The sequence below is a fragment of the Alcaligenes sp. CHO6 genome, assembly GCF_037120595.1.
Lineage (GTDB): Bacteria > Pseudomonadota > Gammaproteobacteria > Burkholderiales > Burkholderiaceae_B > Alcaligenes > Alcaligenes ammonioxydans.
The window spans coordinates 228,219-285,889 of sequence record NZ_JBANCI010000001.1; the positions used below are offsets into that span (position 1 = coordinate 228,219).

Annotated in this window: 51 protein-coding genes (2 of these 51 cut by a window edge); 32 read left to right on the forward strand and 19 right to left on the reverse strand. The window is 57.5% G+C overall.

Annotated features, from left to right (window positions below; translation table 11 throughout):
* Positions 1–248: the final stretch of a phosphoserine phosphatase SerB gene (gene serB, locus V6936_RS01050; protein ID WP_039943217.1), read on the forward strand. It extends 604 nt beyond the left edge of the window; the window shows 248 of its 852 coding nt (coding positions 605–852); its start codon lies beyond the left edge, outside the window; its stop codon occupies positions 246–248.
* A 203-nt stretch (positions 249–451) separates the two neighbouring features.
* On the opposite strand, the gene mfd is transcribed toward serB, so the two are convergent.
* A complete protein-coding gene (gene mfd, locus V6936_RS01055) occupies positions 452–3,931 on the reverse strand; it encodes a transcription-repair coupling factor (RefSeq protein WP_039943202.1) in 3,480 nt (1,159 codons plus the stop codon).
* Positions 3,932–3,960: 29 nt separating this feature from the next.
* Between mfd and ispD the strand changes: the two genes are divergently transcribed.
* Positions 3,961–4,662 (forward strand): 2-C-methyl-D-erythritol 4-phosphate cytidylyltransferase, encoded by a 702-nt coding sequence (gene ispD / locus V6936_RS01060; protein ID WP_003801028.1) that lies wholly within the window; start codon positions 3,961–3,963, stop codon positions 4,660–4,662.
* Entirely contained in the window at positions 4,659–5,144 is a 486-nt protein-coding gene (ispF, locus tag V6936_RS01065; protein ID WP_131070743.1) for a 2-C-methyl-D-erythritol 2,4-cyclodiphosphate synthase, read from the forward strand. Before ispD ends, ispF begins: the two co-directional genes overlap by 4 nt.
* Before the next feature lie 67 nt (positions 5,145–5,211).
* On the opposite strand, the gene V6936_RS01070 is transcribed toward ispF, so the two are convergent.
* Positions 5,212–6,537 carry a sensor histidine kinase gene (locus V6936_RS01070; RefSeq protein ID WP_131071839.1) on the reverse strand — a complete coding sequence of 442 codons (1,326 nt, stop codon included), beginning with the start codon at positions 6,535–6,537 and terminating at the stop codon, positions 5,212–5,214.
* Between the two features lie 119 nt (positions 6,538–6,656).
* Positions 6,657–7,391 (reverse strand): osmolarity response regulator transcription factor OmpR, encoded by a 735-nt coding sequence (gene ompR / locus V6936_RS01075; protein ID WP_003801024.1) that lies wholly within the window; start codon positions 7,389–7,391, stop codon positions 6,657–6,659.
* 277 nt (positions 7,392–7,668) lie between these two features.
* Here ompR and tsaB point away from each other — a divergent pair, with 277 nt between their 5' ends.
* Positions 7,669–8,901, forward strand: coding sequence for a tRNA (adenosine(37)-N6)-threonylcarbamoyltransferase complex dimerization subunit type 1 TsaB (gene tsaB, locus V6936_RS01080; protein WP_131070742.1), 1,233 nt, complete (start codon positions 7,669–7,671; stop codon positions 8,899–8,901).
* Positions 8,898–9,809, forward strand: a complete 912-nt coding sequence (locus tag V6936_RS01085; RefSeq protein ID WP_301605905.1) for a uracil-DNA glycosylase — start codon at positions 8,898–8,900, stop codon at positions 9,807–9,809. Before tsaB ends, V6936_RS01085 begins: the two co-directional genes overlap by 4 nt.
* 51 nt (positions 9,810–9,860) lie before the next feature.
* Here V6936_RS01085 and lplT read toward each other — a convergent pair whose 3' ends face one another.
* Positions 9,861–11,171 (reverse strand): lysophospholipid transporter LplT, encoded by a 1,311-nt coding sequence (gene lplT, locus V6936_RS01090; protein ID WP_003801020.1) that lies wholly within the window; start codon positions 11,169–11,171, stop codon positions 9,861–9,863.
* Between the two features lie 501 nt (positions 11,172–11,672).
* Here lplT and smc point away from each other — a divergent pair.
* The 3 genes from smc to ligA are packed head-to-tail and all read left to right on the forward strand — an operon-like array spanning position 11,673 to position 18,349.
* Positions 11,673–15,197: a chromosome segregation protein SMC gene (gene smc / locus V6936_RS01095; RefSeq protein WP_301605904.1), complete on the forward strand. Its 3,525-nt coding sequence runs from the start codon at positions 11,673–11,675 to the stop codon at positions 15,195–15,197.
* 45 nt (positions 15,198–15,242) lie between these two features.
* Positions 15,243–16,265 carry a cell division protein ZipA C-terminal FtsZ-binding domain-containing protein gene (locus tag V6936_RS01100; RefSeq protein WP_059318013.1) on the forward strand — a complete coding sequence of 341 codons (1,023 nt, stop codon included), beginning with the start codon at positions 15,243–15,245 and terminating at the stop codon, positions 16,263–16,265.
* The gene (gene ligA, locus V6936_RS01105) at positions 16,262–18,349 is read left to right on the forward strand and encodes an NAD-dependent DNA ligase LigA (RefSeq protein WP_336579257.1); all 2,088 of its coding nucleotides are present in this window, start codon (positions 16,262–16,264) and stop codon (positions 18,347–18,349) included. Before V6936_RS01100 ends, ligA begins: the two co-directional genes overlap by 4 nt.
* A gap of 210 nt (positions 18,350–18,559) precedes the next feature.
* On the opposite strand, the gene V6936_RS01110 is transcribed toward ligA, so the two are convergent.
* From V6936_RS01110 to msrB, 4 genes are read right to left on the reverse strand one after another with little or no spacing between them, the layout of a single operon-like run.
* Positions 18,560–19,336 carry a peptidylprolyl isomerase gene (locus V6936_RS01110; protein ID WP_003801016.1) on the reverse strand — a complete coding sequence of 259 codons (777 nt, stop codon included), beginning with the start codon at positions 19,334–19,336 and terminating at the stop codon, positions 18,560–18,562.
* Between the two features lie 8 nt (positions 19,337–19,344).
* On the reverse strand, positions 19,345–19,608 hold the full coding sequence (locus V6936_RS01115) for a BolA family protein (protein ID WP_131070738.1): 264 nt from the start codon (positions 19,606–19,608) through the stop codon (positions 19,345–19,347).
* Positions 19,609–19,615: 7 nt separating this feature from the next.
* On the reverse strand, positions 19,616–20,182 hold the full coding sequence (locus V6936_RS01120) for a septation protein A (RefSeq protein ID WP_003801013.1): 567 nt from the start codon (positions 20,180–20,182) through the stop codon (positions 19,616–19,618).
* The gene (msrB, locus tag V6936_RS01125) at positions 20,179–20,574 is read right to left on the reverse strand and encodes a peptide-methionine (R)-S-oxide reductase MsrB (protein ID WP_336579259.1); all 396 of its coding nucleotides are present in this window, start codon (positions 20,572–20,574) and stop codon (positions 20,179–20,181) included. Before msrB ends, V6936_RS01120 begins: the two co-directional genes overlap by 4 nt.
* Before the next feature lie 328 nt (positions 20,575–20,902).
* Here msrB and V6936_RS01130 point away from each other — a divergent pair, with 328 nt between their 5' ends.
* The 4 genes from V6936_RS01130 to V6936_RS01145 all read left to right on the forward strand — a co-directional run bounded on the left by V6936_RS01130 (position 20,903) and on the right by V6936_RS01145 (position 25,864).
* Positions 20,903–22,072 carry an ABC transporter substrate-binding protein gene (locus V6936_RS01130; RefSeq protein ID WP_003801010.1) on the forward strand — a complete coding sequence of 390 codons (1,170 nt, stop codon included), beginning with the start codon at positions 20,903–20,905 and terminating at the stop codon, positions 22,070–22,072.
* Positions 22,073–22,209: 137 nt separating this feature from the next.
* The gene (locus tag V6936_RS01135) at positions 22,210–23,247 is read left to right on the forward strand and encodes a branched-chain amino acid ABC transporter permease (protein ID WP_003801008.1); all 1,038 of its coding nucleotides are present in this window, start codon (positions 22,210–22,212) and stop codon (positions 23,245–23,247) included.
* A 5-nt stretch (positions 23,248–23,252) separates the two neighbouring features.
* On the forward strand, positions 23,253–25,085 hold the full coding sequence (locus V6936_RS01140) for a branched-chain amino acid ABC transporter ATP-binding protein/permease (RefSeq protein WP_003801006.1): 1,833 nt from the start codon (positions 23,253–23,255) through the stop codon (positions 25,083–25,085).
* Positions 25,082–25,864, forward strand: a complete 783-nt coding sequence (locus V6936_RS01145; RefSeq protein WP_003801003.1) for an ABC transporter ATP-binding protein — start codon at positions 25,082–25,084, stop codon at positions 25,862–25,864. The genes V6936_RS01140 and V6936_RS01145 overlap by 4 nt, the downstream gene beginning before the upstream one ends.
* Here V6936_RS01145 and V6936_RS01150 read toward each other — a convergent pair.
* The 6 genes from V6936_RS01150 to fdxA all read right to left on the reverse strand — a co-directional run bounded on the left by V6936_RS01150 (position 25,861) and on the right by fdxA (position 30,873).
* Entirely contained in the window at positions 25,861–26,502 is a 642-nt protein-coding gene (locus V6936_RS01150; protein ID WP_003801001.1) for an OmpW/AlkL family protein, read from the reverse strand. The genes V6936_RS01145 and V6936_RS01150 overlap by 4 nt on opposite strands.
* A gap of 322 nt (positions 26,503–26,824) precedes the next feature.
* On the reverse strand, positions 26,825–27,538 hold the full coding sequence (locus tag V6936_RS01155; RefSeq protein ID WP_131070736.1) for an ABC transporter ATP-binding protein: 714 nt from the start codon (positions 27,536–27,538) through the stop codon (positions 26,825–26,827).
* Between the two features lie 244 nt (positions 27,539–27,782).
* Positions 27,783–28,421: an endonuclease III gene (nth, locus tag V6936_RS01160; RefSeq protein ID WP_003800998.1), complete on the reverse strand. Its 639-nt coding sequence runs from the start codon at positions 28,419–28,421 to the stop codon at positions 27,783–27,785.
* Entirely contained in the window at positions 28,418–29,059 is a 642-nt protein-coding gene (locus V6936_RS01165) for an RnfABCDGE type electron transport complex subunit B (RefSeq protein ID WP_336579260.1), read from the reverse strand. The genes nth and V6936_RS01165 overlap by 4 nt, the downstream gene beginning before the upstream one ends.
* A gap of 53 nt (positions 29,060–29,112) precedes the next feature.
* Positions 29,113–30,336, reverse strand: coding sequence for a polyhydroxyalkanoate depolymerase (locus V6936_RS01170; RefSeq protein WP_336579261.1), 1,224 nt, complete (start codon positions 30,334–30,336; stop codon positions 29,113–29,115).
* Positions 30,337–30,549: 213 nt separating this feature from the next.
* The gene (gene fdxA, locus V6936_RS01175; RefSeq protein WP_003800991.1) at positions 30,550–30,873 is read right to left on the reverse strand and encodes a ferredoxin FdxA; all 324 of its coding nucleotides are present in this window, start codon (positions 30,871–30,873) and stop codon (positions 30,550–30,552) included.
* A 238-nt stretch (positions 30,874–31,111) separates the two neighbouring features.
* On the opposite strand from fdxA, the gene pncB reads away from it, so the two are divergent.
* Positions 31,112–32,287, forward strand: coding sequence for a nicotinate phosphoribosyltransferase (gene pncB / locus V6936_RS01180; protein WP_003800989.1), 1,176 nt, complete (start codon positions 31,112–31,114; stop codon positions 32,285–32,287).
* A gap of 183 nt (positions 32,288–32,470) precedes the next feature.
* Here the strand turns inward: pncB and V6936_RS01185 are convergent, their stop codons facing one another.
* On the reverse strand, positions 32,471–32,989 hold the full coding sequence (locus V6936_RS01185) for a flavodoxin family protein (protein WP_131070735.1): 519 nt from the start codon (positions 32,987–32,989) through the stop codon (positions 32,471–32,473).
* An 83-nt stretch (positions 32,990–33,072) separates the two neighbouring features.
* Here V6936_RS01185 and V6936_RS01190 point away from each other — a divergent pair, with 83 nt between their 5' ends.
* The 4 genes from V6936_RS01190 to accD all read left to right on the forward strand — a co-directional run bounded on the left by V6936_RS01190 (position 33,073) and on the right by accD (position 38,488).
* Positions 33,073–35,367, forward strand: coding sequence for a RelA/SpoT family protein (locus tag V6936_RS01190; RefSeq protein WP_003800985.1), 2,295 nt, complete (start codon positions 33,073–33,075; stop codon positions 35,365–35,367).
* Between the two features lie 75 nt (positions 35,368–35,442).
* Complete coding sequence (gene trpB, locus V6936_RS01195) at positions 35,443–36,642, forward strand: tryptophan synthase subunit beta (protein ID WP_003800983.1); 1,200 nt, start codon at positions 35,443–35,445, stop codon at positions 36,640–36,642.
* A 16-nt stretch (positions 36,643–36,658) separates the two neighbouring features.
* The gene (trpA, locus tag V6936_RS01200; RefSeq protein ID WP_003800981.1) at positions 36,659–37,492 is read left to right on the forward strand and encodes a tryptophan synthase subunit alpha; all 834 of its coding nucleotides are present in this window, start codon (positions 36,659–36,661) and stop codon (positions 37,490–37,492) included.
* 117 nt (positions 37,493–37,609) lie between these two features.
* Entirely contained in the window at positions 37,610–38,488 is an 879-nt protein-coding gene (gene accD, locus V6936_RS01205) for an acetyl-CoA carboxylase, carboxyltransferase subunit beta (protein WP_039943198.1), read from the forward strand.
* Between the two features lie 855 nt (positions 38,489–39,343).
* Here the strand turns inward: accD and V6936_RS01210 are convergent.
* Complete coding sequence (locus V6936_RS01210) at positions 39,344–42,688, reverse strand: Rne/Rng family ribonuclease (protein WP_219234968.1); 3,345 nt, start codon at positions 42,686–42,688, stop codon at positions 39,344–39,346.
* Positions 42,689–43,176: 488 nt separating this feature from the next.
* Between V6936_RS01210 and V6936_RS01215 the strand changes: the two genes are divergently transcribed.
* From V6936_RS01215 to V6936_RS01230, 4 genes are read left to right on the forward strand one after another with little or no spacing between them, the layout of a single operon-like run.
* Positions 43,177–44,145 carry an RluA family pseudouridine synthase gene (locus tag V6936_RS01215; RefSeq protein WP_415301827.1) on the forward strand — a complete coding sequence of 323 codons (969 nt, stop codon included), beginning with the start codon at positions 43,177–43,179 and terminating at the stop codon, positions 44,143–44,145.
* Complete coding sequence (locus V6936_RS01220; RefSeq protein WP_336579263.1) at positions 44,142–44,795, forward strand: HAD family hydrolase; 654 nt, start codon at positions 44,142–44,144, stop codon at positions 44,793–44,795. The genes V6936_RS01215 and V6936_RS01220 overlap by 4 nt, the downstream gene beginning before the upstream one ends.
* Positions 44,796–44,849: 54 nt before the next feature.
* Complete coding sequence (msrP, locus tag V6936_RS01225) at positions 44,850–45,803, forward strand: protein-methionine-sulfoxide reductase catalytic subunit MsrP (protein ID WP_336579264.1); 954 nt, start codon at positions 44,850–44,852, stop codon at positions 45,801–45,803.
* Entirely contained in the window at positions 45,803–46,411 is a 609-nt protein-coding gene (locus V6936_RS01230; RefSeq protein ID WP_131070733.1) for a sulfite oxidase heme-binding subunit YedZ, read from the forward strand. Before msrP ends, V6936_RS01230 begins: the two co-directional genes overlap by 1 nt.
* A gap of 59 nt (positions 46,412–46,470) precedes the next feature.
* On the opposite strand, the gene V6936_RS01235 is transcribed toward V6936_RS01230, so the two are convergent.
* Genes V6936_RS01235 through V6936_RS01245 form a run of 3 tightly spaced genes read right to left on the reverse strand, consistent with a single transcriptional unit; the run spans position 46,471 to position 48,550 of the window.
* Positions 46,471–47,259: an N-acetylmuramoyl-L-alanine amidase gene (locus V6936_RS01235; protein WP_003800972.1), complete on the reverse strand. Its 789-nt coding sequence runs from the start codon at positions 47,257–47,259 to the stop codon at positions 46,471–46,473.
* A gap of 1 nt (position 47,260) precedes the next feature.
* Positions 47,261–47,983: an SAM-dependent methyltransferase gene (locus V6936_RS01240; protein WP_059318004.1), complete on the reverse strand. Its 723-nt coding sequence runs from the start codon at positions 47,981–47,983 to the stop codon at positions 47,261–47,263.
* Positions 47,984–47,995: 12 nt separating this feature from the next.
* Positions 47,996–48,550 carry a Maf family protein gene (locus V6936_RS01245; protein WP_240209428.1) on the reverse strand — a complete coding sequence of 185 codons (555 nt, stop codon included), beginning with the start codon at positions 48,548–48,550 and terminating at the stop codon, positions 47,996–47,998.
* A 341-nt stretch (positions 48,551–48,891) separates the two neighbouring features.
* On the opposite strand from V6936_RS01245, the gene V6936_RS01250 reads away from it, so the two are divergent.
* From V6936_RS01250 to V6936_RS01300, 11 genes are all read left to right on the forward strand, one after another.
* Entirely contained in the window at positions 48,892–49,413 is a 522-nt protein-coding gene (locus tag V6936_RS01250; protein ID WP_003800969.1) for a YceD family protein, read from the forward strand.
* 73 nt (positions 49,414–49,486) lie between these two features.
* The gene (rpmF, locus tag V6936_RS01255) at positions 49,487–49,669 is read left to right on the forward strand and encodes a 50S ribosomal protein L32 (protein ID WP_003800968.1); all 183 of its coding nucleotides are present in this window, start codon (positions 49,487–49,489) and stop codon (positions 49,667–49,669) included.
* A 41-nt stretch (positions 49,670–49,710) separates the two neighbouring features.
* Complete coding sequence (plsX, locus tag V6936_RS01260) at positions 49,711–50,799, forward strand: phosphate acyltransferase PlsX (RefSeq protein ID WP_003800967.1); 1,089 nt, start codon at positions 49,711–49,713, stop codon at positions 50,797–50,799.
* Between the two features lie 26 nt (positions 50,800–50,825).
* Entirely contained in the window at positions 50,826–51,803 is a 978-nt protein-coding gene (locus V6936_RS01265; protein WP_059318003.1) for a beta-ketoacyl-ACP synthase III, read from the forward strand.
* 46 nt (positions 51,804–51,849) lie between these two features.
* Entirely contained in the window at positions 51,850–52,788 is a 939-nt protein-coding gene (gene fabD, locus V6936_RS01270) for an ACP S-malonyltransferase (RefSeq protein WP_003800964.1), read from the forward strand.
* A gap of 9 nt (positions 52,789–52,797) precedes the next feature.
* Positions 52,798–53,532 carry a 3-oxoacyl-ACP reductase FabG gene (gene fabG / locus V6936_RS01275; RefSeq protein WP_003800963.1) on the forward strand — a complete coding sequence of 245 codons (735 nt, stop codon included), beginning with the start codon at positions 52,798–52,800 and terminating at the stop codon, positions 53,530–53,532.
* Positions 53,533–53,716: 184 nt separating this feature from the next.
* Positions 53,717–53,956, forward strand: a complete 240-nt coding sequence (acpP, locus tag V6936_RS01280; protein ID WP_003800961.1) for an acyl carrier protein — start codon at positions 53,717–53,719, stop codon at positions 53,954–53,956.
* Positions 53,957–54,096: 140 nt separating this feature from the next.
* Positions 54,097–55,329, forward strand: coding sequence for a beta-ketoacyl-ACP synthase II (gene fabF, locus V6936_RS01285; RefSeq protein WP_003800959.1), 1,233 nt, complete (start codon positions 54,097–54,099; stop codon positions 55,327–55,329).
* Positions 55,330–55,791: 462 nt separating this feature from the next.
* On the forward strand, positions 55,792–56,394 hold the full coding sequence (gene rpoE / locus V6936_RS01290) for an RNA polymerase sigma factor RpoE (RefSeq protein WP_003800955.1): 603 nt from the start codon (positions 55,792–55,794) through the stop codon (positions 56,392–56,394).
* 6 nt (positions 56,395–56,400) lie between these two features.
* Positions 56,401–56,898 (forward strand): sigma-E factor negative regulatory protein, encoded by a 498-nt coding sequence (locus tag V6936_RS01295; protein ID WP_003800953.1) that lies wholly within the window; start codon positions 56,401–56,403, stop codon positions 56,896–56,898.
* Positions 56,895–57,671: the 5' portion of a MucB/RseB C-terminal domain-containing protein gene (locus V6936_RS01300; RefSeq protein ID WP_230406180.1), read on the forward strand. It continues 249 nt past the right edge of the window; the window shows 777 of its 1,026 coding nt (coding positions 1–777); it begins with the start codon at positions 56,895–56,897; its stop codon lies off the right edge, out of view. The genes V6936_RS01295 and V6936_RS01300 overlap by 4 nt, the downstream gene beginning before the upstream one ends.

Sequence of the window (57,671 nt, forward strand, 5' to 3'; positions counted from 1 at the left end):
AAGTCTTGGGTGCCATTGTGGATGGGCAGGCCAAGGCGCGCTTCTTGCAGGAGTTGGCTGCCGATCTGGGGGCAAGCCCCGAGCAGTGTATTGCAATCGGTGATGGGGCCAATGATCTGCCCATGATGTCCAAGGCCAAGTACTCGGTCGCTTACCGTGCCAAACCTGTCGTGCAGGAGCAGGCCCGCTTTGCCTTGAATCATTCTCCCTTGGATGCCGTATTGAACTGGTTCCGTTTGGACGTGTGAGGGACACGAACCGTCAGCGTGGTTTGGCGCTACAAAATCGGAGGGTGGATGTTAGCTTCAGTCCATCCGCACCCGGAGTGGGGCTGTATTGAGAAGTTTCGGTTCGCAGGCCTAAATGCATCAGTCAGGGGCGTTACGGTCAAACATAAAAGAGCGCTGTCTTTGTCCAGCGCTCTTTTTGCATCCAGCGTGACGATTAAGGCTTACTTCTCTTGGCGCAAGCTGTTCAAGACATTGCGTACGGCCTGAATGCGATTCTTGATTTCTTCACCTTTGGTGATGTCAATCTTCAGTTTGTCCGGGCCGGCGAGTCGAACCTGTTTGTTCTTCTGCACCAGTTCAATAATGCTGACGGCATCTACATTGGGTTTGGAGGAAAACTGAATCGTCGCCTGTGATTCACTGGCATCAATCTTCACAATACCTAAGGGCTCGGCCTTGATGCGCAAACGATGCACGGCCAGCAGGTTCTCGCCGGCCTCCGGCAGCAGGCCGTAGCGGTCGATCAGCTCTTCATGAATGTGGATCAGGTCGTCCTCAGTGCGGGCGTGCGAGAGCGTCTTGTAGTGCCCCAGACGGGCATTGACATCGGGGCAGTAGTTGGCGGGCAGCAGGGCGGAGGTATGCAGATTGACCTCGCATTGCAAGGCGAAGGGCGAATCCAGGTCAGGTTCCTCCCCCGCTTTCAGGGCTTTGACGGCCGTATTGAGCATATCCGCATACATGGAATAGCCTACTTCCTGAATGTCGCCGGACTGGGATTCGCCCAACACTTCCCCCGCACCTCGAATTTCCAGATCGTGCATGGCCAGGAAAAAGCCTGCACCCAGCTCTTCCATGGCTTGAATCGCTTCCAGCCGTTTTTTCGCATTGCTGGTGATGGCGTCCTCACCTGGGGTGAGCAAATAGGCATAGGCCTGGTGGTGGGAGCGGCCAACGCGGCCACGCAACTGGTGCAGCTGTGCCAGACCCAGACGATCGGCACGGTGAATGACGATGGTATTGGCCGTGGGTACATCAATGCCGGTTTCAATAATGGTGGTACATAGCAGTACGTTGTAGCGCTTTTGATAGAAGCCTTTCATGACGGCTTCCAGCTCGCGCTCAGGCATTTGACCATGGGCCACGGCAATGCTGGCTTCCGGGACCAATTCCTCCAACCGGGCACGACGGTTATGGATGGTCTCGACTTCGTTGTGCAGGAAGTAGACCTGACCCCCGCGTTTCAGTTCGCGCAGCAGCGCTTCGCGTATGGTGCTGCCATCTTCACGACGGACAAAGGTTTTGATTGCCAGACGTTTTTGTGGCGCTGTGGCAATCACGGAAAAGTCCCGTATGCCTTCCAGGGACATTCCAAGGGTGCGTGGAATAGGGGTTGCGGTCAGGGTCAGGATATCGACTTCGGCACGTAGCTGCTTCAAGGCCTCTTTCTGGCGCACGCCGAAACGGTGTTCTTCGTCGATGATGACCAGGCCCAGATGCTTGAAGCGCACATCGGGCGACAGGATCTTGTGCGTTCCGATGACAATATCCACACTGCCGTCCTGAAGTCCTGCGATGGCGGCCTGGGTTTGTTTCGTGGAACGAAAGCGGGACAGCTCGGCAACCCGGATGGGCCAGTCGGCAAAGCGATCCGAGAAGGTTTGGGCATGCTGCTCGGCCAACAAGGTGGTCGGGCAGAGCAAGGCTACCTGTTTGCCATTGGCTACCGCCAGGAAGGCAGCGCGCAGCGCAACCTCGGTCTTGCCAAAACCCACATCCCCGCAGACCAGACGATCCATGGGCTGGCCGGACGTCATATCGTTGATGACCGCTTCGATAGCGGCGGCCTGATCCGGGGTTTCTTCAAAACCAAAACCTTCGGAGAAGGCCTGGTAGTCATTGAGGGGCAGCTTGAATTTGAAACCTTCACGGGCGGCTCGCTGGGCGTACAGGGCCAGCAGCTCAGCCGCACTGTCGCGTGCTTGCTTGGCGGCACGACGGCGGGCCTTGTCCCATTGACCCGAGCCCAGTTGATGCAGCGGGGCATGCTCGGGATCGGCGCCGCTGTAGCGGGCGATCACATGCAACTGAGCAACGGGAACATAAAGTGTGCTGCCTTTGGCGTACTCCAGATGCAGAAATTCGACCGGGCCTTCACCCAAATCCATTTCTTTCAGGCCGCAATAGCGGCCAATGCCATGCTCGGCATGGACTACCGGGTCACCTTCACGCAGCTCGGACAAGTCCCGCACCATGGCCTCGACATCGCTGCTGCGTTCGTTGCGGCGGCGGCTGCTTTGCGTGCGTGTCTGGGTAGGGTAGAGATCATTTTCGGTGAGCAGGCTCAGATTGTCATGAATCAGGGCAAAGCCGCGAGACAAGGGCGCAACGACCAAGGCAAAAGCCGCGTCTGACTGCAGAAAATCCGTCAGGTTCTGGCAGTCTGACGCGGGCGTCAGATTGTGCTCGCGCAGCATTTGCAGCAGTGTTTCCCGCCGGCCAGCCGAGTCGGCGCACAAGACGGTGCGATTTCTCGGGTCCAGGACTTCTTGCCGCAGTTGGGCCAGCGGGTCTTTATCCCGTCGGTTGACCGCCACGACGGGCAAGGCTTCAAAGTCCGGGTGAGCAATCGGCTGATTGTCGGCCTGAGCACTCAGGCTCAGACGGCAGAAAGGCTTGATGCCATTGAAAAACTGCTCATCGGACAGAAACAGGCTTTCAGGTGGCAGGATCGGGCGTTCACGGTCGTTCTTCAGGAACGAGAAGCGGCTGTGCGTATCACTTTGGAATCGGGCGATGGCGTTTTGCGCGTCCCCGTGCGTGATCACCAGGCTGCCTTCTGGCACGTAGTCCATCAAGGTCGCCGTTTCTTCAAAGAACAGCGGCAGGTAGTATTCAATGCCCGCAAAGGCAATGCCGTTGCCTACGTCCTTATAGGGCAGGGCGCGCGACGGATCACCCTCAAAGAACTCGCGGAAACGGGCCCGAAACTGGGTGCGCGCTTCTTCGTCCATGGGGAACTCGCGACCGGGTAATAGCTGAATTTCCTTGACCGGATAGAGGCTGCGCTGGGTATCGATATCAAAGCTGCGTATGCTTTCGATCTCGTTGTCGAACAGGTCCAGACGGTAGGGCAGCACGGAACCCATTGGAAACAGGTCAATCAGACCGCCGCGGATGCTGAATTCGCCCGGGGCACTGACTTGGGTCATGTGCGTGTAATTGGCCAGCATCAACTGGGCGCGTAGCTGCGCTTCATCCAGTTCATCACCCTGACGGAAGGAAAAGGTATAGGCCGCCAGAAAAGAAGGTGGCGCCAGCCGATACAGGGCGGTTGTGACCGGGACGGTCAGTACATCGACTTCGTGCATGGTCAAGGCATGCAAGGTGCGCAGGCGCTCTGAGATCAGGTCCTGATGAGGGGAGAAGCTATCGTAGGGCAGCGTTTCCCAGTCCGGCAACTGGCGCACGCGCAGGGCGGGGCCAAACAACAGGATTTCCTCGGCCAGCCTTTGGGCAGTCAAGGGGTCGGCGCAAAGCACCAGAATAGGCGCTTTATGCTGGCGGGCCAGGTCGGCAATCAGGCAGGCATCCCCGGAGCCCGGAGGCATGGGTTGCGTGTAGCGTTGACCAGGACGTAGGGCAGCCAGCACATCTTGGGTGCTGGGCAGGGACAGGGAGTGCTGTTTTTCGGTTTCCATCAGGATTGTCATTATAAAATCACCCACCTATGAAGACTACCTTGATTGCAATTGTTCCAGCTGCCGGCATCGGCTCGCGCGCCCTGGATTCTGCCACGAAGGCACAAGGCTTGCCCAAGCAATACCGTTTGCTGGGCGGGCAGCCCATGTTGCGCCGCTCGGTACAGGCTTTGCTGGCCGATGAACGTATCAGCCAGGTGCGGGTGGCTGTGGCCCCCGGTGACATCTGGGCCGCCGACGCACTGCAAGATTTGCCGCGTACGGTCTGTCTGCCTTGTGGTGGGCAAACGCGGGCTGAAACGGTGCTCAATACCTTGCAGAGCCTGGATAAGGACGAGCAAGCCTGGGTTCTGGTTCATGATGCTGCGCGCCCCGGTTTGCCCAAGCAAGTCCTGGCGCGCCTGATTGATACCTGCTTGCAAGCGCGACGCGGTGGTTTGCTGGCTTTACCCGTTGCTGATACGGTCAAGCGCGCAACCCCCACCGAGCCGGTCGCGGTACAGGAAACGGTGGACAGGGACGGGCTGTGGCTAGCGCAGACTCCCCAGCTGTTTCCCGCCCACGCCTTGCGTGAGGCCTTGCAGGTGGCTAAAGAACAGGGTTTTGCGGTGACGGATGAAGCCAGCGCCATGGAATTGGCGGGTAGCCGACCCTTATTAATCTTGGGTTCGGCGCGGAATTTTAAAGTCACCTGGCCTGAAGATTTTGAACTGATGGAGAAATGGTTATGAGCATGCCGATTCGCGTAGGACAAGGTTTTGATGTGCATGTGCTGTGCGAAGGCCGCCCCTTGATTCTGGGCGGTGTCACCATCCCGCATACGCATGGCTTGATGGGGCATTCGGATGCCGATGCCTTGCTGCATGCCATTACCGATGCCATCCTGGGTGCTGCGGGCCTGGGGGATATTGGCCGCCATTTCCCCGACACCGATCTGAAATACAAGGGTGCCGATAGCCGCGTGCTGCTGCGTCATGCTTATGAACAGGTACGTGCTGCGGGCTGGTTGGTAGGGAATGTGGATGCCACGATTCATGCGCAAAAACCCAAGATCGCTCCCCATGCTGCGGCGATGGTGGCCAATATCGAGGCCGATCTGCAACTGGAACCCGGCAGTGTGAATATCAAGGGTAAAACAAACGAGGCCATTGGCTTTGTGGGGCGCCAGGAAGGGATCGCGGTGACTTCAGTCGCCTTGCTGTATCGAGCCTGATCGGACCTAGGGTTGAAGAAAGCCTTGGGCAAAAAGCAGGCGGCCTTCAACCCAAGGCCCGGTGGGTTCAGGCGTTTTTGGTGTCTTTATCGCCTTGTGTTCCTGGTGCATTACGACTGGCGCGGATGCGGGGCAATTGAATGCGGGCTGTCAGGCCTTCAGAGGGGGCGCTGATAAGCTCAAAGTGCCCACCTACCTGGCCCAAGAGACGTTCCACAATCGCCAATCCCAAACCGGCACCACTGACCCCCGTACGCGCGGATACACCCCGGGAGAAGGGCCGTAGCAGGCGCTGGATGTCGCCTTTGGCAATACCGGCGCCCTGATCCTTGACGGCAATGACCAGAATATTGCCGTGCTGATGGGCAGACAGCTCAATGCGTGCCCGGTCATCTTCGGGACTGCGTCCGTAACGACGGGCGTTTTCGATCAGGTTGGAGACGATACGTTTCAGGTCGTGGGCGCTGATGCGGGCATACAGATTGGGTTCGACGGAGGCCGTCAAAATCCCACCCAGCGATTCGGTATGCGTGCGTTCGCGTTCGTAGACGTCGTTGAGCACGGCCGAAACATCAATGCCATGTTCAGGGACAGCCGTAGCGGGACGGGCATATTCCATCAATTGACCAATACTGTGGTCGATCTGGGCCAGGTCCTCGTCAATGGCGGCGCGTGTTTCGTCCGATACCTGGCTTAATTCAATTTCCAAACGCATGCGCGCCAGCGGTGTGCGCAAGTCGTGCGAAATACCGGCCAGCATGATTTCCCTATCCGCCTCTGTCTGGCGGATGTCCCGAGCCATGCGGTTAAACGCGATATTCATGTCGCGGATTTCAACTGGGCCTTTTTCAGGAAGCGTGCTGGGAGTCTCGCCACGGGCCAGTTGCTGGGCCACCTTGGCCAACTGGGCCAAAGGCCGGTTCACGAAACGCACACTGACCGCGGCACCGATCAAGGCCAGCAACAGGGCGGTGGCACCCCAGCCTAGCCACTCCACGCCGGCAGTCAGGCTTAACTGTTCGCGGTCAAAAACCAGCCAATACTGGTCTTCATTGATATCAAAGGAAACCCAGATGCCTGGCACGCTGTTGACCGACCACATGATCAGGGTCTGGCTGCCCAGTGCGCCACGCACTTCGGTAGAGACGTGCTGCCAGTAATTGGAGCGTGGCAAGGGTTCAAGTTCGTCGGTGTTCTCGCGTGGCTGGACGCGCAGACTTTCCTTGGTGGCCAGATCCAGCAGCAGGGCGGGGCGTACCGCCGGGGGCGCGTACACCAGAGCCGAGCGGGTGATGCTGACAATGGATGCCACGCGCTGCGCCATTTGGGCAGCACGCGGTCCTTCTTCCATACTGAAGAATACTTGCAGCCAGGCACCCAGGCTGACGAGCATTAACGCGGCAAGCAATAAAAAAGACCGGCTGAATAAACCTAGCCGGATACTCGAGTTTTTTCTTGCTCGGCGTTGGGCGGCCGTGGTGGGCCGCCCCTCTTGCTGACCGGAAGACAAGGTCAGTTACCGCCGTCTGGAACGAACACGTAGCCCAGGCCCCACACCGTTTGGATAAACACGGGTTTGGAGGCATTGGGTTCGATCAGCTTGCGCAGACGCGAAATCTGCACGTCAAGGCTGCGGTCAAAGGCTTCATATTCGCGACCACGAGCCAGCTCCATCAGTTTGTCGCGTGACAGGGGGATCTTGGGATGGCGGGCAAACACCTTCAGCACCGAGAACTCGCCCGTGGTGATCGGGACAACTTCGTTGTTGCGGGTCAGTGTGCGTGTGGACAGGTTCAGCACATACGGGCCGAACTCGATCGATTCATTTTCCTGACTAGGTGCGCCGGGGTGTTCCTCGGTACCACGGCGTCGCAAGATAGCGTTGACACGGGCCAGCAATTCGCGGGGGTTGAACGGTTTGATGAGGTAGTCATCAGCACCCATCTCAAGGCCCACGATGCGGTCGATTTCCTCGGCCTTGGCCGTGAGCATGATGATTGGAGTATTGTCGTGTCCGCCGCGCAGCCGACGACAGATGGACAGGCCATCTTCGCCGGGCAGCATCAGATCCAATACCAGCAGATCGAAATGCTCGCGTTGCCAGAGTTTGGCCATTTCTTTACCGTCTTCGGCAACGAAGACGTTGAACCCTTGTTCAGACAGATAGCGGCGCAACAAATCGCGCAAGCGTGGATCGTCGTCAACGACAAGGATTTTGCGGGTGAGGGGGGGGGTCGGCGTATTCATAGCGAAAATGTAACAGGCATCAGAAAGCGCGTATAGGGGGGTGTAGAAAAATATTACACATTAAGTGTTTTGTACTATTTATGCGCCTTGTGGCAGGTTTGGCACATTCTTCGGCGAGATTGTACGGCAGCAAATAGTCTCATTGGTCGTTTTGGCTCTGGTCTATAAAACGCCCGTCCGCCAAACAAGTTGTCCCGGACTGCTTCGAACCGGGCTTTGTCCTTGCCCGTGTATTCAGAGCCGCCTATTTTCAGTCCGCTTAAACTAAAATAGCGTGATGGATGCACATATTCTTGCCCTGGAGACTTCCTCCAATCTCTGTGAACTGACCTTGTTGTCTCGCACACCTGCGGGTATCTCGCTTGTGGGGCTGAGCCACGAGGGCAGTGGTGATCATGCTGAACGGCTTTTGCCGATGGCCGAGCAGTTGCTGGAGCAGGCCGGCCTTGACCGGCAGGCCTTAAGTGCCATTGCGTTCGGGCAGGGTCCGGGCGGTTTTACCGGTCTGCGCGTGGCTTGCGGCGTCGCTCAGGGCATGGCCTTTGCGCTGGGTCTGCCCGTCTTGCCCGTGTCTTCTCTCCTGGCGGCGGCCGCCAGTGGTTCACCGGTCGAAAATACAGCCTATGTGGTGGCGCAGGATGCGCGCATGCAGGAGGTGTATGCAGCCGTCTACAGTTGGTCGGCTCAGACGGCCTGGACTGTGCAGCAAAGCCCGGTGTTGCTGGATGCCGCCCAGCTTACTGATTGGATTGCCCGTTTGCAGGCCGAGGGCGTGATTGCGAGACACCAGCAGATTCTGGTGGTGGGAGATGCCTTGCAGCAGTTCCCCGATCTGACATCGGCTGTACGGGCGCACGATTGGCAGGTCGGGCCGGCATGGCGCGCGACAAGCGCCAGTGTTGCACGCCTGGCCTTGCATGATCTGGACCAGGGGAAGGGTATTGCTCCTGATCTGGCCATGCCGTTGTATGTGCGCGAAAAAGTCGCCTACACCATTTCGGAGCGCGAGCAGGGCTTGGGCGGCAACCCGGCCGCTTTGGATCAGCCCTGGCAAATTGAAGCCATGCAGCCCGGGCATGTGTCGGCCGTGCTGGATATAGAACGGCGCGTGGAAAGCCACCCCTGGACGGCGGGCAACGTGACGGATGCCTTGGGTAACACAGCGTATTGCTGCCGGATTATCCATAAGCAGGGGCAGGTACAGGGCTATGCTATTTGGCTGCAGGCCCCGGACATGATCGAGCTGTTGCTGATCGGGGTCGCTCCTGAGCAGCAGCGGCAAGGTCTGGCGCGCCAGTTGCTCGATGACGGTCTCCAATGGGCACGACAGCGCGCAGTGGAGCGGCTCGTTCTGGAAGTGCGGGCCTCAAATGCAGCAGCAATCGGTTTGTATGAGAAGTATGGTTTCAAGCCCGATGGCGTGCGTAAAAACTATTACCCTTTCAAAGAAGGCGTGCGGGAAGACGCGGTCTTGATGAGCTTGAGCCTGGCCGATAAGGCAGAGGCATGATCGACTTTCAGCCTATCTCCCCCTTACAGCGTAGCTGGCTGTTGGAGCTGGGGCTGGAGCGCGCCTTTCTGGCCCGTTTGCCCCAGGCCCAGCCTGCCGTTCAAGCGCTAGCACCTGCGCCGCCAGTCGGGACGTCGGCTGCGGCCCCCGCACTTGAGCGGGCGGTTCCACCTGCTGACCGCCCTGTGCCGGTGGCCGCTGTTTCCGGCGCAGCCAGCGATGCGCTGTCAGCGCGTGATCAGGCTTTGGCGGTATTGCGTAAATCGGGGGCCCGACCAGCGTCTCCCGTGCCAGTCGAAGAGGTGGTTCAGCGCCCTGCCGTGCTGATTCAGCCCGAGAAGGCGCGGGATATGGCCAGCTTGTTGGAGCAGGCACAGGCATGCCAGGAGTGTGGCCTGCATACTGGTCGTGCGCAGGTCGTCTTTGGGTCAGAGCTGGTGGCCGAACCCGACTGGATGATTGTGGGCGAAGCACCAGGGACCAGCGATGATCGTAGCGCACAGCCTTTTGATGGCAAGGCAGGGCTGTTGTTGCAGGCCATGCTCAACAGCGCCATTCCTAACGCCTCGATTTATAAAGCGCATTTGGTCAAGTGCCGCCCACTGGGAAATCGTCCTCCCGCCCCGGAGGAGCTGGCTGCATGTCGGGCCTTTCTGGATGCGCAGATTCGTCTGGTGCAGCCGCGACGTTTGCTGGCGGTCGGTCATGTGGCCGCAATGGCGCTTAGTGGTTGCGAGCAGGATCTGGAAACTTTGCGCGGTCAGGTCCTGAGTTACACCGACACGCTGGGCCGTAGCGTGCCTTTGGTGGTGACTTACCATCCTGCTTCGCTCTTGCTGCGCCCGCAGCACAAGGCCAACGCCTGGCGGGATCTGTCCTTGTTACGGCAGTTGCAGGCTCAGCCCTGAGCGGGTCGCCGCCACGCAGCGGCAGGCCCAGGGCGCTCTGCCTGTACCTCTTTATTTTGCCGTCAGGGCTTGGCCATGACCTTCCTGTCCAATGCAGGCTTCCAGCTCAGGATGTTCACGCAGATTAGCGTTTTTCCACATGATAAAGACGGTCATCAGGGATGCCACCAGCAGGCCAAAAAACACAATGATGTAATTGATCGGCAAGCGCAGCCATAGCAGCAGGCTGTATAGCGCCAGCATGAACAGAATATTGAGCTGTTCGTTGAAATTCTGGACCGCAATCGAGTGGCCTGCCGAGAGCATGACGTGACCACGATGTTGCAACAGCGCATTCATGGGTACCACGAAAAAGCCCGATAGACCGCCAATAGCCATCAGCAGGGTATAGACAGCCCATTTTTCGTGGACCAGCGGCATGAGCAACACGACAAAGCCCATCGCCACGCCCACGGGCAGGACTGCCAGCGATTTTTTCAAGGGAACCCGAGCGGCAAAAATCGCGCCAAAGACGGTTCCCAATGCCGCCACCCCCATCAGAACCGAAGCCTGATCCAGGCGGTAGCCCAGATGCTGTGCCCCCCACTCGATCACAATGAATTGCAAGGTTGCGCCAGCGCCCCAGAACAAGGTGGTGACCGCCAGCGAAATCTGGCCCAGCTTGTCACGCCACAGAATTTGTACATAGGTACGAAATTCCTTGAGCAGCAGGACGGGATTTTTCTGTTGTGGTGGATAGTGGATATTGGTGCGGGGAATGAGCAAATTGCACAGGGCTGCCGCCAGGTAAATCAGGGAAATAAGCAGGATGGCAACTTCGGCACGAGTCTGCGCCAGGGAGGCAATCAACGGGTGTTCGGCCAGGGCGCCTGCAATGGAAGGATTGATCAGGATGCCGCCTAGTACGGTGCCTGCGATAATGGATAGGACTGTCAGGCCTTCGATCCAGCTGTTGCCTTTGACCAGTTGTTCAGGCTTGAGCATTTCGGTCACGATGCCATACTTGGCTGGTGAGTAGGCGGCCGCTCCCACGCCAACCAGGGTGTAGGACACAAAGACCAGCACCAGTTGCTGGGAGTCGCTCATTCCAAAGTACTGATGGCAGAACATCAGCATGCACCCTATCAGCTTGATGGCGTTGGTGGCGAACATGACCCGGCCTTTGGGATACGAGTCGGCAAAGGCTCCCACAAACGCGGCCAATAGCACATAGGACAGCGCAAACCACCATTTCATCATGGGGACCATCCAGATTGGCCCGTGAAGGTCTGCGATCAGGGCGATGGCGGCAATCAACAAGGCATTGTCGGCAACTGACGACAATGCCTGCGCGGCCATGACCAGATAAAATCCTTTATTCAAAATACATCCCGAATGCGTGTGCGCCAAACTGCGGTCGCCGGACCACGGGCACGAATCAAAGCCAGGTATCAGACAGAACAAGCTTGCCGTGGGCTGCTCGCCCTGAGTTTCTTGACAAAGCCTGAGCCGGTGCGAAATTTACGAACAGAGATGGGGAGCAAGAATAACAGGGACTGCGGGGGCAGTGGTATTAGAAAATTCATTGCGCCTGTCTCTATGCTCGAATTTTCATACCGGGCCGATACGGGCAAAGCGCCATTGCAAGAGCTCGGCCTGCAGCGTCTGGCTGCTTGAACGGGCAGGGTAAACCGGTCTTGACGGCAGTAATTAGTTTACTGCCTTATCACCTCGCTGATCCTGCGGTGGTTTTCATTTGTTTTTTCCGTGTCTTTGCTGTGGGCGGCAGGTGCTGCGGTATCATACGACTCGCAATGCCAGGCAGATCGAAATGCGCCTGTGCGCTTGTTCAAAAGTGGTCTTTTCTGAGCTGATTTCTACCCTGTGCGTTTAACCCAGATCAAACTAGCCGGTTTCAAATCCTTTGTGGACCCGACTTCCATTCCAACTCCCAGTCAGTTGGTCGGGGTGGTCGGGCCCAACGGCTGTGGAAAATCCAATATCATCGACGCGGTGCGTTGGGTGCTGGGCGAGAGCAAAGCGTCAGAACTGCGTGGCGAGTCCATGCAGGACGTGATTTTCAATGGCTCCTCGCAACGCAAACCGGCTGGGCGAGCTTCGGTTGAGCTGGTTTTCGATAATTCCGAAGGGCGCGCCTCGGGCCAGTGGAGCACCTATGCCGAAATCTCGGTACGGCGTGTTCTGAGCCGGGACGGCACCAGCAGCTATTTTTTGAATAATCAAGCCGTTCGCCGGCGTGACATTCATGACATCTTTTTGGGTACTGGGCTGGGCGCGCGGGGTTACGCGATCATTGGGCAGGGGATGATTAACCGCCTGATTGAAGCCAAGCCCGAAGAGCTGCGTGTATTTCTGGAAGAAGCGGCGGGCGTGTCGCGCTACAAGGAGCGCCGTCGCGAAACGGAAAGCCGTTTGCGCGACACTCGTGAAAATCTGCTGCGTGTTGAGGATATTCAGCGGGAGCTGGATGCGCAGTTGGAAAAACTGCAGGCCCAGGCGGAAGTGGCCCGTCAATATCGCGATCTGCAGCAAGACGGTGAACTCAAGCAAAATGTATTGTGGCTCTTGAAAGAGTCCAACGCGCAGAGCGATCAGAAAGCCCGATTTCTGGCCATTGAGCAGGCTCAGACCAAGTTGGAACAATCCATTGCCGGTTTGCGCCATGCCGAAGCGACCCTGGAGTCGCAACGACAGGCTCATTTGCAGGCGGGCGACGCCTTGCATCTGGCGCAAAGCCAGCTTTACGAAGCGGGTTCCCAAGTGTCCAGCCTGGAGGCGGAAATCCGTCATGTGCTCGATTCGCGCAGCCGCATGGCTCAACGTCGTGAACAGCTGGAGCAACAGCAGCATGACTGGATCGAGCAGCAGGAGCACTGTCAGCAGGAGTTGGAAAACAGCGAGCAGCAGCGCGAAGAAGCAGCGGTAAAGCTGGAAGAGCTGCAGATTCTGCTGGAAGAGGCTCAAGCCGCCTTGCCCGAACTGGAACAGCATGTACGCGAGCAGGCTCAGCGTCGTGACGAAATGCGTATGGTCCTGGCTCGTCTGGAACAAAACCTGGCGCTGGCGGCACAATCCCAACGCGATGCCGACCGGCAGATTCAGGGGCTGGAGCAGCGTCAGGAACGCCTCAGGCAAGAGCTGCGCGAACTCAATGCCCCGGACCCGGACAATCTGGAGCGTTTGCAAGGTGATCTGAACATGCTGCAGAACCAGCTGCAGCAGGCCCAGGAACACATGCAGCATCTGGAGGCTCAGTTGCCCCGGCTTGAAGAAGAGCGCAAGCAAGCCCAGCAACAGGCCTTGCAAGGCGGGCAGGATATGGCTCGTCTGGAGGCACGCCATCTGGCCCTGAGCCGTCTGCAGGAGGATGTGGCTCGCAAGGGAACGTTGGAGCCCTGGCTGGCCAAGCATGGGCTGGAGAGCATGAAGCGGCTCTGGCAAAGCCTGGACGTGGAAAAAGGTTGGGAAACGGCGCTGGAATCGGTCCTGCGCGAGCGCATGACGGCGTTGGAGCTGCGTCGGCTGGATATGGCCGCAGCGTTTGCCAGTGATGCCCCTCCGGCCCGTTTAAGTTTTTATCAGTTGCCTGAGGCGGGGGTGTCAGGCAAGGCGGGCTTGGACCTGCCCTTGTTGAGCTCGGTTTTGCGGCAGCAGGACGGCGGTTTACGCAGTTTGCTGGACAACTGGTTACAGCAGATTTATGTCTGCCCAGATTTGAAGCAGGCCTTGAGCTTGCGTGAGCAATTGACGGATCAAATGGCCATCGTGGTGCGGGATGGCCATGTGGTGGATCGCTACAGCATTCGCTTTTATGCCCCCGACTCTGAGCAGGCGGGTATGTTGGCGCGCCAGCAGGAGATTGCTCATCTGGAGCGTGAGCTGCGTGGTGCCCAACTGATTGTGGATGAGCTTGGGCATGCCAGCACCCAGGCCGAAATGGCTTTGCAGCAGGTTCGCAATGGTTTGGTTCCCGCCCGGGCCCGTGTCGGTGAGCTGACGGCCCGCATGCACGATGTGCAACTGGAGTATTCCAAGCTGGCGCAACAAGCTCAGCAATCGCAGGAGCGAGGTTCTCGAATCAACGAGGAGCTGGAGGAGTTGGCGGTACAGCGTGAAGAGCTGCAGGCGAACCGTGAGGAATTCGAGGCCCGTTTTGAAGCCTTGGACGAAGAACTGGCCGAGCATCAGGGGGCGTTTGCCCAGGCGCAGATGGATGGCGAGCAGGGCGCGGAGCTGGCCGAGCAGGCCCGGCGTACGGTGCATGAGCGTGAACGCGCGGTACAGGACGCCCAGTTTGCCGAGCGCGCCTTGGTGCAGCGTATGGCCGAGTTGGAGCGCAATCTGGCCCTGGCGCAGGAGCAGGCACAGCGCACTGTCGGTCAGTTGGAGGGCTTGCAAGGCGAGCTGCTGGATCTGGATGCTTCTGCCGCACAAGCCGGGTTGCAGGACGCGCTGGAATTGCGCGCCGAGCGTGAAGAGGCGGTTCGACTGGCAAAAATCCAGCTCGATACGCTGGCTGCTCAATTACGAGAACATGAGCAGGCCCGTGCCGAGCACGAAAAGAATCTGGGCCCCTTGCGTGAGCAGGTCACCGAATTGCAGTTGCAGGAACAAGCCTCGCGCCTGGCGGTCGAGCAGTTTGCAGAACAACTGGACAGCCGAAAGGTAAACCGTTCCGAGCTATGGAGCTTGTTACAGGAAAAAACACCAGAATGGCAACGCGTGGGCTGGCTGCAGTCGGAAGTGCAACGTATTTCACGCCAGATTGAAAGCCTGGGGCCGGTCAACCTGGCCGCCCTTGAAGAGCTGACCACTGCCCAGGAACGCAAGACCTACCTGGATGCGCAGCACAAGGATCTGAGTGATGCCATCGAGACGCTGGAGGACGCCATACGCAAGATCGATCGCGAGACGCGCCAGTTGCTCATGGAAACATTCAACATCGTTAATCAGCACTTTGGCGAGCTTTTCCCACGGCTATTTGGTGGTGGAGAGGCTAAACTGACGATGGTGGGCGACGAAGTGCTGGAAGCGGGGGTCCAAGTGATGGCGCAGCCACCGGGAAAACGCAATAGCACGATTCATTTGCTCTCTGGCGGTGAAAAGGCATTGACCGCGACGGCCTTGGTTTTTGCCTTCTTTAAACTGAATCCCGCGCCATTTTGCTTGCTGGACGAAGTGGATGCGCCGCTGGACGATGCCAATACGGAACGCTATGCCAATCTGGTGGCCAGTATGAGTGATCAAACTCAGTTTTTGTTTATTTCTCACAATAAAATTGCCATGCAGATGGCAAAACAACTGATTGGTGTCACCATGCAAGAACAAGGTGTGTCCCGTATCGTTGCGGTGGATGTGGACGCGGCCATGCAAATGAGCAATGTGTAAGCCTGTTTTTTTTAATCCGGTAGTGTTGATTCGACGGAACTGACAATGAGTGATTTGCAAATCGCACTGATTTTATTGGGCATTTTGCTCATCTTGCTCGTGGTGGTCTTTAACTGGTGGCAAGACCGCCGGGTGCGCCAGCAGATGCAAAGCCAATTCCCGGACGGGGACACCGATCCTCTGATGAGCCAGCTCAGCGAATTGGAGCGGCGCGAGCCCAGCATGGGACGTGGCAGTGATCCTGCCTCTACCGAGGGGGACCATGATCCGTCCGAAGTGGACTGCACCACTGAGGCCGTGATTGACATCAGTTTCAGTCAGCCCGTGGATGCCCAGGATTTGGCCCAGGCCCTACAGGCTGTGTCGCGTACTGGCGCCAAACCAGTGCGTTATTTTGCCGAATGCGAAGGGGGAGGGCACCGTGCCCGTTTGCGTGCGGGCGAATCCTACGCCAGCATGCAGATTGCCGTTTTGCTGGCCAATCGCAGCGGCCCCCTGTCGGCCATTGAGTGGTCGCAGGTCTGGATGGCTGCGCAGGGTCTGGCGCAACAGTTTGACGGCTCGGTAGAGGGTCCTGAGCAGGATGAGGTGCTGCGTCGTGCGGCCGCCCTGGACAATACCTGCGCCGATCTGGACGCGCTGGTCGGCGTGTCGGTGCGTTTGCCTGGGCCCCTGCCGGCCTCGTCCGTCATTCAAATGGTCAAGGACGCGGGCTTCTTGCCGTTTGGCCAGCAGTTGGCCTGGCTGGCCGATTCCGGCCAGCCCCGGTTCACGGCCATGTTTGACGGCGTCCAGCCCAAGGATATTCAGTCCGCCAGCATCGAGCGCATCGACCTGCTGCTGGACTTGCCCAACAGCCCGGCGGACGATCACGCCTTCAGCAGAATGGCAACCGTGGCCCGCGATCTGGCCAGCCGTTTGGATGGTGTGGTGCTCGATGACCAGGGCCGCCCCTTGCCCGAGAGCACGGATCAGAATATTGATGAACAACTACGTACCTTGTACGAGCGTCTGGAGCAAGCAGGCTTCACAGCAGGTCAGGAACGTACAGGCAGGATTTTTTCGTGAGTTTGAAGCGAGTACAGCAGTTACGTGAAGAACTGGCCCAGCATAACTGGGCCTATTACATTCAGGATGCGCCCAGCATTTCGGATGCGCAATATGACGCACTGATGAACGAGCTGCTGGCGCTGGAGGCCGCGCACCCGGAGTGGATTACCCCGGATTCTCCCACGCAGCGCGTGGGCGCGGCTCCCTTGGATGGCTTTGCGACGGTCCAGCATGCCGTTCCCATGCTCTCTTTAGGCAACGCCTTTGAGGATGAGGAAGTCCAGGCATTTGACAAACGGGTTGCCGACACGCTTGTCGAGGCTGGTATGGTGGGCCTGGATCGTCGGGTTGATTATCTGGCGGAATACAAATTTGATGGCCTGGCGATCAGTCTGCGCTATGAGCAAGGCTTGTTGGTGCAGGCATCGACGCGGGGTGATGGCACCACAGGCGAGGACGTCACCAGCAATATTCGCACCGTCAAATCCATTCCCTTGCGTTTGCGTGGCGATGCTGCGCAATTGCCGGCCGTGCTGGAAGTGCGTGGTGAAGTCCTGATGAACCGGGCGGACTTTGAACGTCTGAACGAGAGTCAGCTCAAGCGTGGCGAGAAAGTCTTTGTCAACCCGCGCAATGCCGCGGCAGGCAGCCTGCGCCAATTGGACCCCAAAGTCACGGCGAAAAGGCCTTTGCGTTTTTTTGCCTATGGATGGGGTGAAATCAGCCCCCTGCCACTTACGAATCAGCCGCAAAATACCTTGTTTGCGGACGTGACGGGAGACGGGCTGCCTCGTGATACCCAGTCAGGCATGATGGACTGGCTCGAGAGTCTGGGCTTGCCCCTGAGTCGCGATCGTAAGCTTGTGAAGGGGGTACAGGGCCTGCTGGATTTTTATACCCAGACTCAGGAGCGTCGCTCCGGCCTGCCCTTTGAAATTGATGGTGTGGTTTATAAAGTCAATTCCCTGGCCGCGCAGCGCGTACTGGGTTATGTGGCGCGCGCCCCGCGCTTTGCCGTCGCTCATAAGTTCCCTGCGCAAGAAGAAATGACGCGCGTGGAAAATATTGAGTTTCAGGTCGGCCGCACCGGGGTGGTGACTCCTGTGGCGCGTTTGAAACCGGTTTTCGTGGGCGGGGTTACGGTGACCAATGCCACCTTGCATAACGAAGATGAGGTGCGTCGCAAAGATGTGCGCGCTGGCGATACGGTCGTGGTACGCCGAGCCGGTGACGTGATTCCGGAGGTCGTCGCTGTGGTGCTGGAACAGCGTCCGCAAGACAGTGTACCGTTTGAAATGGTCAAGGAGTGTCCGGCATGCCATTCCGCCCTGGAGCGGCTGGAGGGTGAGTCTGCCTGGCGTTGCACAGGCGGCCTGATTTGCCCCGCTCAACGCAAGCAGACCCTGATTCACGCGGCCAGTCGCAAAGCTCTGGATATTGAAGGCCTGGGGGAAAAACTGGTGGATCAGTTGGTGGAAACCGGACTGGTCCATACCTTGGCCGATATTTTCAAATTGAAGGTCGAGAAGCTTGTCCTGCTCGAGCGTATGGGACGCAAGTCTGCCGAGAATCTGATTGAAGCGATCAACAAGGTGCGGGAGCCAGCCTTGAATCGTCTGATTTACGCCTTGGGTATCCGCCATGTTGGGGAGACGACGGCCCGAGACCTGGCCCAGCATTTTGGCACCTTGCAGGCCTTGGAGCAGGCCGATGAAGAGGCGCTGTTGCAGGTCAATGAAGTTGGCCCTGTCGTAGCTGCTTCTGTACGGCATTTTTTTCAGGAGCCGCATAATCGTGAGGCGCTGGACGCCTTGCTGGCAGCGGGAGTGAGCCCCCAACAGGCGCAGGCTCGCGCAAATAGTGCCAATTTGCCCTTGGCGGGCAAAACGGTTGTCATCACGGGCACATTGCCCAGCATGAGCCGTGATGAGGCGACACGCCGCGTCTTGGAGGCCGGCGGCAAGGCCAGTGGATCGGTCTCCAAAAAGACCACCTTTGTCCTGGCCGGTGCCGAGGCTGGCTCCAAGCTCACCAAGGCACAGGAATTGGGCGTGACCATTCTGGACGAGGCTCAGTTCCTGGCTTTACTGGCTGGGGACTAGGGTCGGGGCAAACGCAGGTAGGCCTCGTGATGCCTTACTCCTTGTTTCAAGCTGGCGGTGATCAGCCCAGGGCAAGCGAGCCTGGACTACAAGTCTGAAAAAGCGCGTGAGCCTCGCTGTGATCAATAACAACGATGGCGCCCTCGAGGCGCCATCGTTGTTTTTCCTGACAGCCGCTTTATCGAGCAGACAAAGCGGTGGTTGAGGCCATTACTTGATGTTGGCTTCTTTCAGGATTTTTTGCTGGTATTCGGCCAGCTTGCGCTGACGCATCATCTCTTCCAGCTGAGGCTTGACTTCCGCCATCGCCGGGAAGGTCACGGGACGGGCATCGTCCACCTGAATGATATGCCAGCCAAACTGAGACTGCACGGGGGCTGCGCTCAGTTCGCCTTTCTTCATTTTTTCTACAGCCTGGGCAAACTCGGGCACGTAGGTGGAGCTTGGTGCCCAGCCCAGATCACCGCCTTGCTGGCCGCTACCGGTATCAATGGAGTCTTTTTTGGCAGCGTCCGCAAAGCTGATTTTCTTGGACTTGATCTTGGCCAGCAAGTCCTTGGCAGCGGCTTCGTCCTTGACCAGAATGTGGCGTACTTTGTATTCCTGCTGACCCTCTTCCATCGCCTTGATGGTGTTGTATTCCTTGGTCAGGTCAGCTTCGGTGACGGGGTTCTTCTTCAGGTAATCCGCCATCAGGGCACGGACCAGAATGCTCTGGCGGGCCAGTTCCAGCTCTTGCTGGACTTGGTTGGTCTTGTCGATACCGGCCTTCTCAGCGGCTTGCACCACGGCCAGGCGGTTGACCATTTCCTGTTTGACCTGCTCACGCAGCTCGGGCGAGTCTTTGGCGCCTTGCTCGACCAGAACGGCGACGAACTGATCCAGGTCTTTTTGCGTGATGTTTTTGCCGTTTACGGTGGCAATCGTCTGTGCATAGACGGGAGCAGCCAGGGCGCAGGTCAAGGCAAATGCGGCAATACGTTTCATGAGCATCCTTAAGCGGTGGGTTTGGCTTGAATAGCCAATGCGTGAATAGGGAAAGGCATTAGATCGTGGACGCGATCATACACAAGTCTGTGTCGTGCCAGTGTTGAAATTCCATCAAATTGTTTCGAGGCGATGATGACCCGAAAGTGGCTGGCACCACCTTGTGCGCCAGCGTGGCCCGCATGCAGGTGGGATTCGTTGATGATGTCCAGCTCCGAAGGCTCCAGGGCCTGGAGGCGTTCGTGAATGAGGGAGGCAAGTGCGTCTGTCATGGCGAAATCAGGATTTTGGGGGAGTGGAGTTGTCCGAGGAGTCTTGCAGGTAGCGACCCAGCCACAAGGATTGGGCAACGACAAACACCAGCATCAAGCCAAGCAGGCCGAAAGCCTTGAAGTTGACCCACTGGGACTCGGTAAAGTGGCCCGAAAAGGCAACGAACAGATTGACCAGTCCCATAGCGACGAAAAAGCTCGCCCAGACCAGGTTTAATTTGTCCCAGACATGGCCTGGCAGTACCAGATGGGTGCCCATGAATTTTTGCATCAGGTTGCGATGCATCAGGTAGCGCCCGCCCAGCAGGACCAGCGCGAAAATCCAGTACAGCACCGTGGGTTTCCAGCGAATGAAGACATCGTTATGGAAAAACAGGGTGGCACCTCCAAAGACCACAATCACGGCCAGATTGATCCAGTGCGAGGTCTCGATGGCCTTGCTGGTGAGCTTGAGCCATACGATTTGCAAAATCGAGGCGGCCATGGCCACACCCGTTGCCACATAGATATCGGAGAAGCGAAAGGCCAGAAAGAACAGAACCAGCGGGAACAGATCGAATAAAAGCTTCTTCATGCGTCAGGTTCAAAGGTCAGGGACAGGGAATTGATGCAGTATCGTAGCCCAGTGGGCGGGGGGCCGTCTTCAAAGACGTGGCCCAAATGCGCGTCGCAGACATTGCATAGCACTTCGGTACGACGCATGCCGTGACTGGTGTCGAGTTCTTCGCGCACATTGTCCGGGTTCAGGGGCGTAAAGTAGCTGGGCCAGCCGCAACCGGCATCAAACTTGGTGTCCGAAGCAAACAGGGGGGTGCCACAACCGACGCAGCGATAGATGCCGGCCGTCGTGGTGTCCCAGTAGCGGCCTGTAAAAGGGCGTTCGGTGCCTTTCTGACGGGTGACATAGAATTCTTCAGGGCTGAGCTGGGCGCGCCACTCAGCCTCGGTTTTATGTGCTTTTTTCACGTGTGCTGCCTTATGAAAAACAGATCAATGCCTACAGGAGGCGCATTCCTACATAGTAATCGACAATTAGAGCGTGTTTGGAACAGAGGGTTCCAAAGTGCAAGGTCTTGCGCTTGCCTGACCAGGAAAACCCCTGTTGGCACCACCTGAACTGTCAGCAATCCGTTTAGTTAGTGCACTATTTAAACTTTTAATATTTAAGGTAAACACCAATATCTGAAATCCGTGTGACTTGATACGTTTCTGGTATGTGCTGTTGATTATCTGTATTACGATTTTTTGACCGTTAATCCGGTCCACAACAATGAACAAATATTGGGAGAAAAGGATGAACTGCATTACTACTGGGCGCCTCACGACATTGGCTGCAGCCCTGGCTTTGAGTCTGCCCGTGGCGGTGTCCGCGCAGATCAAAGTGGGGGTGACGGTGGCTGCAACAGGACCGGCGGCCTCGCTGGGGATTCCTGAGCGCAATACGGTCAGCCTGCTGCCTACCGAAGTGGCCGGACAGAAAGTCGAATACATTGTGCTGGATGATGCCACAGACACTACGGTGGCTGTACGCAATATGCGCAAGCTCATCACCGATGACAAAGTGGACGTGGTGATCGGTACATCCGTGACACCGGGTTCCTTGGCCATGGTGGATGTGGCCGGCGAAACCAAGACTCCCATGATTAGTGTGGCTGCCAACGCCAAGATTGTTGAGCCGGTTGAAGGCGCTCGCACCTGGGTGTTCAAGACGCCTCAGAACGACCAGTTGATGGCGGGCGCCCTGGCCGAGGCCATGGTCAAGCAAAACGTCAAGACCCTCGGGTTTATCGGCTACAACGACGCCTATGGTGATGGTTGGCTGAATGTGATCACCGAGGCCGCCCAGGCCAAAGGCATCAAGGTGCTGGGTGCCGAGCGCTATGGTCGCAATGACACCAGCGTGACCGGACAAGTGCTCAAGCTGCTGGGCACCAAGCCCGATGCCATTTTGATTGCCGGCTCGGGCACGCCGGTTGCCTTGCCCCAGCGCGAGCTCAAGGGCCGTGGCTATGCCGGCATCATTTACCAGACCCACGGGGCAGCCAACAGTGATGTGCTGCGCGTCTGCGGCAAAGACTGTAACGACATGATCTTGCCCGCCGGTCCCTTGCTGGTTGCCGAACAGCTGCCTGACAGCAGCCCGGTTAAAAAGACCGCCATGGAATACAAGGAAAAATATGAGGCCAAGTATGGCGCAGGCTCGATCAACACGTTTGGTGGCCACCTGTGGGATGCCGGTTTGCTGGTGACCGAAGCCATTCCGCAAGCCTTGCAGTCGGGTGCCAAGCCCGGCACCCCCGAGTTCCGCGCCGCCCTGCGTGACGCACTGGAGCAGACCAAGGAACTGGCGGCTTCCCAAGGTGTGTTCAATATGTCGGCCACCGACCACGCCGGTCTGGATAAACGGGCCCACGTCATTGTGAAAGTGGTCGACGGTAAATGGACCTATCAGCCTGATCTGTAATATCTGACAGGCAAAAACCGGCTCAATAGCCGGTTTTTTCCGAGGCGGGTGCTGGAAGGTTCTGGCACCCGTTCCCGCTACAGGCCTGCGTTTGCGTAAGCCCTCCGCCCTTTTTGTTGTACAGGATGTTGTCCGACATGGATACCACCATCGCTTTAATTTTGTTGCAGGATGGCATATTGAATGGTGCCATCTATGCCTTGCTCGGGCTTGCCCTGGTTCTGGTTTTCCTGGTTACCCGCGTCATTTTCATCCCGCAAGGTGAATTCGTCACCTTTGGCGCCTTGACCCTGGCCTTTGTGGTCAATGGCCGCATGCCGGGAACCGTTATTTTGCTGTTGATCGCCGGTGCTCTGGTGTTTTTGCTGGAGCTGCTCTCTGCCTTGCGCAGCCGCAGCCTGAGCGGTATGCCGCGCAAATTCCTGGTCAATATCGTCATTCCCGTAGCGGTTTATTTTGCCGCTCCTGCCATTGTCAGCGCGCAGTTGCCCCTGTGGGTGGCCGTGCTGTTCTCGTTGGCCGTTGTGATCCCGCTGGGACCGATGGTGTATCGACTGGTTTATCAGCCGATTGCCGAGGCCAGCGTGCTGGTGCTGCTGATTACCTCGGTAGCCGTTCACTTTGCCTTGACGGGCCTGGGTCTGGTGTTCTTTGGCCCCGAAGGCTGGCGTACGCCTCCCTTCATGGAAGGTGAAGTGTCCCTGGGGGCGGTGAGCTGGTCGGCGCAGACCTTCTTCGTGATGGGGGCCTGCGTGTTGCTGATCCTGGCCTTGTGGGGTTTTTTTGGCAAGACCCTTTATGGTCGCGCTTTGCGTGCCACGGCCGTCAATCGTCGCGGTGCCCGTCTGGTGGGGATCAGTACCAACATGTCCGGCTCGCTGACCTTCACCCTGGCGGCGGCCATCGGTGCGTTCTCGGGCATGTTGATCGCTCCGGTAACGACCATTTACTACGACACCGGCTTTTTGATCGGTCTCAAGGGCTTTGTGGCCGCGATCTTCGGTGGTCTGATCAGTTATCCCGTTACCCTGTTGGGCGCCTTGTTCCTGGGGGTTCTGGAAGCGTTTTCCTCTTTCTGGGCCAGTGCCTATAAAGAAGTCATTGTATTTACCATGGTGATACCGGTGTTGTTGTGGCGCTCCTTCGGTAGCAAGCACGTGGATGATGAGGAGTAAATCACATGAGACACTTGCTGACGCTATTGTTTATCGCGGTTCTGTTGATTTTGCCGCAGTTGGGCGCAACGCCCGAATTCTGGATTACCCAGCTTAACTACATTGGCTTGACCAGCTTGGTCGTGCTGGGTCTGGTACTGTTGACGGGCGTGGGTGGCCTGACTTCGTTTGGTCAGGCTGCGTTTGTGGGTCTGGGCGCGTACACCACGGCTTATCTGACCGCTCGCCTGGGCTGGTCGCCCTGGTTCAACCTGTTGATTGGCATGGCCATTACCATGATGGTGGCCTACATTCTGGGCGCGATCACCCTGCGCTTGTCCGGCCACTTCCTGCCCCTGTGTACCTTGGCGTGGGGTCTGGCCTTGTACTACCTGTTTGGCAACCTGGAGTTTCTGGGTCAGTACGACGGTATTTCCGGTATTGCTCCTTTGGAGTTCTTCGGTATTTCACTGTCCTCGGGGCGGGATATTTACTACCTGATCTGGGCTTTTGCCTTGCTGGCCATGTGGGGCACACGCAACTTGCTCAATTCCCGTCCTGGACGTGCCATTCGGGCTTTGAAGCATGGCAGCGGCATGGCCGAGTCCTTTGGCGTGAACATGGCCAACTACAAGGTCATTGTGTTCGTTTATGCCGCCTTGCTGGCTTGCGTATCCGGTTGGCTCTATGCCCACTACCAGCGCGCGGTATCGCCCAGCCCCTTTGGCCTGAACTACGGCATTGAGTACCTGTTCATGGCCGTCTTGGGGGGCGCAGGCAGTGTCTGGGGAGCTGTTCTGGGTTCGGCCCTGGTGCTGAGCCTGAAAGATCAATTGCAGAACTGGCTGCCTAAACTGCTCAATACCGACATCAACTTCGAGCTGATCGTCTTCGGTATCCTGATGGTTCTTATTCTGCAGTACGCCCGTGACGGTTTGTGGCCCATCCTGCACAAGGTCTGGGAACAGGTCTTCGGTGCACAGAAGCGCAATCAGGCAGCTCCTCCACAAGCCGAAGCTTTGCCTCAGCGTGAGCGTCCTCAGGCCGGTTCGCTGGTTCTAGAAGTGAACAAGATCCGCAAGGAGTTCGGTGGTCTGGTCGCCGTGAACGACATCAGCTTCACCTTGAATGCTGGTCAGATCATGGGCCTGATCGGTCCTAACGGTGCGGGCAAGAGTACGACCTTTAACCTGATTACCGGCGTGCTGTCGGCCACCAGTGGACAGGTCAGCTTCCTGGGGCAACGCATTGATGGCAAGCCTGCACGCGAGATTTCCCGCCTCGGTGTGGGCCGTACGTTCCAGCATGTGCAATTGCTGCCTACCATGACGGTTCTGGAGAACGTGGCATTGGGCGCTCACTTGCGTCGGAATGTGGGCGTGGTGTCCGCTGTCCTGCATACCGAGCGTCGTAGTGAAGCGGAACTTTTGCATGAAGCGGCGGTGCAACTGCAGCGGGTGGGCCTGGGCGACTACCTGTACGAAGAGGCGGGTAATCTGGCCCTGGGTCAACAGCGTATTTTGGAAATTGCGCGTGCCCTGGCCTCTGATCCGCTGCTTTTGCTGCTGGACGAGCCTGCCGCCGGCCTGCGCTACAAAGAAAAGCAGGAGCTGGCCAAAGTGCTGAGTCAGTTACGCAGTGAAGGCATGAGTATCTTGCTGGTTGAGCATGACATGGACTTTGTCATGAATTTGACGGACAAGCTGGTTGTCATGGATTTTGGCACCAAGCTGGCCGAAGGGTTGCCCAAGGAAATTCAGGAAAATCCAGCCGTGCTGGAAGCCTACCTGGGTGGTATTGATGACGACCTGGATCTGGACCAGGTCAATGAGCCCGCCTCGGCAGGAGCAGCGCTATGAGTTCGGCACAATCGAAAGACATTATCCTGAAAGTAGACAATCTGGCCGCTCAATACGGCAAGGTCACCGCGGTGACGGGGGCCAGCCTGGACGTGCGGGCAGGTAGCATTGTGACGGTGATCGGCGCCAATGGCGCGGGCAAGTCCACCTTGCTCAATTCCATGATGGGCTCTTTGCCCAGCGTGGGACGCAGCACCGGTTCGGTACAGTACGAGGGCCAGGAGATCAGTCATTGGGAAGTGGAGCGTCGCGTGGCGGCCGGTATTTCCCTGGTGCCCGAGCGCCGCGAATTGTTTGGCAGCATGACGGTCGAGGACAATCTTCTGCTGGGCGGCTTTCGTCTGTATCGGGCTCGTCAAGCGGGATGGCGTGACACCATGGACAAGGTCTATACCTTGTTCCCACGCCTGAAAGAGCGTCGTACGCAGCTGGCCGGGACCTTGTCAGGCGGTGAGCGACAAATGCTGGCGGTGGGACGTGCCTTGATGGCACAACCCAAAGTCCTGATGCTCGATGAGCCCAGCCTGGGCTTGGCGCCGCGTGTGGTGCGGGAAATCTTCATGATCATCGCCCGACTGCGTAGTACCGGTGTGGCCATCTTGCTGGTCGAGCAAAATGCGCGTGCCGCTTTGCAAGTGGCTGACTACGGTTATGTTCTGGAGACGGGCGATGTGGTGCTACAAGGGCCCGCGTCTGACCTGGCTCATAATCCCCGAGTGATAGAAAGCTATCTGGGCTTGGGGCAGGGCAAACGCGAGCAGGAAGAGGCGAACGCTTAGAAGCGGTAGCCGACCCCGATGGTGGCAACCACGGGGTCCAGCTTGGCTTTGCCAATGGACTGGCCGTTCAGTTGCACGTCGGGACGGATGCTGATGTAACGCACATCGGCATTCAGGAACCAGTTCTTGTCCAGCTTGTAATCCACGCCGACCTGGGCTGCAAACCCCCAGCTGTTTTTCAGTTTCAGGTCGGAACCGGCCAGCGCACCGCGCGATTCGGTGTCAAAGAACATGGTGTAGTTCACGCCCACGCCGACATAGGGTTGGAAGTCGCTGTCAGGCAGAAAGTGATATTGCAGGCTCAGGGTAGGGGGCAAGTGCTTGGTTTTGCCAATACGTCCCAGATTGCTGTCGATATTGTGCTGGAAGGGGAATGCGCCCAGCAGCTCAACACCAATATTGCGGGTAGCCATGTAGGTCAGCGAGAAGCTGGGGCGGGCGTTGTTGCCCACGTCCAGCTTGACGGTGCCATCTGCAACCGTGCCATTGTTGGATTTGGGGGACACCCAGGTCACGCCACCCTTGAGCAAGAAATCACCCGCTTCATGTGTTTGGCCTTGAGGGGCATACAGAACAGCGGCCAGCCCAGCAGCCAGCAAGGACAGGTGCAGACCGGGAAACAAGTAGCGGGATTTCATAGGAGCTCCGTAGGTGTGTGTAAAGCCTACAGAGTGCATGAGGCCAGAGGGCCCGGACTTGATCCAAAGCAAGCTTCAGAAGTAGTTGACTGCCTGACCTTGTTGTAGATCAAGGAAGCGGAAATCATCTGAGGCCAATTCAAGCCTCGTGTGTTTTTTTTGCATCACTTGGTAAACCGCTGGAAATAAAAAGCCCCGTGGCTTAAGTGCTTTTTTTCAGCTTTTGCCTGAGGGCATGGCTGGGGCAGGGCGGTCAACTTGCGAGAAGGGCCGGCAAGCGGCGGTGGTGGCCCAATATGGGGCAAGACACTGGCCCAATGCCTCAGTCACCCAGGAGGGCATGCAAGGTTTCGTATTTGTGGCTCAGCTCGCTACGTGTAAATCGTTCTACGATCTGCCCATGCTCCAATACATAGAAGCGGTCGCTGAAGGCAGCAGAGAATTGGGGGCATTGCTCGGCCAGTACGACGGTGTAGCCTCCGTCGCGCAGGGTACAGATGAGTTTGATCAAGGTCTGGGCCTGCACCGGCGCCAGACCTTCCGAGACTTTGTCCAGTAGCAGCAGGTTGACCCCTGTGCGTAGCAGTCGGGCAATCGCCAATATTTTTTGTTCGCCCGTCGATAGCTGAGTGGCCATATGATGCCGACGCTGCTCCAGGCTGGGCAGCAGCTCATAAATTTGCATCAACGACATCCCGCCGCCCAAGGTCGTGCCGATAGCCGGAGGCAGCAGGAGGTTTTCCTCACAACTTAGCCCCGTAAAAATGCTTTGCTCATAAGGGCTGTAGCCCACCCCCAGATCCACCAGCTGATGTTGGCTCAGATGAATGGATTCGGTGCCTTGAATGCGGATGGAGCCTCGACGGCTGTCCGTCAAGCCCACGATGGCACGTAACATGGCGCTGCGGCCAGCCCGGTTGCGGCTCAAGACGGTGCATATCTCGCCGGAGGCAACCTGTAGATTCAATCCGCGCAAGAGCGGAAACTCTCGGTGCCAAGCGTACAGATTCTCAATATCCAGGGCAGCCTGCATCATGAGAACGCTCCTTGTCGTGAGTCGTCAAAATGGGCCTGTACGTTGGCTGATCAGCGCAGGAACCCGTTACGCGTCCTTTGCCTTTGACTGCGGTGATGTTATTTCTCGCAAACGCTAGGCAGAGTCCTTTATGCGTTTCAGTATGAGAGCCCTGGCCCCGCAAAACCATGCGGGTTTGTCATAGGATGGTTTGCTTTATTTCACAGATTGGTAAACAAATGTTGGCAAACCACTGATCTGTTACTTAAGTGTTAACGGTTTTGGGCTTGAAGTCGCACAGATCCGCTATCCCGCACTGGGGACACTTGGGCTTGCGAGCAACACAGATATAACGGCCGTGCAGAATCAGCCAGTGATGAGCATCCAGCAAAAAAGGTTTGGGAATCAGTCGTTCCAGCTTTTTTTCCACTTCCACCACATTTTTTCCCGGTGCAATCCCTGTGCGGTTCGCGACGCGGAAAATATGGGTATCCACAGCAATGGTGGGCAAGCCAAAAGCAGTGTTCAGAACAACATTCGCGGTTTTGCGGCCCACGCCAGGGAGGGCTTCCAGAGCGGCGCGGTCGCAGGGCACCTGGCCTTGATGTTGTTCCAGCAAAATCTTGCAGGTTTTGATGACGTTGGCAGCCTTGGTTTTGTACAGGCCGATCGTCTTGATGGCTTCGCGTAGCCCTTCCTCGCCCATCGCGAGAATACCCTCGGGTGTGCCATGTTCCGGAAAAAAGCGGGCGGTTGCCAAATTCACCGAACGGTCTGTGGCTTGCGCGGACAAAATAACCGCGATCAACAGTTGAAACGTGTCAGCGTATTCCAGTTCGGTGGTGGGTTTGGGGTTGGCTGCCTGAAAACGGCTGAAAATCTCGTAGCGCTTGGCGGCATTCATGGAGTGGTCTCACCGGCGGTTTTGCTGGCGCGCCGGGCACGGGCACGGGCTAGCGCAGAGGCGATGGAGGCCTCCCGTTTGTCGGCCTGGTCGGCATGGTTGGCCAGTACCGGCTTGTTGGCCAACGTACGGGCGGCCAGGTCCGAGCTTTCTTTGTGGCGGGCCAGCAGGCGTTCGCGACGTTGCTCCGTGTCCTGGCGGGCCTGGGCAGCCTGCTCCTTGCTCCATTCGTCGGTAGGCACCATGCTGATGCAGTCTACCGGGCAGGGAGGGACGCACAGCTCACAACCGGTGCAGCGGTCGGCCAGTACGGTATGCATCAGTTTGTTGGCGCCGATAATGGCATCTACCGGGCAGGCCTGAATGCAAAGCGTGCAACCAATACAGTGTTCTTCGATAATCACCGCCCGGCTGGGCCCGGTGAATTCCCCACAATCCGGGTCCAGAGGCAGGGGGGCACGACCCAGCAGCTCGGCCAGGGCCTGTACGCCTGCCTGCCCGCCAGGCGGGCAGCGATTGATGGCCTCACCCTCAAGCGCAATGGCTTGGGCATAGGGCAGACAGGCGTCGTAACCACAGCGGGTGCACTGGGTCTGGGGAAGCAGGGCGTCAATGCGCCGTATCAAAGTGTCGGACATGAATACAAAAACGGGGCCTTCCGGCCCCGTTGGAAACGGCTTAAGCCAGATAATCAGTTGTGCTGACGGATGAAGTCCCTGATTTTAGGACAGATCAGCGTGCGCCAGCGGCTTCCGGAGAAAATCCCGTAATGGCCACAGTTGGGCGCAGTAAATTGTTGCTTGAGGGCAGGCGCGATTTTCGAGCACAGTCCTTGGGCAGAATGGGTTTGACCCTGCCCCGAAATGTCGTCCAGCTCGCCTTCGATGGTGAACAGAGCCACGCCTTCAATATCCTGAGGACGAACTTGTTCACCATGGACATGCCATTGACCTTTAGGCAGGCGGTGCTCCTGGAACACGATGCGGATGGTGTCCAGATAGAACTCGGCAGGCATATCCAGCACCGCATTGTACTCGTCGTAGAAACGGCGGTGCGCCTGGGCGTCATCGTCGTCGCCCTTGATCAGATGCTGATAGAAGTCGTAGTGGGAACTGACATGGCGATCCGGGTTCATGGCCACAAAACCGGCATGCTGCAGAAAACCGGGATACACACGACGATGCGCGCCGGGGTATTTAGCCGGCACGCGATGAATCACATTGTTCTCGAACCAAGAGTAGGACTTGGTGGTGGCCAGACGATTGACCTCCGTGGGGGACTGACGGGTGTCGATGGGACCGCCCATCATGATCATGCTGCGGGGCATGACCGCCGAGCGACGGCTGGCCATCAGTGACACCGCGGCCAGTACCGGCACAGTGGGCTGACAGACGGACATGACATGGACAGTCGGCCCCAGTGTCTGGATGAACTCCTGCACATACAGGACGTAGTCGTCCAGATGAAAGGGGCCGGCGGAGCGGGGCACCATGCGTGCGTCAATCCAGTCGGTGACATACACGCGATGGTCGGGCAGCAGCGCCCGTACAGTCTCACGCAGCAAGGTGGCGTGGTGGCCGGAGAGCGGCGCTACCAGCAAGACGATGGGGTCCTGATCGGCCTTGGGATGATCGCGCTCGAAATGGATCAGTCTGCAAAAAGGTTTGTCCAGACGCACGGTTTCGCGTACGGCGACGGCGTGGCCGTCAATCTGGGTTTCGCTCAGGCCCCAGGCGGGCTTTTCGTAATCCTTGCCGATACGGTGTACCAGTTCAGAGGCCGCCGCCAGTTGGCGCGACAGGGGGGTATAGGCCAGTGGACTGTAGGGATTGGAGAACCATTGGGAGCTGGTGCCGGTAAAGGCGGCCAGCGGAGCCAGAAAAGCCCGCTGGAGTTCGTGCAGATCGTAAAGCATAGAGTGCGCCTTGGTGTTGCCAGGTTTGATACAGAGGAATGTATATGCTTATTTCCTGTGGGAAACAATACGATGTTTACCGTTCCTCTGGACTTGGGATTTTCCCCTTGCTGCAATGCAGCAAGATTTTTATCAAAAGGCGGGATTAGGCGCAAGCGTGGCTGGACATGAACTCCGCCACCTGCTCAGGCTGGTAGAGGGAGCGTGATGGGCTTAACGCTCCAGATACTGTAGTTTGTTCTCCACACCGTTCCAGTCGTCAGCATCCTCCAGTGGTTTTTTGGAGCGGTTGATGCTGCCAAAAATGGGGCTGAGTTCGGCGTTCAGCGCAATGAAGGGAACCTGGTCCTGCGGCACATCTTCTTCGGCAAAAATAGCATTGGCCGGGCATTCGGGAATACAGACGGCGCAGTCGATGCACTCGTCCGGGTCAATCACCAGAAAGTTCGGGCCTTCACGAAAACAGTCGACGGGGCACACATCCACACAGTCGGTGAATTTGCACTTGATACAGTTTTCGGTGACGACGTGGGTCATTTCAGTAACACTCCTGCGGTATCGCTAAGGCGGTTAATCACGGAAAGGTCCGTGTCTGGGTGCGCCACAACGCACAGGGCCTGAACGATAAAAATGGGATTTAAATCGAATCTTTCGATTTTAACGAATATTCGGCGTCTTGCTTATTGAGATGGCGCAATAGCTGTTCCGCTAGATAGCGGTACGCAAGAACGGGCGCCCGTGCTATGGTTGCGCAATCAAAATCGGTAGGTTTGTGATGATCATTACCTCTTTACTTGATACGGACCTGTACAAGTTTTCCATGATGCAGGTTGTTTTGCATCATTTCCCGGCTGCGCACGTGGAGTACCGCTACAAATGCCGTACTCCCAATATTAATTTGAGCCAGTATCTGGACCAGATCCGGGCGGAAATTCATGCGCTGTGTCAGTTGCGTTTTTCAGACGCTGAGCTGGACTATTTGCGGAGCCTGCGCTTTATCAAAAGCGATTTTGTGGATTTCCTGGGTCTGTTTCATTTGCCTGAACGCTGCATTCAGGTGCAGGCAGGCGAAGTGCCCGGCGAGATCGAGATCTCGGTGCAGGGCCCCTGGTTGCACACAATTCTGTTTGAGATCCCCGTGCTGGCCATTGTGAACGAGGTCTACTTTCGCAACGAATGTCCGCAACCGCCTTGGACAGAAGGGCGCGAGCGCCTGCAATCCAAGATGCGTCTGGTGGTGGATGATCCGGCGTTAAGCGATTTTCGTGTGGCTGACTATGGCACGCGCCGCCGCTTTTCCAAGCAGTGGCACGAAGAAGTGGTCACCACCATGATCGAGCAGATGAAGCCGCATTTTGCTGGTACCAGCAATGTCTGGCTGGCCATGAAGTACGGGGTGACGCCCCTGGGCACCATGGGTCACGAGTACTTGCAGGCCTGTCAGGCCCTGGGTCCGCGCTTGCGGGACTCGCAGACGTTCGCCCTGGAGGTATGGGCGAAAGAGTACCGTGGTGACCTGGGTATCGCTTTGTCGGACGTGTACGGCATGGATGCTTTCCTGCGCGATTTTGATATGTATTTCTGCAAACTGTTTGATGGTGCCCGTCACGACTCGGGCGACCCCTTCATCTGGGGCGAGCGTTTGCTGGCGCACTATCAAGCCAACCGTACCGATCCGCGCACCAAGACCTTGGTGTTTTCCGATGGTTTGACTATCCCCAAGGCGATTGAACTGGCCCTGCGTTTTGCCGGTCGGTGCAAAGTGTCGTTCGGGATCGGGACCAATCTGACCAATGATCTGGGGCATGAGCCTTTGCAGATCGTCATGAAGATGGTGCGTTGCAATGGTCAGCCTGTGGCGAAAGTGTCCGATGCTCCTGAAAAGACCATGTGTGATGATCCGGCCTATCTGGCTTACTTGCGACAGGTTTTCCAGCTGCCACCGGCTTGAGCGCGTGCTGATTGCCGCGGGTTCTGTGGATACAGTGCCTCCGGTAACGCAGGCAAGGCGGTACAAAGAGTGGTTCCTGTAGCGAGCGTCTTACCACGCGATAAGGCGCTTGAACGACAAGACGGCAAGGCTGCCAAGCTAATCCGTCGAATCAAAGCCCTCTGCCCAGGCAGAGGGCTTTTTTCATAGACACAGCAAAGCCGCCAGATGCCCGCCGGCTTCACGGGCTTGGGCAATTTGTTCACTATTCAAAGATTTGGGGGCCAGAATGCTTTCTGGCGTCTGGGCGTGGAAATTGAAGATACGGATGGGGGCGACCAGCTCCAGCCGCCAGCCTGTGCAAATCCGTTCCAGTTGTCGTTGCGCACCTTGCCCATCGCTACCGGCGCTGATCAAGGCGGAATAAGGCCGCCCATTCAGCTGATCCAGCACCTCGTAGTAGTTCCGGTCCAGACACTCTTTCATGGCCCCACTCAGGCTGGCCAGATTCTCGGGGGCGCAGAACAGGTAGGCCTGGGAATCGCGTAAATCCTGTGCCTGCACGCGATCGCAATGCACACGTTTGATACGGAGGTGATCGGTCATGTCCAGCTCCCTGAGCACCTCCAGCGCGCCTTCTTCGGCCTGTTCGGCCAACTGGCGGGCGGCGCCAGTACGGGAATGCCAGATCATCAGAAGCTGACGGCATGTGTTCAGACTCATAAGCTCTTACTCGCGGTGATAGACTAGCGGCTACAGTATAGAGAGCCCTCTTCGCGCTGAGTGGCCACATCGACGTAACCCACATGAATCACACCGCTTCTCCCCCTACGGCCGAGTCGGCCTTTACCCCGCTATGGTTCGCGCAAGCCAGCCACGGACTGGATGAGGCAGGGCGCATGCTCTTGCAGGCGGCAGCCGACTGGGCGGGGCCTGTATTGCTGGATCTGACTGGCAGCACCGGCGAGCCCTTGGACAGTCATTGCGCTCAGGTGGCGCTTATTTTGGCGGGTCTGGGCGTGGACGCTCAAACCCGTGCCAGTGCCTTGCTGGCCGTGACCCCGGCCCCGGGGCCGGAGGTCAAGCAGGACCCGGTTCAAAAAGCCTTTGGCACCGAAGTCATGACATTGGTGCGAGGCTCGCGTGCTCTGTATCGACTGGGCTCGATTACCGGCCAGGCCAAGGAACAGACGGGCGGCGGCGATCAGAAAGAAATGAAGCGCAAGATGTTGCTGGCGATGGCGGCCGACTTGCGTATTGTGTTGATGCGTCTGGCCTCGCGGCTGCAGTCCTTGCGCTGGTATCGGCAGTCCAAAACGGTTTGTCCGGTCGGGTTTGCCCGTGAAACGCTGGAGCTGTATACGCCGCTGGCCAATCGTCTGGGTATCTGGCAGATCAAATGGGAAATGGAGGACCTGGCCTTTCGTTTCCTGAACCCCGAGGTCTACAAGGACATTGCAGGCCGTCTGGAAGACAAGCGCGTAGAGCGTGAGACTTTGATTGCTCAGGTGCGAGACCAATTGTTGGCAGCCCTAAAGCGCGAGCATATTGTGGCCGAGGTGTCTGGCCGGCCCAAGCATATCTTCAGTATCTGGAACAAGATGCGTAACAAGCATCTGGATTTCGAGCAGCTGTTTGATCTGCGTGCCTTGCGCGTCATTGTTGAGGATGAACGCAGTTGCTATCACACCCTGGCGGTGGTGCATTCCCTGTGGACCCCCGTGCCCGAGGAGTTTGACGACTACATCTCCCGGCCCAAGCCCAATGGTTACCGCTCCTTGCATACCGTGATTGCGGACGCGCAGGGCCGTTGCTTTGAGATTCAGATCCGCACGCGTGACATGCATCAGTTTGCAGAGTACGGGATGGCGGCTCACTGGCGTTACAAGGAGGCGGGGGCGCAAGGCGGGCAGCAGACGGCCGATGGCGAGGATGACCGCAAGATTGCCTGGATGCGCCAACTGCTGGCCTGGGACAGGGAAGCGGCTACCTCCAACGCGAGTGCCTCGGAGTCTCTGCCTGACAGTCGCACGGAGTCAGCTGGCTCTGCGGCAGACAATGCGCCTGTCAGCAAAAAGGAGGCGCTGGCTCGCCCCTTGAAGGCGCAGGAGGACGAACATATTTATGTGTTGACGCCACAGGCCCGTGTCATTGAGTTGCCTGTGGGTGCAACCCCGGTCGATTTTGCCTATTACTTGCATACCGACTTGGGTCACCGTTGTCGGGGGGCGCGGGTTGATGGGCAGATGGTGCCTTTATCCACCCGTTTGTCGACAGGGCAAACCGTAGAGATTGTGGCCGCCAAGTCGGGAGGGCCATCGCGTGATTGGCTAAATGTGCAACTGGGCTTTTTGGCCAGCCCACGCTCGCGCTCCAAAGTGCGGGCCTGGTTTAATGCGATTGAGTTGCAGCAGCGCATCTCCCAAGGCCAGAGCATGGTCGAAAAAGAGCTGCAAAGGTTGGGCCGCACTGCCGTGAACCTGGAGCAGATGGCGCAACAGCTGGGCTTTGCCAAGGCAGATGACTTGTATGTTGCGGTGGCCAAGGATGAGTTCAGTCTGCGGCAGGTGGACGCCTTGTTCCGTGAGGATGTGCAGGAAGAGGAACCTGTTCAGCGTGTGTTTGACGCGGCCCGGGAAAGTGTCTCGAAAACCGGAAAAAGCGGTGTATTGGTGGTGGGAGTCGATTCGCTGATGACGCAACTGGCCCGTTGCTGTCGTCCTGCTCCTCCGGACCTGATTGCTGGCTTTGTGACCCGGGGGCGCGGAGTGTCCATACACCGTGCTGACTGCAAGTCCTATCAGGAACTGGCCGAGCGACAGCCTGAACGGGCGATCAGTGTGGATTGGGGCGACACGGGAGATACGCAATATCCGGTGGATCTGGCCATTGAGGCGCAGGAACACCCCAGCCTGTTGCGTGATCTGTCGGAAGTGTTTGCCCGCTTGCGTTTGAACGTGACCGGTATTAATACCTTGAGTCGTCGCTCGTTGACGCGCATGATATTTACGATTGAAGTGCGTGATGGCGAGCAAATTCAAAAGGCGTTGGCGGCCTTGAACGAGTTATCGGGGGTCAGCGCCCGCCGCTACTCGTCCTGAACTGCTAAAATCAGTCAACCTACACCTCGCGGGCGTTGTGCCCGCGATTGTTCTTGTCAATCAAGAGAGCGAGCTTTGAAAACCTATACCTTGCCCGACCCGGATGGACATTTTGGTCAGTTTGGTGGTTCGTTTGTCGCTGAAACGCTGGTCCACGCCCTGGACGAGTTGAAAGCAGCCTACGAACAGTATCGGAACGATCCTGAGTTTTTGCATGAGTTTCACTATGAGCTCAAGCACTTTGTTGGTCGTCCCAGCCCCGTGTACCATGCCCGTCGATGGTCGGAGCAACTAGGTGGAGCTCAGATCTGGTTCAAGCGCGAAGATCTCAATCACACTGGCGCACACAAGATCAACAACTGTATTGGACAGATTCTGCTGGCTCGCCGTATGGGCAAGCCACGCATTATCGCGGAAACCGGAGCAGGCCAGCATGGCGTGGCAACGGCGACGGTCGCTGCCCGCTATGGGCTGGAATGCGTGGTTTACATGGGAAGCGAGGACGTGCGTCGTCAAGCGTCCAACGTGTACCGCATGAAACTGCTCGGTGCGACCGTGGTCCCCGTGGAATCGGGTTCGCGCACCCTGAAAGATGCGCTGAACGAAGCCATGCGCGACTGGGTTACCAACATCAGCAATACTTTCTACATTATTGGCACGGTTGCCGGGCCTCATCCTTATCCGATGATGGTGCGCGACTTCCAGTGCGTGATTGGTAACGAGTGTGTGGAGCAGATGCCTCAGGATGCCGGTCGCCAGCCCGATTATGTGCTGGCTTCGGTAGGCGGTGGCTCCAATGCCATGGGCATTTTCTACCCTTATATCGAGCACAAGAATGTCGAGCTGATCGGGGTGGAAGCGGCTGGGCGTGGTCTGGACACGCTGGAACATTCGGCCTCCCTGAACAAGGGCATGGTGGGAGTGTTGCACGGTAACCGCACCTATGTACTGCAGGATGATGACGGTAACGTCATGCCCACGCACTCGGTGTCGGCGGGCCTGGATTACCCCGGTGTCGGTCCTGAGCACGCGTGGTTGAAGGACTGCGGCCGTGCCCAATATGCCACCTGCACCGATGAAGATGCCCTGAAAGCGTTTCACGATTGCTGCCGCATCGAAGGCATCATGCCGGCGCTCGAGTCTTCGCACGCCTTGGCTCATGCGGCTCGTATCGCCCCGACCCTGCCTAAAGACAAGATTATCCTGGTGAGCTTGTCCGGTCGTGGCGATAAAGACATGCACACGGTCGCCGAGTACGGCGGCTTGACACTGTAAGCAATCGGGAACTGATATGTCGAGTAATGTGCGTCTGAAAAAGACGTTTGACGGGTTGAACGGGCGCTGCGCCCTGGTCCCTTATATTACGGCCGGTGATCCCTCGGTGCCTGCGACGGTGGCGTTGATGCATGCCTTGCGTCAGGCAGGGGCGGACGTCATTGAACTGGGCGTGCCCTTTTCTGATCCCACAGCCGATGGCCCGGTGATTCAGCAGGCGGCCGAACGGGCGATCAGCCGCGGCGTGGGTCTGCGCAAAGTGCTGGAGATCGTGCAGCAGTTTCGTCTGATCGACCAGGACACTCCGGTGGTGCTGATGGGATACGCCAACCCGATTGAGCGCATTGGTCAGGCCGAGTTTGCCGTCATGGCGGGCGAGGCCGGGGTGGACGGGGTGCTGACGGTGGATTATCCCCCCGAAGAGTCCGAGGATTTCACCCGTTTGCTGACCGAGCAGGGCGTTGATACCATTTTCCTGCTCTCGCCCACTTCCACGGACGAACGCATCGCCAAGGTGGCGGAGTTGGCCCAAGGCTATGTGTATTATGTATCCCTCAAAGGGGTGACCGGTTCAGCCCAGATTGATGTGGCTGATGTGGAAATGCACTTGCAGCGGATACGTCAGCACGTCAAAATTCCGGTCGGGGTGGGTTTTGGGATTCGTGACGCCGAAAGCGCCCGGGCGATTGCCCGCACGGCGGACGCGGTGGTCATCGGTTCCAAGCTGATCCAGACCATGGAGCAGGCGGTGCAGGAAAATGCTGGCAAAGCGCAAAAGGACATTGATGCGGCAGCAGTAGCGGCAGCTGGTCAATGGCTCGCGCAGATACGCCAGGCGCTGGATAATTAGCCCAAATACCTATTCCGCGTATAGAATCATCTGCCTGTTCTTGATGAACAGGCGCTTTTTTTCAGAATAAAGAGCTTGGTGGGCCTCGCGCCGGCCAAGCGAAAACAGGATCTAACAATGAGCTGGATCGAGAAAATACTCCCGCCGCGAATTAACCGTAACCCTGAAAGCAGCCGTCGCGTGCCCGAAGGGCTGTGGGTGAAATGTCCGTCGTGCGAGTCTGTGCTCTATAAGGAAGATCTCCAGGCCACGTTGAATGTCTGCCCCAAGTGCAGCCATCACATGCGTATTGGTGCTCGGGCCCGGATCAAATCCTTGCTGGACCCCGAAGGCCAGACCGAGATTGGTTCCAATACCCGTCCTATGGACCCCTTGAAGTTCCGTGATTCACGCAAGTATACGGAGCGTGTTTCCGAGGCGACCAAGCAAACGGGTGAAACTGAAGCCATGGTAGTCATGAGCGGCACGATCTTGTCTGTGCCCGCGGTGGTCGCCTGCTTCGAGTTTGAATACATGGGCGGTTCCATGGGTTCGGTGGTTGGCGAGCGCTTCACGCGTGGGGTGCAGGCTGCCATAGCCAATCGCAGCCCCTTTATTTGTGTGGCCGCTTCGGGTGGTGCGCGAATGCAGGAGAGTTTGTTCTCGCTAATGCAGATGGCCAAGACCACGGCGATTTTGGCGGAACTGTCTGAGGCGGGTTTGCCGTTCATCAGCATTCTGACTGATCCTACCATGGGTGGCGTGTCGGCCAGTTTCGCCTTTATGGGCGATGTGGTGATTGCCGAGCCTAACGCCTTAATCGGTTTCGCGGGTCCGCGTGTGATTGAGCAGACAGTGCGTGAGAAGCTGCCAGAGGGTTTCCAGCGTGCCGAGTTCCTGCTGGAAAAGGGCGCTATCGATATGGTGGTGGATCGACGCGAATTGCAGCGTGAGTTGGCGGAGTTGTTGGCTTTGCTGACTCGTCAGCCGGCGGAGGCTGTGTCGCGCCATCCTTGACTGCTACGGCTTTTAGCTTAGGGGGAAACGCCATCTGGAGTCAGGTGGCGTTTTTTATTGCCTGCTGTGATTTGGTATTTTTTGTAGAAAAGTTTGTCTTTTTTGGATTTGGGCTTCTTGGTTAAGACTTCGGGGCGAGATTGGTTTGGTTTTCTTAGGGTGGGGGAGCACGATCCTGAAGCGGGGCTTTGGCCCGCGCTGCGCACGGGTACCCTTGGCGATGGAACAGTCCAGGCGTCCACTGAACTCGCCAGGTACTGGGTCCCCCGGACCCAGTACAAGAGCCTGGCCCAAACAGCACTGGGCTTGATCCCGAATCGCTCAATAGCTCGCGGCTAAAGCCCTGACTCGCACCAGGGCCGTGTTCCCCCATCCCAGGAAGAAAGAAGTATCGCGGAGGGTTCAAGTAGAGGGCTGTGTAAGCTATCTGAAACTGCAACTGCCCTGTCTTGTTCTGTCCCCGTGTTTGGGCCTATACCTCGTTCGTCTGTGTAACTGCGTACGTTTTTCTGCGCTGTTGGCTTTAGCTTTGTTTTCTCTCTTTACGTCTATTTTCGGCGTTGTTTGTCGCTGGAGTTGAAAGCGTTATGGGCTTGAGGCCAAGGCCAAGGCGGATTGAATGTCGAGTACAAGACTGAGGCAGATGGGCCTGGGCTGGAACCTGAGTGAGAGAGAGTAGTGGCTGTTGCGGGAGCGGCTCGGAGTAGCAGGAAGAAGAAGGAGAAGGAGAAGGAGAAGGAGAAGGAGAAGGAGAAGGAGAAGGAGAAGGAGAAGGATGCCGAGTGCCTGCCGTCTTCAGATCAAACAGACATAAAAAAACGCCGCCCTAGAGGGCGGCGTTTTTAGTCTTGCTGTTTACTGCGTTTCGACCTGTTGCAGCGGTTCGCTGTTCTCGGTTTCTGCAGCACGTTGCTTGCGTGGGCGACCCAGGCGCACGGGCGCGGGCTGGTAGTCGTCCTGTGTTGCCGAGCGAGCAGTAGTTTCTACCAGTTCGATGCCTGCTGCGTTCAGCACGGCCTCCAGGGGAGCGGCAGCGGGTTTCGGCGCTTGCTCAGCAGCAGGGGCTTTTTCTGCAGCAGCTTGAGTCTCTACGCGAGTCTCTACGGCTGCAGATTCCACTGGAGTGGTTTCGACGACTGGCGTTTCAGCTGTGGGCTGAACCTGTGCAGGGATAGCTGCTGTTTCCATGGCTTCAGCTGGAGCTTCAGTAACTTCTGCTTTGGCTGGTTCGGCAGCAGCTTCTGCTTGTACAGGAGCGGTGACCTCTTCAGCTGCAGGAGCTTCTGGAGCTGCTTCGGCGGCTGGAGCAGTCGTTTCTTCCTGGGCAGTAGCAGTTTCTGCGGCGCCAGTGTCTACCGGAGCAGCGTCAACGGCGGGAGCGTCTGTCACGGCTTGGGTTTGAGCAGGAGCGGCGGCTGTTTCTACGACTTCAGCTGGAGCTTGGGCGACTTCTGCTGTAGCAGCTTCGGCAGCGGCTTCTGCTTGCACAGGAGCAACGGTTTCGGCTGCGGCAGGAACTTCTGGGGCTACTTCGGCCTGAGCGGCAGCAAGCTCTTCCTGAGCGGGAGCGGTTTCAACAGTGACAGCTTGGGTCGTGACGACCTCTTCAGCTTGTTGGGCAGCCTGGGCAGCGACAGGAGCTTCCTGTGCGGCTTCCACGGCGACAGGGGCGGCTTCTTGGACGGCAGGTGCTTCTTTCGCTGTTTGGGGCTGTTCAGGCTCAGCCGTTGCAGTCTGAGCAGCGGCTTGTTCCTGGGCATCCAGAGCTGCGGGATTGAAGCTGGGCGTTTCGTGAGCAACGTAGGCGCTGGTGCTGCCTTCTTCGTTGTTCTCTTCGTTTTCAGCTACGGCGTTCGCGTCTGTGTTGCGACGTCCACGGCGGCTGCGACGACGACGACGTTTGCGCTCTGGGTCCAGGGCGCTGTTTTCGCTGCTTTCGTCTGTTTCAGCATCCGGGTTGTCGCCCGTATCACTTGTGTCGACCTCAATCTGCTGTTCAGCGCGGGCTGGTGCTTCTTGCTTGCTGGCGGCCACGGCGGCAACGCTGGCAACAGCCGCGGCGGCAAGCGCTTGCTCTGGCTGAGCGTCCGTGGTGTTGTCATCTTTGTTCAGCTCGATGTTTTCCGCATTGCCTTCTTCTCGGCGCTGACGACCACGGCCACGTCGGTTACGCGGGTTGCGGCTGTTGCTGCTGCCTTCTTCGGCAGTGGCGGGGGTTGTGCTGACGTTGGTGTTTTGAGGCGTTTCCAGAGCGGACTCGGTGCCAGCCGATGCCTGACGGCGGCGACCGCGTGTCGTGCTGCTGGCGCTTTCCGTGCTGACTTTTTCTTCCTGAGCTGCCTCTGGACGATTCGCCTGGCGACGACCACGTCCACCTTGGCCTCGGCCGGCATTGGCTTGGCCGGAGCGACCCTGGCGACGACCCGAGGGGGACTTGTCACTTTCGGTTTTGGTGGTTTCGGTCACAGGCTCGGCGGGTTTGCCGGATAGCCAGTTCAGCAGGCGTTTGAGCAAGCCGGGCTTGTCGTCGCTGGCAACGGAAGTCGCGGCGGTTGCAGCGGCTGCCGCAGCAGCAGGCTTGCTCATGGGAGCAGGCTGGGCATGTGTTGTGCTCTTGACCAGGGCTTCCGGACGAGGCTTGATTTCGTGGCTGCGGTGGGGCACCAGGCTGTCCTGCTGTTCTGGCTGCTGTACCAGCTCATAGCTGCTGCGCAGTTCGTCCAGGCGCGGGTCATCATGGCGCAGGCGCTCAATGATGTGGTGCGGCGTTTCCAGATTCTTGTTCGGAATCAGGATCAGGGCAATGTTCAGACGCGACTCGATCTTGGTGATGTCAGCGCGCTTTTCGTTAAGCAGGAAAGTCGCGACATCCACTGGCACTTGAGCGTGCAGGGCGGCGGTGCCTTCTTTCATGGCCTCTTCCTGCAGCAGACGCAGCACGTGCAGGGCGCTGGATTCGGCATCACGAATCACGCCGGTGCCGGTGCAACGCGGGCAAGTGATGTGGGAGCCTTCATTCAGGGCTGGGCGCAGGCGCTGACGCGACAGTTCCATGAGGCCAAAACGTGAGATCTTGCCCATCTGGACACGAGCGCGGTCCAGGTGCAGCGCATCGCGCAGGCGTTGCTCGACAGCACGTTGGTTCTTGCTGTCTTCCATGTCGATGAAGTCGATGACAATCAGGCCGCCCAGGTCACGCAGACGCAACTGGCGGGCCACTTCGTCCGCGGCTTCCTGGTTGGTGCGCAGGGCGGTTTCTTCAATATCAGCGCCACGTGTGGAGCGCGCCGAGTTCACGTCAATGGCTACCAGCGCTTCCGTATGATCGATAACGACGGCACCGCCCGAGGGCAACTGCACAGTACGCGAGTAGGCGGTCTCGATCTGGTGCTCAATCTGAAAGCGCGAGAACAGAGGGATGTCATCGCGGTACATCTTCACGCGATGCAGATTGTCGGGCATGACCACGCTCATGAAAGCGGCGGCCTGCTCGTGAATTTCGTCCGTATCGATCAGGATTTCGCCAATGTCGGGCGAGAAGTAATCGCGGATCGCCCGGATGACCAGGCTGGATTCCAGATAGATCAGGATGGGGGCAGCATTGTCGCGGGCCGCGCCGTCAATGGCGGTCCACAACTGCATCAGGTAGTTCAGGTCCCACTGCAGCTCTTCGACGCTGCGGCCGATACCTGCGGTGCGGGCAATGATGCTCATGCCCTGCGGGATGTCCAGCTGGTCCATGGCTTCGCGCAGTTCCTGGCGGTCTTCGCCTTCTACGCGACGCGATACGCCACCCCCGCGAGGGTTGTTGGGCATCAGGACCAGATAACGACCTGCCAGCGAAATGAACGTGGTCAGGGCTGCGCCTTTGTTGCCGCGTTCTTCTTTCTCAACCTGGATGATTAATTCCTGGCCTTCGACCAGTGCATCCTGGATGCGTGCGCTGCGTACATCAACCCCTTCCTTGAAGTAGCTGCGAGCAACTTCCTTGAAAGGCAGAAAGCCGTGACGCTCTTCGCCGTAACTGACGAAGCAGGCCTCCAGGCCAGGTTCGATGCGGGTGATGACCCCTTTGTAAATATTGCCTTTGCGCTGTTCGCGCCCGGCTGTTTCGATGTCGAGGTCAATGAGTTTTTGACCGTCGACAATGGCGACGCGTAGTTCTTCTTGATGCGTCGCATTGAACAACATGCGTTTCATGAGTGTGGATCTCCGTTGTCATGGAGCACCGAAATATCGGCGCACGACCGCGGGTCACAGGTGTGTAGCGCTATAGCTGCATCAGTTTGGTGCAGGCAGGCAAAATCGGCCTACCGGCTTATAGTCTGGGAGGCACGAGTCGCGCCAGAGCGCGAAGTTCAATCAGCAGAGGGGTCAGAGTCACGGTATGTGTTTGACGAATATAAAATTGCTGGGGGAACGGCAGCCGCATGAATCACGCGGCTGGTGCAAAAGAGCGGGACAATCTGTGCAGGAATTCAGCGCCGCACGCGGGAGGAAAACATCTCTTGGAAAGCGGGCCTTCTTGCCACACGACTTTCGCTATTTCGGACTCACCCCGGCGACCTTATGACCCGGAAGCTGGAACTCAAGGATACAATTATCAGTCCTTGGTCATCCAACGGAGACGCACCCTTTGCATCTCTACGCTGGACCCAGTCTCAGCTTCCATAGGCTGAAGCGATTATATGCCCCTTTTTGTTATGTGCAAACCTCATGAATCACAAAGATCTGTCCCCCAAGTGCGAATGTTACGCATTGATGAAACGCGGGCGGGTCAGCGTATAGACAATTTTTTGATACGCGAATGTAAAGGGGTGCCAAAAAGCCACATTTATAAAGCGATCCGCGGCGGTCAGGTGCGGGTGAATAAAGGCCGCATCAGCAGCGACTATCGCTTGCAAGAGGGCGATATGGTGCGGATTCCGCCCTTGCGGCTGCCCGAGCCCGAGCAGCCACGCCATGTCCCTGCGGCGGTCTTTCCGGTCGTTTTTGAAGACGAACACCTGATGGTGATCGACAAGCCTGCCGGAGTGGCCGTGCACGGCGGCAGCGGTGTGTCCTTTGGCGTGATTGAGCAACTGCGCGCCGCACGACCCCAGGAGCCTTTTCTGGAGCTGGCCCATCGGCTGGACCGGGAGACGTCGGGTTTGCTGATTATTGCCAAACGTCGGGCAGCATTGGTGGGATTGCACGACATGTTTCGCGAAATCCGGGCCCGCAAGTTTTATTGGGCTCTGGTGCAAGGCGATTGGGTGAATGATCGTCAGCATATTCGTCTCCCCTTGTTACGTTGGCTGACGGAAAGCGGAGAGCGGCGTGTCAGGGTGGACCCAACAGGCAAGCCGGCTCACACCATCATCACCATGCAGCGCCGCTTTGGCCGCTTTTCCTTGGTGCAGGCGGAGCTGAAGACCGGGCGCACTCACCAGATTCGGGTGCATCTGGCCCATTCGGGCTTTCCGATAGTGGGCGACGATAAGTATGGCGACGATGCCATTCGCGACCAGTTCGCCCGACAGGGCTTCAAACGCATGTTCCTGCATTCGGGGCGCCTGGAGTTCAATCACCCTGTCACCGGACAGCCTCTGGTTCTGGAGGCTCCTTTACCTGCCGCCTGTCAGGCGGTTCTTGAGCGTTTGGAGAAGTCGTTATGACGTGTTATGCCGCCGTTCTGTTTGATTGGGATGGCACTGTTATGGATTCCACGTACTCCATAGCCAGCTCCATTCAGTTGGCCAGTGCGGATCTGGAGTTGCCCGTGCCCTCGATCCAGCAAGCCAGCTGGGTGATTGGTTTGTCCCTGGAAAGCGCTCTGTACCGCGCCGTGCCGGACCTGACGGCCGAGCAAATGCCGCTGTTTCTGGAGCGTTACCGTCATCACTTTATGCAGCGCGACCCGCATATCAAACTTTTTGATGGAATTTTGCCTTTCATGGGTGAACTTCGTGGCCGTCAGATTGCCTTAGGGGTAGCAACGGGAAAAAGTCGTCAAGGTCTGGACAGAGTGCTGCAGCAGGTCAATCTCAGCACTTTTTTTGACGCCACCCGTTGTGCGGATGAAACCCGCAGCAAGCCTGATCCGGAAATGCTGCATCAATTGCTGGCGGAATTGATGCTGGAGCCCGAACAGGTCTTGATGGTGGGCGATACCGTGCACGATATTCACATGGCGGCCAATGCCGGCATGGATAGCGTGGCGGTGACCTATGGCGCGCACGACCCACAGACTCTGGCCAAAGCCGAACCTACGGTCATGGTTGATAATGTGGCGCAAATGCGCGACTGGGTGTTGGCACGTACTTAAAAGGCGGCAAGCGGGTGTGAAAGCCATCTTGCCCGATAGTTTCAGGAGATGGAAATGTTCAAATCACGCTCGCAGCCCATACAGCCCTCTGAAATTACAGATGAATCGGTGTGGCGGGCTCGACGTCGCTTGTTTTTGCAGGCGCCGGGTGCTTTGGCCCTGGCTGCCGGTTTGCCCGGGCTGGCCCAGGCTGTCCCTGTGGGGCAGGCCTTGTCGTTTAACCCTTCCCAACGCTGGAAGTTGGATGAAACGCCCACCAGCGAGGCCGATGTCACCACGTACAATAATTTCTATGAATTTGGCACGGGCAAGGAAGACCCCTCCCGCCAGTCCGGTCAGTTCAAGACCGAGCCCTGGACCGTGCAGGTTGATGGGTTGGTGCACAAACCGCTGACTTTGGATATGGGCCAGATCTTGAAGCTGGCTCCTTTGGAAGAGCGTATTTATCGCCTGCGCTGTGTCGAAGCCTGGTCCATGGTGGTGCCCTGGGTGGGGTATTCCCTGTCGGCCCTGTTAAAGCAGGCCTCGCCCATGGGGTCGGCTCGCTTTGTGCGGTTTGAAACGGCAGCGGAGCCGGAAACCATGCCGGGCCTGCGTTCCCGGATTCTGGACTGGCCCTATGTGGAAGCGTTGCGATTGGACGAAGCCATGCACCCCCTGACCTTATTGGCGACCGGCTTGTATGGCAAAAGCCTGCCGGTACAGAACGGGGCGCCGGTGCGGCTGATTGTGCCGTGGAAATATGGTTTCAAGTCGGCCAAGTCCTTGGTGCGAATTACCCTGACCGACACCATGCCCGAGTCCAGCTGGATGAAAGTTGCGCCGCATGAATACGGCTTTTACGCCAATGTGAACCCGGATGTTCCTCACCCGCGATGGAGTCAGGCAACAGAGCGGGTGATTGGTTCCGGTTTTTTTGCCACCAAGAAAGCGACGTTGCCCTTTAACGGTTATGCCGAGGATGTGGCCAGTTTGTATGCCAATATGGATTTGAGGCGTTATTACTGATGAAGACCTGGAAAGCCGCGCAGTTGGACAGGCTCAAGCCGTTGGTGTTCCTATTGGGCTTGTTTCCGTTGGGGCGCTGGGTATGGCTTGGTTTTAACAACGGGCTGAGTGCCAATCCAGCCGAGTTTCTGACCCGATCCAGTGGAACCTGGGCCTTGGTGCTGCTGTTGGTGACGCTTGCCTTAAGCCCGGTACGACGTTTGCTGGCGCAACCGGCTCTGGTGCGTTGGCGGCGTATGCTGGGCTTGTTCAGTTTCTTTTATGTGGCCTTGCATACGCTGGCCTGGGCCTGGTGGGATCGATCAGGCAATTGGCTGTCCATGTGGCAGGATATTGTGCAGCGGCCCTTGATTGCGATTGGCCTGATCGCTACCGTCATTCTTTTGCTGCTGACTTTGACGTCCACCCATGGCTGGCAAAAGCGTTTGGGTCGTGGCTGGGGCCGTTTGCATCAGACGGTGTTTTTGGCAGCGGCACTATCCGTTTTGCATTTCTACCTGATTCGGATCGGTAAAAATGACGTGGTGGAAGTGTATGTCTACGGTCTGATACTGGTGGGGCTGCTGATCTTGCGTCGTTGGCCTGTATTGAATCAGCCTGCGAAGTAAAAGAAGTAGATCAACAGAAAAACAGGTAATGGGCTTTGTGCTCATTACCTGTTTTTTTATCAGTTCAGGCTTTGCAAAATGGCGGCGGTCTCTGCGTCCAGCAAACCGTCATAGCGTGCGGGACGATAGTGCATCTGGAAGGCGGCAATGACATTCTGCGTGGCTTTGTCAAAAACGCCGCTGTCCGGGGTGTCATAACCTGCCTTGCGCAGCAGGGCCTGGGTCTGGGCAGCAGACGGCAAGGGGCGGGTGGCGTACTGTGCTTGCAGTGCGCGGGCCTGGGCTTCGTTGTACCAGCGGCCTATACCTGCCTGGGCCAGCTCCTTCCAAGGGAAATGAGGGCCCGGGTCTAGTTTGCGCTGAGGGGCGGCGTCACTGTGACCGATGATATTGCGTGGGGTGACGCCATGTCGTTGGGCCAGATCTTTAATCAGTACCTTCAGAGCCTCGATTTGGGAGCGCGTGTAGGGCGCCCAACGGCCGTCGGGCAGACGGCCCATATTGACGATTTCGATGCCTATCGAGCCGGTGTTCAGGTCTGTGAAGCCGTACCAGGAACCCACGCCCGCATGCCAGGCGCGCCGCTCTTCGGGAACCAGACGGTAGACGGTAGGACGGCGTTCGTCGCTCACTAGATAATGGGCGCTGACATCCCGCTGCGTCAGGACCTTCAGGGAGGTGGCGTGATCGCCTGCCGTGTAATGCAGGACCAGATAGCGAACACGACTGTTCTGACCCTGAGCGCTGTAGCTGTCGTCGAATTTAAAAGGGCCGCTGCTGCCACAGGCAGCCAGCAACGCAGTCAGACTGATTACGCCGATGCGCAGGGCGCGAGAGAGGGCTCTCATGTCAACGGCCCGCCAGGAACAGGAAGATGCAGGGGGTTTTGTCCAGCGCAGGCGGCTGACGCTCACGCCACTGCTCTATCGTGGCGGTCTGGATCAGCTCACGTGAGCCGGTCAAGTCACGAGCCAGGCATAAACGCGTTGTGGGTTTCAAGGACTGCAGCAAGGTGCTGTACATGGCCTGGTTGCGATAGGGTGTTTCGATCAGGATCTGCGTTTGTTTCAGGCTTTGGGACTGGCTTTCCCATTGCTTGAGCTGCTTGGCCCGTGCGCTGCTATCGACGGGCGCGTAGCCGTGAAAGACAAACTGCTGGCCGTCCAGGCCGCTGGCCATCAGGCTGAGCAGAATGGAGGAGGGGCCGACATGCGGACGCACAGGGATTTTCATCTCGTGGGCCATGGCCACCACCAGCGCGCCGGGGTCGGCCACCGCGGGGCATCCGGCTTCCGAAACCAGACCGATGGCCTGGCCCTGCAGGGCTGGTTTCAGCCATTCGCGCATTTCGCCTGGCTTGTTGCCCCGCTTGTCCAGGGTGTGGATCGTGATTTCCTGCAGGGGCACGGCGGGCTCGACCAGCTTCAAGAAAGCGCGGGCAGTTTTGGCGTTCTCAGCAATAAAGACGGTCAGCTCGCGCGTCAGCGCCTTGACATCGGCAGGCAGCCAGCCACTGATCGGGCTCTCGCTTAAGCCGACGGGGATCAGATGCAGAGGGGCGACTTGGGGCATGAGGGGGCAGTCCTAATCGGAAAGGGGGAAAGGGTGGGGGAGCAAGGGGTTCAGACCAAAGTGGCGCAGCAAGGTACACAGCTCGATCAGGGGCAGGCCAATAATAGCGGTGGGGTCATCGGAACGCATCGATTCCATCAGGCCAATTCCCAGCCCTTCCGCTTTGGCGCTGCCGGCAGTGTCATAGGGTTTTTCTTGTTGCAGGTAATACTCGATCTCCTCATCGTTCAAGGCGCGAAAGCGACAATTGGTAACAATATCGCGGCAGAGAAATTCTTTGCCGTCTGTGACGCACAAGGCACTATGGAAATCGATGTTCTGGCCACTCAACCGTCGTAGCTGCTTTTGCGCGCCAGCATGGTCGCCGGGCTTGCCAATGGCATCTTTGCCGGACGTAGCGACCTGATCGGAGCCAATAACCAGCGCACCCGGGTTGAGCTGGCTGACCCGGGCGGCTTTTTCCCGTGCCAGACGCAGGCTGAGCGCAGCCGGATCTTCTCCGGGCAAGGGGGTTTCATCAATGTCCGGGGACTGACAGGTGAAAGGCAGGCCCAAACGCGCTAACATAGCGCGGCGATAGACTGAGCTTGATGCAAGGATGAGACGCATGGTGTGTTTTAGCTGTGCTTTGGTTTGACTGCCTTGTGTTTAGCACGGTATTATCTAATGTTTTCTTCGTTATTGAAATGGCTGTGGGCGGGCTTGGCGATAAGTGGGTCATGTTTTACAGGCTTGAATAACGAAGGGCAGGAAAAAGCAGTGCAAGAAAAAATGGTAGAGCTTTAGGCGATACCAAAGCAGTAAATGCACGTAATGCACATAAGCCGTAAACAAGCAGCAAACAAGCAAAGCAAATACGCGGTATCCAAATCTTGGTTAAGCCGCGGTTTGATGCCCTGAGCATACTTATGACGACACTGTATATCGACACTTTGAACCTTGCTCGCGCTCCCCAGGAAATGGCGGGCCAGGTGCGGGTGGAAGATTTGTCTCGTCTGGTGTCCGATTTGCCCGATCAAGGCGATTTGCGCATTGACTGGAGCGTGTCGGGTCGGGAAGATTCTGTCCGGCGCCGTTTTGTGCATGTGCAGGCCAAAGGCAGTGTCATTCTGGAATGCCAGCGCTGTGTAAAGCCCTTCGAGTGGCCCATCGATATTTCTAACGAAGTACAGATTGTGGCAAGCGAGGCCGAGCTTGAGCTGGATGATGACGATGCCGAAGGTCCTGATCGCATCTTGTGCGAAGGCCACCTGGATGTCTTGGGCTTGGTCGAGGATGAACTGATTCTCAGCGTGCCCTATGTGCCGCGCCATGAGGTTTGTCCCGAGGCTCAGTCCCTGTCCATGGAAGCTAAATCGGACGACCTGGACGAGTCCGCCTTTGAGCGGCCGTCACCGTTTGCTGTATTGGGTTCGCTCAAGAAGTCTTGATTGTTGTTACTAATTCATTAATTTTTTCAGGCTGCACCCATTTATTCGGGGTTGTCCATCTACAGGAGTCATCATGGCTGTTCAGCAGAATAAAAAGAGCCCGTCCCGGCGTAACATGCGTCGTTCGCACGACGCGCTTACTGGTCCTTCGACGGCTATCGAGCCTACGACCGGTGAATTGCACCTGCGTCACCACATCAGCCCCAACGGCATCTATCGTGGCCGTAAAGTGCTGAAAACAAAGAACGACGAGTAATAGTCTCTTTGTCGTTGCAAGCAACATAGGTTGCATGCTTGATGTCTAACAAAAAAATACGTATTGCCATCGATTGCATGGGCGGCGATATCGGTTTATCCGTCACTGTCCCTGCAGCGCTTCTTTTTGCCAAGCGCTATCCGGATGTGCACTGCTTATTGGTTGGCGAGCCTCAGGCCATCGAGCAAACATTGCGTGCGCAAGGTAATGTCGATACCTCCTGGTACGACATTCTTCCCGCATCCGAAGTTGTCACCATGGCCGATTCGGTTGAGGTGGCCTTGCGCCGCAAAAAAGACTCCTCCATGCGTGTGGCTGCCCAGTCCGTCAAGGACGGGATAGCTGATGCCTGCATTTCCGCGGGCAACACCGGCGCATGGATGGCAATTTCGCGCTACGTACTCAAAACTCTGGATGGGATTGATCGCCCAGCCATTGCCACGTCCATTCCGAACCAGAAGGGCGGGGCCACGATCATGCTGGATCTGGGTGCCAATGTGGATTGTTCCGCACAACACCTGCTGCAGTTCGCCATCATGGGCTCTGCCCTGGCCAGCATCGTGGATCGCCATGAGCGTCCCACCGTGGGCTTGCTCAATATTGGGGAAGAGGTCATCAAAGGCAACGAAGTCGTCAAGAAGGCGGCGGAGTTGTTGCGCTCCAGCGGACTGAATTTTTACGGCAACGTGGAAGGTGACGATATCTGCAAAGGTACCGTCAACGTGGTCGTGTGCGACGGTTTCGTGGGCAATGTGGTCCTCAAGTCCATTGAGGGGCTGGCCAAGATGGTCGGCAGTATGCTGCGCGACGAATTTACCCGTGACCCCTTGAGCAAATTATCCGCCTTGCTGGCTCGTCCAGTCTTGAATCGTTTCCGCGACAGGGTGGATAATCGCCGACATAACGGTGCGGCCCTTTTGGGTTTACGCGGTATTGTTATCAAGAGTCATGGTTCTGCCGATGCCTACGCTTTCGGTTATGCTTTGCAGCGAGCCCGCGGTGCGGTGCTCAATGGTCTGCTCAGCGGCACCAGCCAGGCAGTCGAGCGCATCATGCAAAGCGTCAGCCTGCATGAAGAGCAAAGCGGCGAACCAGATACACGCCATACTTCAGAGCCCTCGTCCTCATAAGAACGGGCTTGATCGGGAACCTAATTATGACGATATTTGCCAAGATTATCGGTACAGGCGGCTACCTGCCTCCTCGGATTGTGTCTAACGATGATCTGGCTGCTGAGCTGGCTCAAAAAGGTATCGAAACCTCCGATCAGTGGATTGTTGAGCGTACCGGTATTCACCAGCGTCATCTTGCCGATCCCGGTGTTCGCACCAGTCAGTTGGCGACTCAGGCTGCACGTCAGGCGCTGGAAGATGCCGGTCTGGCTGCCCAGGATCTGGACCTGATCGTGGTGGCAACCTCCACCCCCGATTATGTTTTTCCCAGCACCGCCTGCCTTGTGCAGGCCGAACTGGGTAATAAAGGCGCTGCCGCGTACGACGTACAGGCAGTGTGCAGCGGCTTTGTGTATGCCTTGACCACGGCGGATGCCATGATTAAGGCTGGCCGTGCACGCAATGCGCTGGTTATCGGCGCCGAAGTGTTCTCCAGCATTCTGGATTGGGACGACCGCGCCACCTGTGTCCTGTTTGGTGACGGGGCGGGGGCGGTGGTTCTGCAAGCCAGTGATGAGCCCGGTATTTTGGCCGCCCAACTCAATGCTGATGGCAGCCAAATGGGTATTTTGTGCGCGGCAGGCAATGTCTCGCATGGCCAGGTGGTGGGCGATCCCTTCCTGCGCATGGATGGTCAGGCTGTGTTCAAGCTGGCTGTCACCTCTCTGGCCGCCTCGGCCAATCAAGTTTGCGAACAGGCAGGTGTTTCCCTGGCTGATATCGATTGGCTGGTTCCGCATCAGGCCAACGTTCGCATCATCAATTTTCTGGGTCGTAAGCTGGGTATCCCCTCCGAGAAGGTGGTTATCACGGTTGATCAACATGCCAACACCTCGGCAGCCAGTGTGCCTTTGGCCCTGAATGCCGCTCGCCGGGATGGTCGTATCCGTGCCGGTGATCTGGCCTTGTTGCAAGGCGTGGGTGGCGGCTTTACCTGGGGTTCGGTGCTGGTCCGCTGCTAAGTAGCGCGATCCGGATTACCGCCTCATCTCTTTGGGTTTTTCTTCCATGAAAATTGCGTTTGTCTTTCCAGGACAAGGCTCGCAGTCCGTTGGCATGCTCGATGCCTGGTCCGAGTCGGCTGTCGTACAGCAAGCCATTGCACAAGCCAGCCAGGCGCTGGGCCAGGACCTGGCTCAGCTGATGGCACAAGGGCCTGCCGAGGCTCTGAACCTGACTACCAATACTCAACCTGTCATGCTGGCTAGCGCCGTGGCCATGTACCAAGCCTGGATTCAGGCTGGTGGCCCCGCTCCTGCCGTGATGGCCGGTCATAGCCTGGGTGAATACTCGGCCCTGACTGCGGCCGGTGCTCTGAGCCTGGAACAAGCTGTTCCGCTGGTTCGCATCCGTGCCGATGCCATGCAAGCTGCCGTACCTGTGGGTGTCGGTACCATGGCTGCCGTGCTGGGTCTGGATGACGATCAAGTGCGCGATGTGTGTGCTCGTGCCTCTGAGGGACAGCAGATTGTTCAGGCTGTTAACTACAATGCACCTGCCCAGGTTGTGATAGCCGGGAATGTGGAAGCGGTAGATCGTGCATGTGCCCTGGCTAAAGAAGCCGGTGCCAAGCGTGCTTTGGTGCTGCCCGTATCGGCGCCTTTCCACTCCAGCCTGCTGGAGCCGGCTGCAGTGGTGCTGGCCCAGGCCCTGGCTTCCGTGCAGGTGAATACACCTGCCATTTCCGTGATCAACAATGTGGACGTAGCCGCGCCCACCGACCCGGAACAGATCAAGGATGCACTGGTCCGTCAGGCCTGGCACCCCGTGCGCTGGGTGGAGACGATTCAGGCCATGAAGGCCCAGGGTGTCACCCATGTGGTCGAGTGTGGTCCGGGCAAAGTGCTGACAGGTCTGGTCAAACGCATTGATCGTGATCTTGTTGCCTTGTCGATCAGCGACCCTGCGTCCTTGCAGGCCACTTTGGAAGCCCTGGAGGGAGCATAAATGCAAGAAATGGATCTTAGCGGCAAGACCGCCCTGGTAACCGGCGCATCGCGTGGTATTGGTCAGGCGATTGCCAAAGCATTAATGGCACGCGGCGCCAAGGTCGTGGGTACGGCCACGTCTGAGGCGGGCGCACAGGCGATTTCCGCGGTGCTCGACCAGAATGGCAGCTACGGCCATGTCTTGAACGTTGATGATGCAGCGGCCTGCGAAGCGCTGGTCTCGGCCTTGAGCAAAGAAGACGGCGGTCCGCACATTCTGGTTAATAATGCGGGCATTACGCGTGACAATCTGGCCATGCGTCTGAAAGATGAAGACTGGGACGCTGTTATTCAGACCAATCTGAGTGCCGTGTTTCGCCTGTCGCGGGCGGTTATTCGCCCCATGATGAAAGCCCGTTGGGGCCGCATTATCAGCATCACGTCGGTGGTGGGCGAGAGCGGCAATCCCGGGCAGGCCAACTACGCCGCCGCCAAAGCGGGCGTGGCCGGCATGAGCCGCGCCTTGGCGCGCGAGCTTGGTAGCCGTAACATTACAGTTAATTGCGTCGCTCCGGGCTTTATCGATACGGACATGACACGCTCTTTGACCCCTGAGCAGTCGGCGGCCATTTTGTCGCAAATCCCTCTGGGACGACTGGGCGCTGCGGAAGATATTGCTAACGCAGTCGCCTTCCTGGCCGGGTCGCAAGCGCAATATATTACGGGCAGTACCATCCACGTCAATGGTGGTATGCATATGTAAGGCTTGGCATCGTGCCCGGCTGAGGTAAAATTGCGGGATTATTTGGGGCCTATTGCTTGAGCCGGCGTTGTAAGAATAACGTTGGGCCTCATACAAGAACGCCGTTTTTTGTCATAGCTTATCCCTCTTAATAGTATGGATTGGCTATAATTTGCGGGAATTTTTCCCAACTTGGAGAATCTGCATGGAAAGCATCGAACAGCGCGTCAAGAAGATCGTCGCTGAACAACTTGGCGTTAACGAAGCCGAGATCAAAAACGAATCTTCTTTTCTCGACGACCTCGGTGCCGACTCGCTCGACATGGTCGAGCTCGTGATGGCGCTCGAAGACGAATTCGAAACCGAAATACCAGACGAAGAAGCTGAGAAAATCACGACGGTCCAGCAAGCTGTGGACTACATCAATTCTCACAGCAAGCAGTAAGTTCAATTAAGAGGGTGGGCGGCATCGTGCACGCCCTCGCTCCAGAGCGGTTTCCAGAGAATAGCTTGTGCCCGGCGGCTTTAGCTTGCAAGACGCAGTTATTCCCTTTAAACCGCTTTTTTTGTGTTTAGGAGTCATCCGTGAAGCGACGTGTCGTCATTACCGGGCTGGGTATTGTTTCCCCGGTCGGCAACGATATTCCTACCGCGTGGGATAACATCGTCAATGGGCGTTCGGGCATCGGGCGTATTACCCGTTTCGATCCTTCGGCCCTTAGCGCCCAGATAGCGGGTGAGGTCAAGGATTTTGATTTAACACCTTATATTTCGTCCAAAGAAGCCAAGCAGATGGATACCTTTATCCATTACGGCGTGGTAGCAGGGATGCAAGCCTGGAAAGATTGCGGCCTGGATATCAACAGCATCGATGCTGAGCGTGTGGGCGTCATTGTAGGGTCGGGGATTGGTGGTTTGCCCCGTATCGAAGAAACCCAAAAAGATTATCTGGAACGGGGGCCGCGTCGGATTTCCCCGTTCTTTGTACCTGGCTCCCTGGTCAACCTGGTGTCTGGTCAGTTGTCGATTGGCCTGGGTCTGAAAGGTCCCAGCTATGCAGTGGTGTCTGCATGTACAACCGGCCTGCACTCCATTGGTGACGCCGCTCGTCTGATCGAGTATGGCGATGCCGACGTGATGATTGCCGGCGGCGCGGAATCTACCGTTTCGCCACTGGGCATCGGCGGTTTTGCGGCCATGCGTGCCTTGTCTACCCGCAATGACGATCCGCAGACGGCATCGCGCCCCTGGGATATGGACCGTGATGGCTTCGTGCTGGGTGAAGGCGCGGGTGTTCTGGTGCTGGAAGAGTACGAACATGCCAAAAAGCGTGGCGCCCGCATTTATGGTGAGTTCGCCGGCTACGGCATGAGCTCGGATGCTCACCACATCACCTCGCCGGACCGTGACGGTCCACGTCGTGGCGTGATGAATGCCTTGCGCAACGGTGGCATCAACCCGGATGAGGTTCAGTACGTCAATGCTCATGGCACTTCTACGCCGCTGGGTGACGTGAACGAGTCCGAGGCATTGAAGCTGGCTTTTGGCGATCACGCCTACAAGCTGGTGGTCAACTCCACCAAATCCATGACAGGTCACCTGCTGGGTGCAGCTGGTGGCATTGAAGCGGTATTCACTACGTTGGCGGTGTACAACCAGATCTCGCCTCCAACCATCAATATCTTCAATCAGGATCCGGCATGCGATCTGGATTACTGCGCCAATCAGGCTCGTGATATGAAGATTGATGTGGCCTTGTCCAACTCCTTTGGATTTGGTGGCACGAACGGTTCGATGGTGGTTCGTCGTCTTCGTTAAGTCAGACTGCCCCACTCGTCACGCCCAGTCCTGGTCGATCGGAGCTCCGGCTCTGGTGCGCCGACTGGGCGCTTTTGTCTATGCGGTCCTTGCATCCGCTCTGGCCTGGACGATGCATAGCTGGCAAGTGCCCTGGATTGTAGCCCTGCTGGCAAGTGCTTTGTGGGCTTATTTTCTGTATGCTTGCTATCGTCCGGTATGGAGTCAGCGCGCTACACTAGCGCATCATGCAGGGCTATACTCCTTGCAAGACGCTAAGGCTGTGGAACAGCGTGTCCAAGTCGAGCAACTCTGGTGCTCTGCCTGGTTTATGACTTTGCGTTTGCGCAGTGTTCCACCTGGCAAGGGCTGTCGCACCGTTACCGTATGGCGCAGTGCTCAGCCCCCACAGGCCTGGTGGGCATTGTGTCTTTGTGCCAAGCGGCTGTCCCATCATGTCCGTGCTCAGAATAAGGATTCTTAATGAGTGAACGCGATACCGATGCCGAACTGGTTGCACGTGTTCAGCGTGGGGACAAGCGAGCCTTTGACCTGCTGGTACTCAAGTATCAGCGCAAGATCATGCGTCTGCTCAGTCGCATGGTCCGTGACCCGTCTGAAATCGAGGACGTGGCTCAGGAAACTTTCATCAAAGCCTATCGGGCTCTCCCCCAGTTTCGGGGCGAGAGCGCTTTTTACACCTGGCTGTATCGCATTGCGATCAACACGGCTCGTAATTGGCAGGCCTCGGCCGCGCGACGTCCCAACACGTTACAGAACGTCGAAACCGAAGAAGGTGAAACTTTTGACCGAATTGACAACCTAAGCGATATAAGCACACCGGAATCCATGATGGTCAGCCGCCAGATTGCTGAAACGGTAAATACAGCAATTCAGGCACTGCCCGAAGAGTTACGGACCGCGATTGTGCTACGTGAAATAGAAGGGATGAGCTATGAAGATATTGCTCAGACCATGGACTGCCCTATAGGAACTGTACGTTCACGCATCTTTCGAGCCCGAGACGCCATTGCCGCGCAGTTGCGTCCCATACTCGATGGTGAAGATAGTGAACGACGGTGGTAAGGATTGATGATGCAAGCCCTGAAATCCCATTCCGATGACGATCAACTCAATGCCTGGGAGGCCGCCGTGTCTTCCTGGGTGGATGGTGAGGCTGAAATACGCCCCGAGGAACTGGACTCCCCGTACGGGCGTCAAGTCTGGGATACCTATCATTTGATCGGTGATGTCATGCGCACGGAGGCGCTGGCGATCCGTACGTCGGATCGCTTTTACGCACGTCTGTCCAAAGCGATTGATGAAGAGCCCACAGTGCTCGCGCCCAACGCCATGAAGCGGCCCTTGGTGCAACGCTACGGCGTCAGCGGCCTGGCGGTGGTGGCTGCTGTGGCGGCTGCCTTGTGGGTGGGCTTGCCTTATATGGGGGGCACGTCTGGTCCGGCTACTCTGGTAGCCAGCGCTCAGGACGATCAGCTCTGGAATGATTACGCGGATTTGCACCGCGATTTTGTTGGTACCGGTCCGGTACGCCATGTTTCCTTTGAAAGTGGAGCCTTGGGTCAATGAGGTCTGTACGCATGCCGTCACCGGTGAGCCGGGCGCGCTTCTACAAGGGTTTGCTGGCCTTTTCTCTGGCGATGCTGTGTACCCCCGTGCTGGCTCAAGAGGCCAAGGGGCTCGAGCCCCTTGATTTGCCCTGGCTGCAGAAGGTGCATAAGGCGGCGCGCGATCTGGATTATTCGGGTGTCATTATGTATACCCAGGGTCAGTCCAGCCAGTCCATGAAACTGGTGCATATCATTGACGGTACAGGTGAACGTGAGCGCCTGGAAATTCTGGACGGCGAACCGCGCGAGTTTTTACGCCAGAACGAAGTCACGCAATGCCTGATTCCCGAAAAGAAGATGGTGGTGATCGAGCGCCGTGAAAACGAGCGTTTTCCTAGTTTTCTGGTCGGCGACGTCAGTCAGCTGCCCAATTTTTACGATATGCGTCGTTTGCCATCGCGCGAACGTGTTGCGGGCCGTCCTTGTGAGCTGATCGAGCTGGTGCCCAAGGATGACAAACGCTATGGTTATCGGGTGTGTGCGGATGTCGATCATCATTTGCTGTTGAAAATGCAGACTCTGGACCCACAACAAGAGGTAGTAGACCAGATTGCCTTTGCCTCGGTCGCTTTTGGCGAACAGGTGGATTTGCAGGAGTTGCGCACCAGCTGGAACCCCAGCAAGTGGGAGGTGGTCGAACCCGAGGTGCGCAAGATTGATATAGGTGAGCAGGGTTGGCAGTTCGCTTTGCCTGCCGGTTTCACCCTGCGTTCCGAAATGCTCCGGCCTATG

Coding starts and splice junctions, on each gene's coding strand:
- mfd (WP_039943202.1), bottom strand. CDS start 3,931: ATGGAAACCGAAAAACAGCACTCCCTGTCCCTGCCCAGCACCCAAGAT.
- ispD (WP_003801028.1), top strand. CDS start 3,961: ATGAAGACTACCTTGATTGCAATTGTTCCAGCTGCCGGCATCGGCTCG.
- ispF (WP_131070743.1), top strand. CDS start 4,659: ATGAGCATGCCGATTCGCGTAGGACAAGGTTTTGATGTGCATGTGCTG.
- V6936_RS01070 (WP_131071839.1), bottom strand. CDS start 6,537: ATGCTCGTCAGCCTGGGTGCCTGGCTGCAAGTATTCTTCAGTATGGAA.
- ompR (WP_003801024.1), bottom strand. CDS start 7,391: ATGAATACGCCGACCCCCCCCCTCACCCGCAAAATCCTTGTCGTTGAC.
- tsaB (WP_131070742.1), top strand. CDS start 7,669: ATGGATGCACATATTCTTGCCCTGGAGACTTCCTCCAATCTCTGTGAA.
- V6936_RS01085 (WP_301605905.1), top strand. CDS start 8,898: ATGATCGACTTTCAGCCTATCTCCCCCTTACAGCGTAGCTGGCTGTTG.
- V6936_RS01100 (WP_059318013.1), top strand. CDS start 15,243: ATGAGTGATTTGCAAATCGCACTGATTTTATTGGGCATTTTGCTCATC.
- V6936_RS01110 (WP_003801016.1), bottom strand. CDS start 19,336: ATGAAACGTATTGCCGCATTTGCCTTGACCTGCGCCCTGGCTGCTCCC.
- V6936_RS01115 (WP_131070738.1), bottom strand. CDS start 19,608: ATGACAGACGCACTTGCCTCCCTCATTCACGAACGCCTCCAGGCCCTG.
- V6936_RS01120 (WP_003801013.1), bottom strand. CDS start 20,182: ATGAAGAAGCTTTTATTCGATCTGTTCCCGCTGGTTCTGTTCTTTCTG.
- V6936_RS01130 (WP_003801010.1), top strand. CDS start 20,903: ATGAACTGCATTACTACTGGGCGCCTCACGACATTGGCTGCAGCCCTG.
- V6936_RS01135 (WP_003801008.1), top strand. CDS start 22,210: ATGGATACCACCATCGCTTTAATTTTGTTGCAGGATGGCATATTGAAT.
- V6936_RS01140 (WP_003801006.1), top strand. CDS start 23,253: ATGAGACACTTGCTGACGCTATTGTTTATCGCGGTTCTGTTGATTTTG.
- V6936_RS01145 (WP_003801003.1), top strand. CDS start 25,082: ATGAGTTCGGCACAATCGAAAGACATTATCCTGAAAGTAGACAATCTG.
- V6936_RS01150 (WP_003801001.1), bottom strand. CDS start 26,502: ATGAAATCCCGCTACTTGTTTCCCGGTCTGCACCTGTCCTTGCTGGCT.
- V6936_RS01155 (WP_131070736.1), bottom strand. CDS start 27,538: ATGATGCAGGCTGCCCTGGATATTGAGAATCTGTACGCTTGGCACCGA.
- nth (WP_003800998.1), bottom strand. CDS start 28,421: ATGAATGCCGCCAAGCGCTACGAGATTTTCAGCCGTTTTCAGGCAGCC.
- V6936_RS01165 (WP_336579260.1), bottom strand. CDS start 29,059: ATGTCCGACACTTTGATACGGCGCATTGACGCCCTGCTTCCCCAGACC.
- V6936_RS01170 (WP_336579261.1), bottom strand. CDS start 30,336: ATGCTTTACGATCTGCACGAACTCCAGCGGGCTTTTCTGGCTCCGCTG.
- fdxA (WP_003800991.1), bottom strand. CDS start 30,873: ATGACCCACGTCGTCACCGAAAACTGTATCAAGTGCAAATTCACCGAC.
- pncB (WP_003800989.1), top strand. CDS start 31,112: ATGATCATTACCTCTTTACTTGATACGGACCTGTACAAGTTTTCCATG.
- V6936_RS01185 (WP_131070735.1), bottom strand. CDS start 32,989: ATGAGTCTGAACACATGCCGTCAGCTTCTGATGATCTGGCATTCCCGT.
- V6936_RS01190 (WP_003800985.1), top strand. CDS start 33,073: ATGAATCACACCGCTTCTCCCCCTACGGCCGAGTCGGCCTTTACCCCG.
- trpA (WP_003800981.1), top strand. CDS start 36,659: ATGTCGAGTAATGTGCGTCTGAAAAAGACGTTTGACGGGTTGAACGGG.
- accD (WP_039943198.1), top strand. CDS start 37,610: ATGAGCTGGATCGAGAAAATACTCCCGCCGCGAATTAACCGTAACCCT.
- V6936_RS01210 (WP_219234968.1), bottom strand. CDS start 42,688: ATGAAACGCATGTTGTTCAATGCGACGCATCAAGAAGAACTACGCGTC.
- V6936_RS01215 (WP_415301827.1), top strand. CDS start 43,177: ATGCCCCTTTTTGTTATGTGCAAACCTCATGAATCACAAAGATCTGTC.
- V6936_RS01220 (WP_336579263.1), top strand. CDS start 44,142: ATGACGTGTTATGCCGCCGTTCTGTTTGATTGGGATGGCACTGTTATG.
- msrP (WP_336579264.1), top strand. CDS start 44,850: ATGTTCAAATCACGCTCGCAGCCCATACAGCCCTCTGAAATTACAGAT.
- V6936_RS01230 (WP_131070733.1), top strand. CDS start 45,803: ATGAAGACCTGGAAAGCCGCGCAGTTGGACAGGCTCAAGCCGTTGGTG.
- V6936_RS01235 (WP_003800972.1), bottom strand. CDS start 47,259: ATGAGAGCCCTCTCTCGCGCCCTGCGCATCGGCGTAATCAGTCTGACT.
- V6936_RS01240 (WP_059318004.1), bottom strand. CDS start 47,983: ATGCCCCAAGTCGCCCCTCTGCATCTGATCCCCGTCGGCTTAAGCGAG.
- V6936_RS01245 (WP_240209428.1), bottom strand. CDS start 48,550: ATGTTAGCGCGTTTGGGCCTGCCTTTCACCTGTCAGTCCCCGGACATT.
- V6936_RS01250 (WP_003800969.1), top strand. CDS start 48,892: ATGACGACACTGTATATCGACACTTTGAACCTTGCTCGCGCTCCCCAG.
- rpmF (WP_003800968.1), top strand. CDS start 49,487: ATGGCTGTTCAGCAGAATAAAAAGAGCCCGTCCCGGCGTAACATGCGT.
- plsX (WP_003800967.1), top strand. CDS start 49,711: ATGTCTAACAAAAAAATACGTATTGCCATCGATTGCATGGGCGGCGAT.
- V6936_RS01265 (WP_059318003.1), top strand. CDS start 50,826: ATGACGATATTTGCCAAGATTATCGGTACAGGCGGCTACCTGCCTCCT.
- fabD (WP_003800964.1), top strand. CDS start 51,850: ATGAAAATTGCGTTTGTCTTTCCAGGACAAGGCTCGCAGTCCGTTGGC.
- fabG (WP_003800963.1), top strand. CDS start 52,798: ATGGATCTTAGCGGCAAGACCGCCCTGGTAACCGGCGCATCGCGTGGT.
- acpP (WP_003800961.1), top strand. CDS start 53,717: ATGGAAAGCATCGAACAGCGCGTCAAGAAGATCGTCGCTGAACAACTT.
- rpoE (WP_003800955.1), top strand. CDS start 55,792: ATGAGTGAACGCGATACCGATGCCGAACTGGTTGCACGTGTTCAGCGT.
- V6936_RS01295 (WP_003800953.1), top strand. CDS start 56,401: ATGATGCAAGCCCTGAAATCCCATTCCGATGACGATCAACTCAATGCC.